Raw genomic sequence first — 57,671 nt, 5'->3', positions numbered from 1 at the left:
CGAGCAGGTCCGTTCAATCGGCGAATTCCTCGGCAGGCAAGGTGCACCCGTCTGATGCGGGCGCGCCTTCGCGCGTTTTAGGTCTTGCAGAGCGCCCCACATTGGATCCGCGTACCAAGCTGTTCCTCCTGTTGGCAGCCAATCTTATGTTGTTCTTCCACGTGGCACTGAGCACGCAAATCATCATGGTGATGCTGTTTCTGGTTCCGCTTGCTGCAGCCGCACGATGGAAGATGACCGTGAATTTCGCACTGACCTATGCCGTACTAACAGGTCTGGGCTTTCTTGATCCAGATGCGCTCGGCATGCCATGGCTGCATGTGGTTTCCGCTCTAGCCGTTGGCTGCACAATGATGCTGCCGTGCTTCATCACCGGAGCATATGCATTCTCCACCACCTCGCCTAGCGCGTTCATCTGCGCCATGCGACGTATGCGCGCACCTGAAGCTGTGGTGATTCCTTGCGTGGTGGTGATTCGGTTCTTCCCCACTATTGCCGAGGATTATCGGCAGATTCGCAATGCGATGGCGTTGCGCGGTATTGCATCAGGCGGCTGGGGACTCGTGCGGCATCCTGCGCAATCATTGGAATACATTCTTATTCCATTGCTGATGAATGCCACCAATGTGGCACAGGATCTGTCCGTAGCCGCATTGACCAAGGGCCTTGGCCGCGAAGGCGCGCATACATCGCGTACCCAGATTCGTATGCAGATAATTGATTGGCTCGCAATGATTGCTGTGACGATTCCACTAGTACTCGATATTGCCGGGGTGATTCGATAATGGCATTCGAAATTTATTCCGACAACGTGTCGTTTATTTATGATCATGCTGAAGAACCAGCGTTAATCGACATCATGTTGAGCATTCCACAAGGCCAATGCGTTGTATTGTGTGGTGCCAGCGGTTGCGGCAAAACCACATATTCGCGCATAGTCAACGGTCTCGTTCCGCAATTCTTCCGCGGCGAATTCAGCGGCCGTCAACTTACCTGTGATATCGATACCGCAGCCGAACCAATCGATACGCTCACTCCCCTGGTGGGTAGCGTATTCCAAAATCCTAAGACTCAGTATTTCAATGCCAAAGTCATTGATGAACTGGCGTTCCCTGCGGAAAACATGGGTTTGACGGCAACGGAAATCAATGCTCGTCTCAACGCAGTGGCCCAGCGCTTCGGCATCGAATCATTGCTCAGTCGCAGTATCTTCCATCTTTCCGGTGGCCAAAAACAACGTATCGCTATGGCCACGGCCACTATGCTGGAACCGAAGTTGCTCGTTTTGGACGAACCGACCAGCAACTTGGATGCCGTAGCCATTCGCGAGATGCGCGATCTCGTGGCCCAACTGAAGGCGCGAGGCATGACCATCATCATCGCCGAGCATCGACTCGCATGGCTTAACGGCATTGCCGACCGTTATGTGGTGTTCGACAATGGCCGCATCGCTCAGGAATATGAAGCAGAAGAGTTCCTCAATCTCTCCCCCGGATGTATTGCCGCAATGGGATTGCGCACGCTTAATCTGGAACCGTATCGCCGGCGTATCAGCGAACTTGAAGCATCGAAAACAGCAGCAAAGACGGCTTCATCTTCTCTGTCGGAAGGCGTACACAACGCTGAACCGGTAATTGCCACAAACAATCTCGTCATCGGCTATCGAGGCAAAGACGGATTCACCAGGCATATCCCGAATCTCACCTTCCAATCCGGCAGCATCATAGGACTTATGGGGCATAACGGCTGCGGCAAAACCACGCTGGTTCGCACCCTGACCGGATTGATCAAACCCGTCTCGGGAACCATCACGCTCAATGGCAAACCAGCCAAGCCACGCGATCTGACTCGAGCTGGATTCCTAGTGATGCAGGACGTGAACTATCAGCTATTTTCCGACAGCGTGCGCGAAGAACTCATGCTCGGATTAGACGAAACCGACCCCGGCATCATCACGCAATGCAATCAAGTGATGAAAGATTTGGATCTTACCGGTTTCGCCGACCGGCACCCGATGAGCCTTTCCGGAGGCCAAAAACAACGCGTGGCCATCGGATCGGCATTGATGTGCGGCAAAGACCTCATCATTTTGGACGAACCGACCAGCGGACTCGACCGTTACCACATGGAGCAAGTAGGAGAGCTTCTCCGCCAGCTCGCCGCCCAAGGCAAAACCGTGCTCGTAGTCACCCACGACGAAGAGCTAGCCGCCGGCTGGTGCACCGACATCGTCAGGCTAGAAAATCACTCTTGATTCTGGTCTATTCACAGCAACATGCACGATTTCCTTGGCTCTGCTCTACAAGAAGAGCCAAGGAAATCGTTAGACGTGTCAGCAATCAGCTGTTGCGGTTGATTTCGATGTCAGTGACAGTCAGGTTCGCTTCGTTGATGAGGTTGAAGAGAATGACCTCAGCGAGCGGACCGGGCTGCATGAACGTGTGCTGCTTTTCTTCGGACACGTAATCATGGCTGTCACGGTAGAACGCGGTGTCGATGCCACCAGGATAGACGGCCACCACTTTAACGCTGGTGCCCTTGTATGCGGCCTGCAGACTCTTGGTGTAGCCCTTTTCACCCCACTTGGTGGCGCAATAGACGCTCTCGTTCGCGTTGCCGCGGGTGGCGGCTGTGCTCATGATCTGCGCAATCTTGACATCCTGTTCGCCGCAGGCCTTCAACGTTTCCACGGTCCACAGAATCATGCCCTTCAAACCCTTCAGGCACTTATCCACGTCAGCTGCCTCATATGCAGTCGGTACCTTGAAGGATGGCTGGCCGGCATTGTTAATCAGCAAATCAATGTGACCAAGAGCAGCGATATCCGCAACGGACTTGCGCACGAAATCCTCATCGGTAATATCGCCGACATACGCACGATAAGATTCCGCTGGCCACTGCGCAGTGAGCTCGGCTTGACGCTCGGCATTGAAATCAATGCCGGCCACCAGCCAACCCTTATCAATCAGCTGGCTAGCAAACTCGTAGCCAAGACCCAGAGCACTTCCGGTCACAATGGCGATTTTCTGTCCTGCTGCAGTGGTCATAGTCAGCTCCTCTTGTTGTTGAATACTCCTGAATACCGATTGTATTCCCGAACAGACTCCCCTCAGTCAGCTCCCCTCAGAGAGGAGCCAGAAGAAGGAATTATTCCTCGGCAACCAGCTCCAGGTACGAATCGTTCCACAGATCTTCGTCACCGTCAGGCATAAGCAGCACGCGTTCAGGGTTCAATGCCTCGACCGCGCCCTCATCGTGGGTGACGAGCACGATTGCACCCTCGTATTTGGCGATGGCCTTCAGAATCTCCTCACGGGACGCTGGGTCAAGATTGTTGGTGGGCTCGTCGAGCAGCAGCACATTGGCGCGCGAGGTCACCAACGTGGCCAATGCCAGGCGGGTCTTCTCGCCGCCGGATAGCACGCGAGCCGGCTTCATCGCATCGTCACCGGAGAACAGGAACGAGCCCAGAATGGAGCGAGCCTGCGTGTTGTCCAATTCGGGAGCAACATGCTGCAAGTTCTCCAGCACGGTAGCATCAAGATCAAGCGTGTCATGCTCCTGAGCAAAATAACCGATCTTGCAGCCATGACCGTAATCCACGGAACCGGTATCCGGCTCTTCAATATGTGCCAACAGGCGCAGCGTCGTGGTCTTACCAGCACCGTTGTAACCAAGAATCACCACGCGCGAACCCTTATCGATAGCCAGATTCACACCAGCAAACACGATGTTGGACCCATACGCCTTGGAAATATCCTTGGCCATAATCGGCGTCTTGCCACATGGTGCAGGCTCCGGGAAGCGGATGTCCGCCACCTTCTCCTTCTTCTGCGCCTCGGACGTGTTTTCCAGCAACTTCTCCGCACGACGCATCATGTTCTGCGCAGCCACAGCCTTGGTGGCCTTGGCGTGCAGACGAATGCCCTGCTTCATCAGGCGTTCGGCCTTCTTCTCAGCCACTTCGCGCTCACGGCGGCGACGTTCCTCATCCACCACGCGCTGATGCAGATAGGCCTTCCAACTCAGTGAATACATGTCGATCTGGCCCAGCTGAGCGTCCAAATGCCATACCTTGTTCACCACTTCATCCAACAATTCAGTGGAGTGGGAAATCACCAGGAAGCCGCCCTCATACTTTTTCAGATAGCCGCGCAGCCATTCGATGGAATCAGCATCCAAATGGTTGGTGGGCTCGTCGAGAATCAACGTATCCGCATCGGAAAACAGGATGCGTGCGAGCTCAATACGACGACGCTGACCACCGGAAAGCGTACCAAGCTCCTGCTGCATGGTCTCCTGCGGCAGGCCGAGAGACGCGGCCATCGAAATCGCCTCGGACTGGGCCGCATAACCACCGGCCTTGTCGAAATCCTGCATGGCTTTGTCGTAACGAGACATGGCGCGGCTCATCACATCCGGATCCGGGTCGGTCATTTCCTTCTCAGCCTTGCGGATACGGTTGATAATGGTGGCAATATCACGCGCGCTCATCATACGGTCGAGTGCGGTTTGCGTTGGGTCAGCAGCATGCGTATCCTGCGGCAGATAGCCCAGTTTGCCGGATACACGAACCTTGCCGGCAGTGGGCAGCATATCGCCGGTAATCACTCGGGTCAGCGTAGTTTTGCCGGCACCATTGCGGCCGACCAAACCGATTTTGTCTCCCTTGGCCACATGGAAGTTCGTGGGATGCAGCAAGGTACGCGCGCCAATCTGAATCTCCAGGCCCTGTGCCTCAATCGCCATGCCTCACCCTTCACTTTCCTTGACATACCTAGATGTACATAGCCGTACAACTGAACTCGAATAAACCAACAGACCATAGTAACGGCAAGGTGTGAAAACCTGCACAACACAGGCGCCTACCAGTTATGCCTCAGCTTCACCTCAAGCATGAGCCAGTAGAACGACTAGAATCATTGCAAGGATTACCTGCACTCATGAAGGGGATTGCCATGGAATACGCCGATGACGCCGACCGCCGCGAACTGCTGCTGCACAGTGCCTATGATGTGCAAACTGTGCGGGATATGGAGCGTCCTCTACTGGATAAAGGCGTGCCACTGATGCGCATGGCAGCCCAAGCTGTGGCCCACACTGCAGCCGGCATGCTTGATGATGAGGATCTGGCACTTGAAGACACGTCTATTGTGCTGCTTGCCGGCGCTGGAGACAATGGTGGAGATGGCCTGTTTGCCGCGGCTGCATTGGCTCAGGAGGGCGCAACGGTTACTGCAGTGGCTGTAGGCCGTTCGCTTCATGAGGCCGGATTCGCGGAATTCGTACGTGCTGGCGGCAAGGTACTGGTGCTTGATCCAGCCGCTGAAATTCCCGGTTGTGCTTCAGGTTTCTCAGCCGGCGAAGCTGGGGAACGATTGCAGGCTGCGGTTTCCTTGATCGCCAAGTCTCATTTGGTAATTGATGCGATGACTGGCATTGGTATTCAAGGTGCGCTTCGCGGTATTCCAGCGGCTTTGGCTGCCGCCGTGGGCCTTGATGCCGAGGTGCCGAATGAGCCGGCACTGCCCGGTCGCGAATCCACCCGCGACTATCCGCTGATTTTGGCTGTGGATACGCCTTCCGGCGTAGGCGTCGATGACGGCTCATTGCCCGGCCCGTATCTTCCGGCCAATGTAACGGTGATGTTTGGCGCGATGAAACCGTGCGCGGTCTTGCCTCCTGCCACTTTTGCCTGCGGACGTATTCAACTGGTTGATTTTGGGTTCACGATTGACGATGTCGAGCCAGCTGTGGAAGTGGCGGATAATCTCTTTGCTGCGGATGCTATTCGTTTGCCGCACGTTGAGGATTCCAAATATTCCCGTGGCGTGGTGGGTCTGGTGACCGGATCCCAGCGCTACCCTGGCGCCGCTGTGCTTACCGCTCGTGCTGCAGCTCGCGCGAACACTGGTATGGTGCGCTATCTCGGCCCGGAACGCGCTCAAAACATGGTGCTTGCGGCATTGCCGGAAGCGGTTCTTGGCAAGGGACGCGTACAGTCATGGGTCGTGGGTTCTGGAGTGCCTTCTGCCGACTCTGATGGTGCAGAATCTGATATCCAACGTGAAACGATTGCCGCACTGCTCAGACACTATGCAGTAAACGCAAACACCTCAGAAGATTCGCCTGCATCGGAAACGGCAACTGCAGAACACAACGATGCCGAGTACGCCTATGACATGCCTGCGTTGGTCGTGGATGCCGGCGCGCTTGACTTGCTGCCAGAGCATGTTCCTGGGCAGGTGGTCATCACGCCGCATGCCGGAGAGATGGCAGTTTTGCTGAATCGTCTGGAACACAGTGCCGCCGCGCGCACGGCAGCAATCGAACAAACCGATGATTCCGCCGATGCAGGTGAGAATGCAGGTGAAACCGGCATTACGTATACCGCCAAAGACATTGCTTCACATCCTTTGGCCGCCGCACGTCGAGCTCATGAGCTTACCGGTGCCACGGTATTGCTCAAAGGTGCGGTGACCATCGTGGTGGATGAGGATCATGTGTATGTATCCGGCAGTGCTCCTGCTTGGCTGGCGACTGCAGGTGCCGGCGATGTGCTCGCCGGCCTGCTTGGCGCATTGCTTGCTCAGCAACCGGACGGCATCACTACGGCGGAAACCGTAGCTGCGGCAGCTTATTTGCACGGAGTTGCAGCAGCTATTGCTTCTGAATCCGAGCAACGCGGCTGGCAGGAACCAGAATTGATTGGCGGGCGCGATCACCGTCAGCAGTTCCTGACGCTTGGCCATCCGATTGTTGCCGGTGATGTGATTCGAGCCATCCCCGACGCTATCGCCGATGTGATTGCCTGACGCAGTTCAGCATCACAATCGCAGAACTTTGTCATCTCGATTATGACGCTGTACGGCTTCATATCAGAAGCCGTACAGCTACACTGAACACTGCAACAGTTGTATTTCTCCATGTTTGAGGAGCTTTGTATGGCCGACTCCCCTATCACCGATGTGATTTTTGATTTCTGCGGTGTCCTGTTGGACTGGAACACTCGCGCTTGCTTGGAAGGCAAGTTCCCGGATGATGTGGTCGCTCGCATCTGCGCCGATGATGATCCATGCGGCTTCTTCCATTACGAGGATCGTATGGATGCCGGTGAGGATTTCGCGTCCATCTACCCGGACGTAGTACGCGAACAAGGCGAGGATATCGCCCAGATCTTCAAGTATTACATCGATCACTATGCGGATGCCTTGCCTCGCACATTGCCGGGCATGGTGGAGCTGATGGCCGATCTGAAGGCTCATGGTTATGGCGTATGGGGTCTGACCAATTGGTCACATGAGACCTTCCATCTGGCATTCGAAAAGTTCCCGCGCATCGAACAGCTGCTGGATGGCACTGTGGTTTCTGGCGTGGAGAAGCTGCACAAGCCGAATGCAGATATTTACGAGCTTGCCCTGAAGCGTTTCAATCTCAAGGCTGAGCAGTGCGTCTTCTTTGACGACACCGCCAAGAATGTGATTGGAGCGAATGAGGTCGGCATCCACGGCGTGCTATTCGAAGGCGCCATCGCCGCCCGCGATTCCCTCGCCCAGCTTGGCGTAAGGCTGTAGGTTTTGTCTTAGACTCCCCTTTTTGAGGGAAGCCTAAGACAAAACTATTGCACAATCTCATCGAAGCTAATTGTCAGTTTCCTTCCCATCCCCTGTGCCAACGCTTCTAGCGAACGGAAAGAGGGATTGATATGCGCCTGTTCGATACGACTGATGGTAATGCGAGAGATTCCGGAATTCTCCGCCAACTGATCTTGACTCAGGCCGGCATTTTCCCGAGCCTTGCGCAGCGCCTCCCCGACTTCCGGGTACACATAATCCTTGCCAGCCACCACAACCCCCTTATGCTCCAATGCATAGCCAAACACAAGCAATTATAAACTGAAACAATCTGATATCTCACTATTCGCAAGCCATGGTGGAAGCTATCAGCTATAACCGCACTCCACGGCCATACTCACTGGTATAACCGTTACTTATGACTCTGCTTCAGCTGAAATATATCGTCAAAATCGTCGAATGCGGTTCGATGAACGAGGCTTCCCACGCCCTGTATGTCTCTCAGCCCGCGCTGAGCTCATCCGTCAAGGAACTGGAGAACGAGCTCGGTATTGAAATCTTCACCCGCTCTTCCCAGGGCATCGCCCTGACCGTAGATGGCGCGGAATTCCTCACTTACGCCCGCCAGGTGCTCGATCAGGCCGATCTGCTCGAAGAGCGTTACAAGCATGCCAAGCCGCGCAAGCAGCTGTGCCAGGTCTCCACGCAGCATTACATGTTCGCCGTCGAGGCATTCGTGGAGATGATCAACTCCATTAAGTCCGACGAATACGAATTCACCATTCGTGAGACTCGCACGCGCGACATCATCAACCAAGTTGCCAACATGCAGTCCGAAATCGGCATCATCTATCTGTCTGATTTCAACAAGGATGTGATTGGCAAGCTGCTGCGTGAAAAGCATCTCGAATTCCACCCGCTGTTCCGCGCCCCATTGCACGTGTTCATTTCCCGCAATAATCCGCTGGCGGCCAAGAAGCTCATCACGATGGAAGATTTGAAGCCATACCCGTTCATCCAGTACGAGCAGGGCGAGGAGGGTTCCTTCTACTTCTATGAGGAAGCTGTCTGGCCGGAGTACTCCCCCAAGCAGATTAATGTGACCGACCGCGCCACCATTCTGAACTTCATCATCGGTTTGAACGGTTACACCGTGTGCACCGGTATTGATAACGGCGATCTCAACAATGAGAAGATCGTCACGGTGCCGCTTGACTCCGACGAAACGATGCTGGTCGGCTGGATCACCAACGAGCGCGCCAAACTTTCCAAGGCCGCCGAAACCTACCTCGACAAGCTCAAGTCCGTAGTCGCCGATCACGGCTACAAGCTCATTGACTAGAGCGAGTTCAACTTGATTATGGTTCTCCTCTTATAGAGGAGAACCATTCGCATATCTGAGCTTATGAATCTACGCTGTACCGCAGCATTTCAGAACTGTTTCGACATCACATCCGCGCCATATCTGCCGTTCTGGGAATCACTGTTTGCGGTATTGGTGCTCCAGAATGTGGGGATGATTCGCGTACCTGACGGGCTGTAGTTACTGTATGTTCTGACTATGCAATCAGCATTGGGCTCACATGCCACACCACTATCACCCAATGCATAACCTGCGTCAACAATATTGGAATCTGCGTCCACGGCCTCATAATAAATCTCAAAGAATGTCAGCGTATCTTGCGAATTATTATGCACCGTAATAGGCACTCGATATGAAAAACTGGATTGTTGTGTAATATCACCAATCGCAGTCACCGTCAGTATTGGAGTTTTCGACTGCTGTTGGGCCTTCTTGATTTCCTGGACCAACTGGCCGTACTTTTCCTGATCTCGTTTGAGTTGATCAACCTGACTTCCTGCTTCTCGTATTTGCTGTTGCCGGTTGCTCACATCCTGCTTTGATTCCTCGAGGTCACTGTTCGCCCATTTCAGATTCTCAGCTTCCTTGCGATATTGCGGACTTTCCTGAACCACAACGGAACGGCCTCTAAGATTCCAGCCAGCGACACCTGTGCCAATGAGAGCAGCAACACACGCCAGGCCGGCCAGCATTCGTGCACCCCCAGCAAGACGTCTGGCCAATGCACCATCATCACGTTGCATCAGCGTTTTCACAGCACTGAAAGCATCGTCGTAGACATCAAAGAATCGACTTGAGAAAGATTGATTTTGAGCGTCTCGTTCATGCAGGAATGGATGCCACTGCTTGTTGCTGTCATCAGACTGACGATCGTGCGTCATCTTAGCGTCATTACGCTGCGGCCGTTCATCGCTCATGGAATCACCGTCGTCTTCACGTCATCGGTGTACTGGCCTTTGACTCCTTCTGTTGAATCAGGATTTTTGGAGCTAGACACCGTTGCCTCATATTGTGTCGGCTTGATGGTGGCACCAGAGAATCCGGCGTCTTTGAGCATGTCTTCTACTACTACCGTTTTACCTGGGTACACAATGACATTCGACGCATAAGCACTTTCGTCGCTGGCAAGCACCGTGCCATCCTTGCCAATGATTTGATAATCCACATAGGCCCCGTACATCACATGGCCGGTGTTGTTGCGCACAGTGATTTTCGGGTAATAGTACAGGTCAAAACCTCCGCCCAATTCGGTATACCATGGGTCGATATCCGGACTAATGGATTCCACAATCAGCCCAGGCTTGTCGGTTTGAACTTCCGCAGCATACTGCTGGTAAAGCTTCTTGGTTTCGTCGAGTTGCTTTTGTTGTTGGACGGCTTGTGTACGTAAATCGTCACGCTGCTCGGTCAAATCTTTGGTTTTCTGGCGATTCTCAGCAGTTTCGCTTTCGACTTTCTTAGTCTGTTCCACCAATGCCACATATGTTTGGTCCGTAGTGGGATCTTTTGTAGCACGCCCGATAGCAAAGGTTGCGGCAAACGTTACTGCCAAGACTGCAATAATCGCCGCGATTGACCCAGCTATGCGCCAAAATCTGGAACCTTCCTTCATACTTCCACTGTACTGAGGTCAGCTCTTGGACCAAGGCAAAGTCACCGAAAGTTCATTTTGCAGGAATCACTGAACTGGCGGCGGTCGCAGCAAAACCTTTGAGTACTTCTATCATCACATCACGGTCTTCAGTATCGATTGCGCGCGCAGCAATCAGCATCAACGGTAATGATTGGGTCCAATGCGACGTCAATTCGCCGAAGGTGCGATATCCGCTGGCTTCAAATATGGCGAACAGATTTTCGATGAATTTACGACGATGCTCATCATCATATTTCGCCATCCAACCGTTGACCGTGCGGGCGAGATATTGAGCACTGGAGGCAAGACCGTCGGCCTGCACGAACTTGCCATGGTCAACCTGCCAATGCAATGCGAAATGCTGCATAATGCCAATGCCATCGCTGGAGACTACCGTATAGCCGTCGCTCAACTGTTCACGGGATTCGAAAAGCATGCCGATGATGGAAGAGCCCGGTACGGATTTATGCACTTTGGATGTAATGCGTTGAAAGCCAGAGGAGGCGAAGAAGTCTTCATCAAAACCTGGCCCGTCATGGGAGAATACGGCGCTAATACGGCGCTGAATATCTTCCGAGGCACACGCGGCAGCATAAACGGCCAGATTGCCACCTTTGGAATGACCACCCACCATGATTGGACCGTTCCAGCGCTTTGCCAAATCCGTCACATATTGGGCCGCCGCTTCTTGGGATGCAACCGGTCTGCGGAAGGCCATCATGAAGTCTTCTTTCCAACCGATGATGGAACTATCGGTGCCTCGGAACGATATATACAGGGTGTTGGCTTCGTCGCCGAGTGTGAATGCGCATGCTGAGAATTGTTTGGTAGTCTGCGTATCGAATTCATCAATGTATTCACCAACGCGGAGGTTCCTCCAACGAGGACTTTCACACATCGCACGCAGCAAATCGACATTCATCTCCGGAGACCATACTTTTCCGAACATGGCGTCATAGCATTCCGCGCGCAACAGTTCGCGTACGGAAACCATCGGCATTGAGGAATGCGCAGATTCGGATGCTGCCTGTGGATTCGACTGGTATCGTGGCACATTATCCGGCATACGCGCATATGCGAGCTGCGCCAACGCCAAGCTATCCGTCTCATTGAATGGTGAAGCCGCAAACGTATCAAACCGCTGCCGAATATCGTCCGTGATATTTCCCATAGCAATTTCCTTACCCCGTATGCCTTCATGATAGTTCCGTTCATGAACTCATGAAAAAACGCTCCTTGACCAAAGGAGCGTTTTTCATATTGCATGCGGCGAATTACCGCTATCAGGCACCGTACTGTTCGAGGTAGGCGTCAGCGCGCTGCTTGATATCGTGGCTCAGCAGCGGAGTGCCGTCAGACTTCTTCATTTTTGCGGCGGCGTCGAAGATTTCACGCACGTTGGCGATGGCGAGCACTGGGAAGCCGAACTCCTGCTCCACAGCCTTGACTGCGGACAGGTCGGAATCCTTGGTCTTCTCCATGCGATCGACGGAAAGCACCAGACCCACGACCTCAACGTTCGCTTCGGCCTTGAGCTTCGGAATCACTTCGCGCACTGCGGTTCCAGCGGTCATCACATCGTCGACGAGCAGCACCTTCATGCCATCGGTCAGCGGAGTGCCAACCATCCAGCCACCGTCGCCGTGATCCTTCTTTTCCTTGCGATCGAAGGTATAGCCCACGGTCATGTTATGGCCTGCGGTCAGTGCGATTGCGGTGGAAACAGCCAGCGGAATACCCTTATAGGCCGGACCGAATACGGTATCGATATCGCGCGGAATCGTGTTGTGCACGATGGCCTGGCTGATCTTCTCGGCATAGAACGTGCCGAGAGTGGCAATCTTCTTGCCATCATCGAATGCGCCGGCATTGATGAAGTACGGGCTCTGACGGCCGGACTTCAGCGTGAAATCACCGAACTTCAATGCGTTGGATTCCAGCAGGAATTCCGTAAAACGATGTGCGAGTGTTTCTGCCATGATGAATTACCTCCAAGTTTTGCCTGCGGCCAGTTTAGCAGCGAGCTCAGGACGCTCGTCGAGCAGATCGTCCAGTTCGCGGGCGATGCGCAACGGAGCTACCGGGTCGAACAGAGCTGCCGCGCCAACCTCGACCGCGTTCGCGCCGGCGTACAGGTATTCCAATGCCTTTTCACCGCAATCGATGCCGCCCAAACCGATAATCGGGATATCTGGCAACACGGTACGCGTGCGGTAGACCGCTGCAATGCCAATCGGCAGAACGGCCGGACCGGAAACGCCACCGGTTTTATTGGCGATAATCGGCTCACCAGTGTTGATGTTCAAACGCATGCCCAGCACCGTGTTGATCATGCTCAAAGCATCCGCACCATGTTCCACGGCTGCACGTGCAGGCACGGTGATATCGGTGACGTTCGGCGTGAGCTTGACGATCATCGGCTTGTCGGTCATCGGGCGAAGCTTATCCATCAACGTGGCTAGGGCAACCGGATCGGTGCCCACAGACATGCCACCGTGAGAGACGTTCGGGCAGCTCACGTTGATTTCCAACATGTCGGCTGCGGAGTCAGCAAGCTTGGCGACCACCTGCATGTAATCGTCATCGCAATGGCCAGCCACGTTGGCGATGACCATTGCACCAGCCTTTTTCAGCTTCGGCAGATCATCCTCAAGATAGTGATCCACACCAGGGTTCTGCAGACCAACGGCGTTGAGGTTGGAGGCTGGGCCTTCCGCGGTACGCGGGGAGGGATTGCCTTCCCACGGTACCGGAGAGCAGCCCTTGGTGCACACAGCGCCAAGCTGGCTGACGTCATAGAACCAACGAACGGCAGCATACTGGAAAGTGCCGGAAGCAGTACCGACCGGGTTCTTCCAGTCAACGCCAGCCACCTTGGTGGGGTGCTTCCAGACGTGGTCCTCGTAGATATTGATGTGCTGCTTCGCCGCATCGTCACGTGCTGCGGTGCTGAATCCTCGTGCCATCGTCTACTCCCCCCATCCGAGCTGTACGTTGGTGAATACCGGACCATCGGAGCAGACTTTGAGACGTCCTTCCGTGGTGTCCACAGTGCACAGCACGCAAGTGCCGTATCCGCAGCCCATACGCTGTTCCATGCTTACCTGGGTAGGCATGTGGCGTTCGCTGGCCCATGCGGACACAGCCTTCATCATCGGCAACGGGCCGCAGGTCAAAATCACGGAGTCGAGGCCGTCGATGTTGAGCTCGCCATTTGATTCGAGACGGTTCAGCAAGTCGATGACATTGCCTTCCGCTTCGTCGATGCTGTAGGAGCGATCAGTGTAGCGGGATACGAATTCCTCACCGAAATGATCGTTGCGGTAGCCGAACACTGCAGTGGCACGGGAGCCAGCTGCAGCAGCGAGCTTCTGAGCAGTGAGAATCAGCGGAGGTACGCCAAGACCGCCAGCCACCAGAATATAGTTGGCATCCTGCTTGATATTGAAGCCGCGACCCAGCGGACCGAGCACATCCACGCTCTGCCCTGGTTCCAGACGGGACAGTTCCTCGGTGCCGTGACCCACAACCGCGAAAATCACGCTTACTTCGTCACCTTCGACTTCGCTGACGCCGAATGGGCGAGGCATCAGCATGAAATCGTCGTGGGTGAACAGGTTGACGAACTGGGCAGGCTTGGCATGGGATGCGATGAATGGGTCACGGAAGGTCAAACGCACCACACCAGCAGTGAGCTCGCGCACCTGGGTGACTTCCACGGCATGCCGCGGAGGGAAATAGCCTGCTGCGGTAGCCTCAGCCACCACATCATATGTCGGGGTGAATGTAGTCATGAAATTCCTTTTACGTTTATCAGCGCGTATCAGCGATACACAGCTACTCGCAGATTGTCGCGCATATCAAGCGCTGCCTGACGAGCGCTTTCGGCAACCAGATCAAGCGCTTCGTCGGCGCTCATGGATTCGGAATACTTGCCGCTCTTCTTCCATGCACCGATGATGCCACGAGATGAATTGACGATGGCACCACTGCCTTCGGCATCAAACATGCCGGCGACATCCGCAGCCGTACCACCTTGAGCGCCATAACCTGGAACCAGGAAGAACGTGTGCGGCATACGGGCACGCAGAGCACGACCCTCCTCAGGATGCGTGGCACCGACCACAGCACCCACGCGAGAATATCCATGAGCGCCAATGGTCTCGGCACCCCAGCCCTCCACCAGATCAGCCACATGCTCGTACACCTTCGTGCCATCCGCCAAATCCAGCATCTGCAGTTCGCTGGAAGACGGGTTGGAGGTGCGCACCAGCACGAAGATATCCTTGTCCGCCTCGGCGGCCGCATTCACGAACGGCGTGATGCCGTCAGTGCCCAGATACGGGTTCACGGTCACGGCATCCTCATGCCACGGATCGTACGCCGTGCCATCTTCGCCGGCAGCAGCGACGCCATTCAAATGATGTGCGTAGGCGGCAGCAGTGGAACCGATATCACCGCGCTTGATGTCACCGAGTACATACAGGCCCTGCTGGGCTGCGTACTCGCAGGTCATCGTGTACACGTCCACACCAGCCGGACCGAGTGCCTCATACATGGCAATCTGCGGCTTGACAGCGGGAACAATATCAGCCACGGCATCAATAATCGTGCGGTTGAATTCAAAGTATGCCACTGCCAGCTGGGCTGCCGGCAGCTCCTCAGGGGAATCCACTGAATCGCGCACTTCGTCGGCAAAGCTAGCCACCACTTGCGGTGGTACCAGTGCCTCGGTCGGGTCGAGGCCCACGACGGATGGATTCTGTACGTTGTTGATTGCTTCAATCAGGCGATCCATGAAAATCCTTCGTTACAGGCGGCTGAACATGAACTTCGAGCCGATGATGGTGGCGAGTGGACGTCCGGTGACCTTCCAGCCGCCGAACGGGGTATTGCGAGCTGCGGAATGGAACTGTTCCGGGTCAACGGTCCACTCCTCAGCAGTGTTGAGGAGTGCGAGATCCACGTGCGCGGCATCGTCGACTCGACTCAGATCGAGCAGTCGATTGACTCCCTCACGCACAGTACCTACGGCCTCTTCGGCAATCACGCTGTCTGGATCGTCGCCCGTGGGAGCGGGCTCAGCCCAGTCCTCCACCAGTGCGGCGATATCCGTAGCATCATGGCCCATCAAAGATTCAGGTGCCACAGACATGAGTTCAATCAGACGCTCATCTGAAATATGACCGCCATCCACCAGCACCTTATGACATACGCCGTATGCGCATTCAAGGCCGATAATGCCGTTCGGAGCTTCCAGGAAGCCGAGTGCCTTCTCGTCCATCGTATGCGGCGCATGATCGGTGGCCAGCAAATCGACGGTACCATCCGCGATGGCAGCAATGGTGGCCTTGCGGTCGGCTTCGGAACGCAGCGGCGGATTCATCTTGGCCAGCGTACCGTATTCCAGCAATGCCTCGTCGCTCAAGGCCAGGTAATGCGGAGCGGTTTCGCATGTAATCGGCAGTCCTTCGGCCTTGGCCTTGCGAATCGCCTCGAACGAGATCGCCGTGCTCACATGCTGGAAATGCACGTGGATGCCGGTTCGGCGGGCCGCTTCAATATCACGCGCCACGATTTTCAGTTCGGTGTCTTCCGGGATACCGGGCACGCCGAGCTGGTGGGAAACTGGGCCTTCATTGACGGCACCGGTGTCATGATGCTCGCAATGCTCGATAAGATACAGGTCGGAGGCCTTGGCGTTGGCCAGTACTTCGTCCAGAATCGGCTCCGGAACTGCAGCGCCGTCATCACTGATTGCAGTGACCGGATGCTCGTTCATGGCCGGGGTCTTCTGATCATCATCGAAGCCGGGCACATATTTGAGCCAATCGGCGGTGTCGCTTGCTTCCTTACCAGCACGGTCCTTGGATGCGCAGACGCACAGATCGTAGCGAACCGGCAGCTTCACACCATGTGCGGCGTCATAGTTTTGCAGGAAGTCGATGACGTTGCTGAAGCCGGCTTCGCGCACTTCGCGTGCCCCTGGCTTGTCGGCTGCCACGTCCGCATCGGTTACCGTTTGTCCATCGAGTGCAGGCAATGTGTTCGGCATGATGAGCACGTTCGTGTACCCGCCGGATGCGGAAGCACGGCAACCAGAAATCATGGATTCCTTATAGGTTTGGCCGGGATCGCGGAAGTGAACGTGCGGGTCGGCGAAGCCGGGGGCCACGGTGAGACCAGTGGCATCGATATCGGCACCGTCATGCACGGTGTCCGTATCGGCGAAGTAGGCGTCGGCAAGGCCTGGAACTACAAGGTCGATGATTTCGCCCGTGTTCCAGACCTTGATGTTGCGTAGGGTGATGCTCACAGTTTGGCTTCCTCGTCGCAGTAGTCGCAGCGGTATTCGAGTCGGTCGGAATGCACCAAGTGGAACATCTGCTTGATGCCCGGTTCGGTGGTGGTCACGCAGCGTGGATTCACGCACTTGATGACGCCCACGATGTGCTCGGGCAGGTGCGGCTGCTTCTTTTCGACGATGTGTCCACCGCGCACCACGTCCACGGTGGCCTGACGGGCCACGAAACCGAGCACATCAAGATCGATATCCTTGTCATCTTCAATCTTGATGATGTCCTTGGAACCAAAGCGCTGGGAAGTGGTGTTCATGATGAGCGCCAGCTTGGTTTTCGCCGGGTCGATTTTCAGGTATTCCAGCACTTTCAGCGAGGTGCCGGCCGGTACATGGTCGATAATGATGCCGTTAACGATGCTGGTGACTTCCATCAGGCCTGAACCTCCTTGGGGTTGAGCGGTTCGTAACCGGGCAGGTCATCGCCCACCACGGAGCTTTCCAATGCCATGCGCATAAGCATGCCGTTTTTGACCTGTTCGAAGTAGGCTGCGCGCGGATCATCGTCTACTTCCACGGCGATTTCGTTCACACGCGGCAGCGGGTGGAGCACGGCCATATCCGGCTTGGCGAGGGAAAGCTTGTCTTCATCGAGAATGTAGGTGTCGCGTAAACGCAGGTAATCGTCTTCGTTGAAGAAGCGTTCCTTCTGCACACGAGTCATGTACAGCACATCAAGATCGCCGATTACGGAGGCCAGATCGCGTACTTCCACGTAGGAGCAGGATTCAGTGGCGTTGATGCGGTCGATCACGTACTGCGGGGTTTTCAGCTCATCCGGGCTGATAAGCACGAAGCGCACGTTGCCGAAACGGCACAGGGTTTCAATCAGAGAGTGCACGGTACGGCCGAACATCAAGTCGCCGCACAGGCCCACAGTCAAATTGTTGACTCGGCCGAAACGGGACTGCAGCGTTGCCAAATCAGCCAATGTCTGCGTGGGATGCATATGACCGCCATCACCGGCATTGATCACCGGCACGGAAGCGGCACGAGAAGCCACCAGAGCGGCGCCTTCCTTCGGATGGCGGATAGCTACCACATCCACATAGTTAGACACGGTTTTCAACGTATCCGCAATGGATTCGCCCTTGGTCACAGAAGCCAGCTGCGCACCAGCGAAACCAATGACCTTGCCGCCGAGGCGCAGCATAGCGGTTTCGAAGCTCAGGCGCGTACGGGTGGAAGGCTCGTAGAACAGCGTTGCCAGCACCCTACCTTCGCAGGTGTGCGACACCTCCTTGCGATGTGCATCAATGTATTGCGCCTTGTGGAGCAAATCTTGAATCTGTGCAATGGAGAGATCATCAAGCGAGATAACGCTTTTACCGATCATCGGCGTCTCCGCCGGCTCTTGTGGAGTTGACACGGCTCACCTTTCGTGCGTTGAAGCGGATAAGGTGGCCACTAATGTGACCTTATCTAACTTACGCCATTTTTCGGACAGCCGTGTTCACCGAGTGTTCACCCTTACTGTTAAGCCCAATTGCTGACTTACCGCTGCGCGCGGCGGCGATTCGCTACCAGACGCGGAGCAATCACATGCATACGCGGCTTTGCAGGTTTCTGCGATGCCGTGCCTCGTCCGCCGACCACTGAAGCACCGGGCGCAATATCCTCTTCCACCTGACCGTAGAACAGTCGCTGGCACACGTCACGGCATTTGCGCATCACGGCAAGCAGATCATTTTCGAAATGCTGACCGCGGTGTGCACCATAGCCGAGGTATACGGCGATGCCGCCGAGCGAATAAATGTCATCAGGCAGAATATCCGCCTGATTGGCTCGACCGGACCAGAGGTAGTTGCCGTTGCGAGCGGCGGTGCACATGGTCCATGCCTTGCGCAGCTGGATGGCATCAACCGGACTGATAAGCTTCTTGGCTTCCAACACATCCAGCGCCGCCAACGTACCGTTGACGCGCAGGTCTTTGATGTCTCCAGCATGCTGAAGTTGCAAGAGCTGCACGGTCCATTCCACGTCGGAAAGACCGCCCTTACCAAGCTTCAAATGACGCTCGCGGCGCACGCCGCGCGGCAGTCGCTCAGCTTCCATGCGGGCCTTGAGCTTGCGGATGTTCTGGAGTTCAGCGTCGGTCAATTCCTGAGCGGGGTAACGCAGCGGGTCTGCGATATTGATTAGGAAGTCGCGTGCAAGTTCGGCATCGCCGGCCGCATAGCGGGCGCGCAGCAATGCCTGATGCTCCCATGTGGAAGCCCAGGATTCGTAGTATTCCTCGCAGGAGGCATACGAGCGCACGATGGGACCGTTCTTGCCTTCCGGCCGCAAATCGAGGTCGAGTTCGATCTTCGGCTCGAATGTGGTGGGGCCTTGCAGAATGGCTCGCAAATCCTCCACCACTTTCTTTGCAAAGCTGTTGGCCTGCGCATCTTCGGCATCATCGGCCGGGCGATAAATCAGAATCGCGTCGGCATCGGAGCTGAAGTTCACTTCACGCCCGCCGTAGCGGCCCATAGCAATTACCGCAATGCCAGCCGGTGCCCGATCCACGCCGAATTCAGCGGTCTGATGGCGAATGGCCCAGGATAGTGAAGCGTCGATGATAGCGTCATACACGTCGGTCATGGCGTTCAAACAGGTGGCATCATCCATCACGCCGCTCATCCAAGCCAAGCCGATACGTTCGATTTCATGGCGGCGCATAGCACGTACGGAGTTGGCGAACTCGTTCATGCTGGTGCTGAAGCGTTCCAGTGCGGAATGTGTTTGCACGTCCAAGGCCTCACGCGTGCGGGCCTTGAGATTATCGTCATCGCCAAGCCAGCTAATGGATTCCACGGACTTGTTAAGCGCGTCACCGAGGAAGCGTGAATTGGACAGCACATGGCACAAGCGCTGCGCTGCGGATGTGGAGTCACGCAGGAATCCAAGATAACCGGATTGTGTACCGAAGTTCTCCTCCAGCTTGCGCCAGTTGAGCAAGCCCATGTCCGGGTTCTGGCCCTCGCCCAACCACTGCAGTACGGCCGGCAGAATAATGCGGTTGATTTTTGCCGCGCGGCCGACTCCCGCAGTAAGCGCCTGCACATGGCGGATGGCGGCATCCGGATCACCGAAGCCGATGGACGCGAAACGCTCCTGGGCGGCGGCAACGCTCAGATTGATCTGGTCATTCTCAAGCTGGGCACTGACCGGCAGCATCGGACGATAGTAGATGTCCAAATGCAAATGGCGCACTTCGCGGCGAGTGTCATCGTACTTCTCGACGAGCTCTTCCGGATGCAAGCCGAAGGCTCGCGCCAGGCGACGCAATTCTTGGTTCTGGTTAAGCTCGTCAACGTCGATATCACGCTTCTTTTCCAGCCCGCCTACGGATGCGCGGCCCAGATCAGGGAACAGATGCGTGCGCTTCAGAGACCAGATCTGCTGGCGATGCTCCATCACGCGTTCGAAGCGATAATCCTCAGACATGCGCACGGCCTGTTTGCGCGAAATATAGCCACCTTCAGACAGCCGCTGCAGCGAGTCAAGCGTATTGCTGGTACGCAGCGCCTCATCAGTACGCCCGTGCACAAGCTGAAGCATTTGCACGGTGAATTCCACGTCTCTCAGGCCACCGCGCCCGAGCTTGATTTCGCGGTCTTTCAGCGGTGCGGGAATCAGATCCTCCACACGTTTGCGCATTTTCTGGCAGTCGTATACGAAGTTCTTGCGCTTTGAGGCGCTCCACACAAACGGGCGGGTCATATCCATGTAGGCCTGTCCGAGCTCCGGGTCGCCGGCCACCGGACGGGCCTTGAGCAATGCCTGGAATTCCCAGTTTTCCGCCCACTGCTCGTAGTAAGTCTTATGGGATTCAAGCACGCGGACGAGCTGACCGTCTTTGCCTTCCGGTCGCAGGCCTCCATCGATTTGCCAGAGTGGCTGCTCTGCCACGCCCATGATGGCGGATTGGCATACGCGTTGAAGCGTGGTGCCCATTTTGGTGCCTACGCGAATCAACGTCTGGTGATCCACGTCTTTGCTGGCTGGTTCCACTACGTAAATCAGATCCACATCGGAAACATAATTCAGTTCCTGTGCGCCGAGTTTGCCCATGCCGATAACCGTGAAACGCACTTGGTCGCTTCCTTCGACTTCCTTGCGCGCAATGGCCAAGGCTCCTTCAAGTGCAGCGTCGGCAAGGTCGGACAGCTCTCGACTGATGGTGGGCTGTATAACCGTGGGGTCATCGGCAACGGCATCCTGTGCGATGATGGCGGCCAACTGTTTGCGATAGCTGGCGCGAAGCGCCGTAGCTGCTTCTGCTAAATCTTTGGAAGCTTTGGGATGTGCCTGATCGGATGGGTCGGCACCGACTGCTTCGAGCAGGTGCGCGCGGCGTTGTGCATGATTGAACAAGTGACTGTTGCAGTTGTCCATTGCGGCAGCTTCCACCAGATCAGGCTTGAACCGCATGAACTTGCCCATGGCGTCGGAAACACCCAGCACGGTGATCAGACGCTTGAGCGCATCGCCGTCCGGCATGACGCGGGCAAGATCGCGTCCACTGGACTGCATGGCATTGACGATGTCCACAAAATTGCGCAATGCGATATCCGGATCGCAGGCATGGGAAAGGTATCCCAACAGTTCACTGCGATGAGTATCCGTGATGCCGTCCGCCTTAAGCTGGTCGAACAGGTCGCGGGCCTTGTCGAGATCCTGCAATCCCGCCCGGATAAGCGCCATGGCACTGGGTTTGAACGTCGTCATTTCTTCCATAAGCTTCCACTATAACCGCTGGGAGCCACGGAACGCAGCCTATTCAGTGAATAGTGATTTGACGTTGCGCCAGATACGGCGGGTAGTCGCCGGATGGTTCATGGTGTACAAGTGCACGCCATCCACTCCATGAGCCACCAAATCGGCAATTTGCTCGGAAGCATACAAAATACCTGCATTATGTAAGGCTTCAGCATTGCCTTCCCAACGATTGAGTAGTGCATCCAGATGCTCCGGAATACGCGAGGCATTACGCTCAGCCATACGACGAACAGATTTTGCACCGCGAACCGGCATAATGCCGGCCTCGATCGGCGTATCGATGCCAGCCGCGCGAACCTTGTCCCGGAACCGATAGAAGTCATCGTTATCGTAGAACAACTGGGTAATCAAATGGGTGACGCCTGCATCCACTTTGATTTTGAGATGTTCGATATCCTCATCCAAGGATTCGGCCTGATAATGGCCTTCGGGATAGCATGCACCGAATACTTTGAATTCCGGTTTGCGTTCGCGAATATACGCTACGAGATCGCTGGCGTGCGCGAAAGCACCTACCGGCTGTTCTCCATCGATATAGTCGCCGCGCAATGCCAGTACAGTATTTACCCCGGCATTTTCAAACATGTCCAGCGCGTCATCGATTTTTGCTTTGTCTGAATACAATGCGGTCAGATGGGCGACTGCTGGAATTCGGTATTCATTGACAATGGTGTTGGCGATGCGTGCGGTGGCCGTGCGATCAGAATGCGTGCCGTGACCGTAGGTGACGGAGATGAAGTCCGGTTTCAAATCTTCAATGCCATCCAACGTGTCATAAATCGTTCCCACCGGTGCATCCCGCTTAGGCGGAAACACTTCCAATGAAAACATCGGCGTATGCATAATAAATTCCTTCACATATATTGGCTCCCTCTGATGAGGGAGCTGTCGAACGTAGTGAGACTGAGGGAGAGAAAAATCTGACAGCGCAGTAATCTCTCCCTCAGTCAGCTTCGCTGACAGCTCCCTCATCAGAGGGAGCCTAGTACGGACTTACTTTCCGAGCTTGGCGCGGACAGCCTTAGCTGCGGCTACCAGGTGCTCAAGGCTCGGCCAAGTTTCGGCATTGCCACGAGTCTTCAGACCGCAATCTGGGTTAATCCAGACCTTTTCCACATCCATCTTCTTGAGAATCTCGTAAATACGATCTTCGATTTCCTGCTCGGAAGGAATGCGCGGAGAGTGGATGTCGTAGACGCCCGGGCCGGCTTCAGTTTCGAAGTTGGCGTCGTGAATGGCGTCGAGCACCACTAGATCGCCACGGGATGCTTCGAAGGAGATCACGTCAGCATCCATTGCATCGATATCGCGGATGATGTCGTTGAACTCGGAGTAGCACATGTGGGTGTGAATCTGAGTGGTGGGCTTCACTGCGGAGTGCACCAGACGGAATGCGGGCACAGCCCAGTCAAGGTACTTCACATGCCAATCGGACTTGCGCAGCGGCAGCTTCTCACGGAGTGCAGCTTCATCGATCTGGATGACCTTGATACCGGCGGCTTCGAGGTCAAGAACTTCGTCGCGGATGGCGAGAGCCAGCTGCTTGGTCTGCTCTTCGTGGGTGATGTCTTCGCGCGGCCAGGACCAGTTGAGGATGGTCACCGGGCCGGTGAGCATGCCCTTCATCACGTGGTTGGTGCGGGACTGAGCGTATGCGGACCATGCCACGGTAATCGGCTTGGCGCGAGAGACGTCGCCCCAAACGATCGGAGGCTTGACGCAACGGGTGCCGTAGGACTGCACCCAAGCGTTCTTGGTGAACAGGAAGCCGTTCAGGTTCTGGCCGAAGTATTCGACCATGTCGTTGCGTTCGAATTCACCGTGAACAAGCACGTCGAGGCCGATTTCTTCCTGATGCTTGATGCAGGCATCAATCTGGGCCTTAATGAACTCGTCGTAAGCTTCCTTGGTGATTTCACCCTTGCGCAGCTTGGCGCGCTCGGCACGCACTTCCTTGGTTTGCGGGAAGGAGCCGATGGTGGTGGTGGGCAGCAGCGGCAGGCCCAGGGCTTCACGCTGAAGCTTCTGGCGCTCTTCGCGAGCAGGCTGGCGCACGTAATCGTCGGCGGTCAGGCCGTTCACGCGGTCGGCGACTGCCGGGTCGGCGGCCACACGAGTGCCATCGAACAGTGCCTGGTTGGCAGCGAGGGCGGCAGATGCCTTCTTTTCGTCTTCGGTGGCGTCGGCGAGCACAGCGACTTCCTTGAGTTCGCCGAGCTTTTCGACGGCGAACGCGAAGTGCTTCAGATCGTCGGCCGGAATACCGGTTTCACCTTCAGTGCTGAACGGCACGTGCAGCAGGGAGGATGCGGTGGAGACGGCCACGTTCGGGGTGACCTGCTTCAGAGCATCCACGAGGCCCAGCGAAGTGGCGTAGTTGTTGCGCCAGATGTTGCGTCCGTTGATTACACCGGCGAAGATGGTGGTGTTGGAGGCCACGCCGTACTTGGCCACGGCTTCAAGGTTCTCTTCGCGGCCTTCGTTGAGGTCCAGGCCGATGCCGTCGAAGCCGAGCAGGTTCACGGTCTCGTACACGTCGGCGATGTGGCCGAAGTAGGTGTTAAGCAGCACCTTGACACCGGCCTTGGCGGCCAGAATCTTGGTGTAGAGCGTCTTGAACAGTTCGACATCGCCCGGTTCCTTGTCGAGGACCAGGTACGGCTCGTCGAGCTGCAACCACTGGGCGCCAAGCTCGTTGAACTTGGTGAGCACTTCGGCGTAGACGGCGGCCACGGCGTTAACGAGACCCTTGTCGTATTCGAGCTCAGTGGCCTGATCAGTGCGAGCCAGCTTGAGGAAGGTGTAGGGGCCGATCAGCACCGGCTTGGTGATGATGCCGAGGGCCTTGGCCTCGTTGAACTCGTCGAACGGCTTGGTGGAGTTGAGCTTGATCTCCTCGCCGGGTTCGACTTCGGGCACCAGATAGTGGTAGTTGGTGGTGAACCACTTCTTCATCGGCAGAGCGGTTACGTCGCCCTTCTCGCCCTGATAGCCGCGGGCCATGGCGAAGAGGGTGTCCTCCGGATTTTCGAAGGCGAGACGTTCGTAACGCTTCGGAATCACGTTGAGCAGGATGGCGGTATCGAGCATCTGATCGTAGTAGCTGAAGTCGTTGCTCGGAATCAGATCGATGCCAGCGGCCTGCTGCAGCTTCCAGTGCTTGGCGCGCAGTTCAGCTGCGGTGGCCTTCACGGCAGCGAGATCATTCGCGCCCTTCCAGTAGCCTTCGATAATCTTCTTCAGTTCGCGGTTCTGCCCGATGCGGGGGAAGCCGGAGACGGAAGTCAGAGTGGACATGAATCCTCCAATGTATGCGTTCGTAACCCGACTTAGGCTACCAAACCATTGGAGTTTCAGCCCCATAAAAAAGCTTTGAGTGTCGTTATAGGCAGAACTTATATCTCCCCTTCTGGCTCCCCTCTCTGAGGGGAGCTGGCTCGCGAAGCGAGCCTGAAGGGAGCACCATCACCAATAGAAAGGAAAATCAGTCAAAATCCTTGACATTAATCACAGCAAGCAGCTCTCCGCTATGCACCTGCCATTCGTCGAATGGTTTATCAGAACCGAATATCACGATGGAGGCAGGCGAAAGGCCGAGGTTCAGCAAATCGAGGCGTTCGGCATCGGAATCAGCGGAGGCAATCCACTGTGAAGCGATGGAGACCGTGGGCTCGTGACCGACAATCATGAACACACGCTGCTTGGGCTTGACATGCGCAAGCTCGTCGAAAACCGCCTGTACTCCGCCGTCATACAAATTAATGCGATAGTCCACTATGGGCTCGTCACCGAAAATCTTCAGCATACGGTCCAGGGTCTGGCGCGTACGAGTTGCTGCAGAGCAGGAGATTTGATCAGGCTTAAGGCCGAGCGCTTCGATACCTTTGCCCACGGTTTTGGCCTGCTTGAGCCCTTTTTCGGTGAGCTCGCGTTCAAGGTCGTCCTTGCCGCCGAACGGTTCAGCTTTGGCATGCCTCATGATGATGAGAATATGCTTATATTTCTTGGCCGCTTTGGCGACTTTGCTCAGCTTGATGCCCATTCAAGGCTCCCTTTCCGGAAGGTGCGCAGCTCACAGCGCTCATACCTATCGTATATGAATTGTTTCAGTATACGCGCATTGTGAGCGTTCACATGACCGTTCAGGCAGTCTCGTCACCAAGCTGATTCAATTCGTTTACCTGACGATCCAGATCACGGAGCACCTTGCGCAGCTTGTGATCAGAAATATCACGCAATTCCAGTTCCTCGATTTGCGCCTCGCGCTGTTCCTCGGTCAAAGAATCGATATCCGTCACCGTGTCTTTGGAATACCGCTCGCGCTTCTTCAACGCGGCGAATCCAGGTGCCATGGCACGAGAGATCACCAGGAATCCCGTATGGCCAATCATCTGATGGTCCGGGCGTACCGCCAAGCCTTGCGCCTTCCATGTGCGTTCCAATGTCTCCTGAATCTGCGGCTCAGTCCAGCAGCCGGCAGCACGTAATGCTTCGGCAAGGCGACTCATCTGCGTGGTGGTGGTCACATAACACACCAGTACACCGCCAGGAGCGATCACCCGATACGCCTGTTCGAGGCGATTCCACGGGTCGAGCATGTCCAGCATGATGCGGTCGAACCAATGTTCCGGCAGATCAGCGGCAACGGAATCGAAATCACCAGTCAACAGTCGCCACCAAGCCGGCTTTTCACCGTAGTACAGCGTTGCATTGGCTTCGGCCACGCGAGCGAATTCCGAGCGCAATTCAATCGTGGTCAGATGGCCGTTCTCCCCTACTGCATCCAGCAGATTCAGGCTCATGGCACCGGAGCCAGCGCCGGATTCGAGCACACGCAACCCGGAGCGGATGTCGCCGAGCTGAATCACTTGGGCGATGTCTTTCGGATACATGATCTGCGCACCGCGCGGCATGGACAGCACATAATCCGCAAGCCTCGGGCGCATGGCCGCATATTCCCATCCGCCGATGGCGCGCGAGGACTTCCACGGCTTGTTCTTGTCTTTCTCTGGATACACCTGATTGACCTGCGCCTCGCGCTTGGCATGTACCGTGGTGATTACCGTACCTTCCACCGCACCAATCACATCATCATGCAGAATCAACCCATGTTCGGTTTGCGTGGAGCCGCCAGCCACCAACTGATCGGTGATCTTCTTGCCCTTGCGGTCGGTGAACTGCACCTTCTCCCCCGCAACAAACGCCCCACGCCTGACCTTCATGGATTTCTCCTTCACACGTTCATATGCATGCCAATAACGATTCAAACCGTTTCAGTGTAATGCATGGCAGGCGCATGGCTAAGGAAATCACATGATGCATGCAACAGCGCCATAGCCAGCAGAGAATTGAATGATTTCCGCGAACCCCACTCTGCCCTGTTCTGCAATGTCACTGGCAATCACAATCACAACTAGACGGTTTTGCAGCGAAGGGCACCGCTTTGCGCACTGTCCATGGTTTTTCGATACCAGGTCAGGCCACCTTCAACCGCAACTTGGAACAAAGAAGCAGCCTGCGTATAGAATTCGTACGCAATGGTCAACGATTCAGAAGGCATACCGTTGTGCTCATACCATTCGCCGAGCCTCAACTCAATACTTCCCAGCACCGCCGCACCATCCGGAACATCAGGGTCACAAACCTCAAACGCAATTGCAGCCGCCTGACGATATAATTCCAGCGCTTTCTCCGTATCCTTCTCGCAGCCCTTGCCGGACTTGTATAAATCACCCAACTTGTAGCAAGCCTCTTCATTGCCGAACTCAGCCCCGCGTGAAAACCATTGAAACGCCTGTCGATAGTCGGTCTCGCCTACTCGACCATACGAATATACATACCCCAGATTCGTCGCCGCCTGCGCATTGCCCAATGATGCACTTTGCCGGTACCATCGCTCTGCTTTGCGGAACAAGCTCAGCCGTTCATTTGCATCACGTTCATGCATAGCAGCACCGTATGCATCAGCCCCAATATGAAGAGAAAAAAACGCCACCGCGCGCAGCATCCTCAGCAAAGTAATCCAAAACATCCTCGTCACTCATAGCATCTTTCCTCATTGAACCTCACTGAAGTACTGAGCTAAAGTCTCCATCATCTCCTCTTCATCATACCGGCATGATTGCAAATCAGCGGGAAAATGGACGCGTCCCAAAATCGTCATGTCAAATACATAACCGTCTTTATCGCCGAGACCCAGGGTCTTGCGGGAAGACCAGCCATGCATGGTCAAGGAATCACAAAGGCACAAGACGATAGAAGACTGACTGAGCACATTTGCCATGCAGACATGTTTATCTGCATCAGCTGCGCATCCGCCGCTACACTCGCATATAAGAGGTGATGGTTTATGCGATTGCGAATGGTTAGTGATTTCAGTACGGATAGTAATGCTCCTCTGTTCCTCATGTTCCACGGATACGGCAATGACGAGAGCGAAATGGTGCGCATTATCGATGCTGTGTATGGAGGCGCAAACGCTGGCACTGTTGATGGTGCTGCCGAATCAAACGGCATCGGCGATTCGCCGGATTATCTGTCGTTCCGCGGGACTTACGCACGGCCTTATATGGGTGGGTATTACTGGTATCCGGATGGTTGCGGCGTGGAAGAGCGTCGTCATGAATGTGAGGCTGTGGGCAAGGCGCTGGTTGCAATGCTGGACTCTTCAGCTTTTGCGAATCGCAAGAAGATTCTGGTCGGCTTTTCGCAAGGCGGGTATCTTTCCTATCGGCTGGTGCAGGCGTATCCGAATCTGTTCGACGCGGCAATCCTGTTGAGCCCGTCTTTCAAAGGCGAAGAGGGTGCTGTACTTGGCTCCCCTACTCGGTTTTTCCTTGCGTATGGTTCTGAGGATCATATGATTCCATTGGCCGACCAGAATAACGCGCATGCAGTGCTTCATGATGCTGGGCATCTAACCTACTGCGAATATTCAGGCATGGGTCATGCGATTTGCGATGAAGAGATTGCTGATATTCGAGAATTCCTCATCGATCTGTAAGAAGTAGCCGATATCCCGCAAACATAATGATGATTTCGGGTGCCTAATCGTCATTATGTTTGCGGCTGAACGTAAATGCCGCGTACATAGTGACGTTTTTGGGGTCTGAACCGTCATTATGTACGCGGATGCTTCGTTGAGACGCAAACATAATGACGAATTCCGGACTCACTCACGCTGCCCATTCTCATCGGCTACCGCACCTTCTCGCTTGCGGCGGCGCTCGAGCGCATAGTAGCCGGCATAGCAGCAGGCGACGAACGGAATCATGCAGTACAGCGTGGAGCGTTGCGTGTCATCCAAAATGACCAGCACCAGTGCGCCGATGCACATCACAATCGCAAGCCACGGCAGTACCGGGAAGCCAGGAGCTCGGTATCCAAGTTCGGATACGCTATGCCCGGCCTTCGCCCATTCGCGGGGGAATCGGATATGGCACACGCACACGGAGAACCACACCACAAGAGTCGCCAAACCAGACACGGCCACCAATACCAGATACACAGTGGAAGCAGCAATCACCGAGGACAGCAACGCCAGCAGCGAGCCAGCCATGGAGAACAGCACAGCCCACACAGGCACACCATGGAAATTCGTCTTGGCAAACCGTACCGGAATCAACCTTTCCTTAGCCAAAGACCACACCATGCGCGAGCACACATACAGACCAGAATTCGCAGCAGACAACACTGCAGTCAACACCACAAAATTCATCACATCGCCGGCAAATGGCATACCAATCGACTGGAACACCAGCACAAACGGACTCGTCTCAACACCCGCCTGATGCCACGGAATCAATGCAGACATCACCAGAATCGAGCCAATGAAGAAAATCGCAAGACGGAACACCGTGGTATGCACAGCCTTCGGAATCGCCTTATCGGGAGACTTCGTCTCACCAGCGGCCACACCAACCACCTCAGTACCGGAAAACGCGAACACCACCGTCAGCAGCGTGGAAAACACCGGCGCAAAACCATTAGGGAACCAACCATCCGCCACAAAATTGCCGAACAACGGCGCAGAATCATAACCTGCAATCGGAATCGCACCAAAAATAGCCAACAAACCAATCACAATGAACGCCACAATGGCGAACACCTTAATCGAAGCAAACCAGAATTCAGCCTCACCATACAGTCGCACAGACAAAATATTGAGCACAAACACCACAGCGATAAACACCGCAGACCACATCCACGCAGGCGAATCCGGGAACCAACGCTGCATCAGCAAACCCGCCGCCGTGAACTCACTGGCCAAAGCCACCGCCCAATTCAACCAATACAAAATAGCGATAACAAACGCAGTGCCAGGACCAATGAATCGCTTCGCATACATATGGAAACTACCGGCATACGGCATCGCCACAGACAGTTCGCCCAGCGAAACCATCACGCAATAGACCAGCAGGGAGCCGACCGCATATGCAAGAATCGCACCAAGAGGCCCAGCTTGATGAATCGTATAGCCGGAGGAGACGAACAGACCAGTGCCGATCACACCGCCGAGGGAAATCATCGTCAGATGGCGCGACTCCATCTTTCGTTCAAGCCCATGCTCGCCAACGGATTCGCTCACGTCGGTTTCGCTGGATACAGGTTCGGTGGGATTACCGCTGCCCATGTCTGTCTTGCCTGCACCGGCGCTCGCCATACCTGAACTCCTTTATCTGGTTATTGCGTAATGCCGTTCAATCATACCCAATATCAATCATGCCGATTACCACGTGGCAATCGGCATGATGAAATCAAGCACAAACGCTGTTACGCGCTACTGCAATATACCGCAGCGCATCACAACGGCAGATATGCTCTACAATTCGCGCAGCTGCGCGGCAATCTGCACGGCTTCAACGCTGGCTTCAGCCTTATTACGGGTCTCCTGCCATTCGGTAGCAGGCACGGAATCCAGCACGATACCTGCACCGGCCTGCACGCTGGCTTCATGATCGCGCAGGAAAGCGGTACGAATGGCGATGGCCATGTCCAGGTTGCCGGAGAAGTCAAAGTAGCCGACAGTGCCGCCGTAGATGCCACGGTCGGCAGGTTCCAGCTCGTCGATGATTTCGATGGCACGCGGCTTTGGCGCACCGGAAAGAGTACCCGCGGGGAATGCGGATGTGAACACATCGAATGCGGTCATCGTCGGGTTCACGCGGCCGGTCACGGTGGAGCAAATATGCATGATGTGGCTGAATCGCTTGATATCCATCAGCGAGACAACCTCGACGGTGGTTGGATCGCATACGCGGCTCAGATCGTTACGCGCCAAATCCACGAGCATGATATGTTCGCTGCGCTCCTTCGGGTCGGCAAGCAGCTCCTTGGCAAGCTTCTCATCTTCCTCAGGGGTTTCGCCGCGCGGACGCGAGCCGGCAATCGGGAAGGTCATGGCATGGCCGTTATCCACCTTGATCAGGGTTTCCGGACTGGAGCCAATCACGTTGAAATCGCGGCCTTGCGCATCGGTCAGGGTCATGAAATACATGTACGGGCTTGGGTTCAGTGTGCGCAATACACGGTACACGTCGAACGGATCGGCAGGCGAATCGATATCAAGACGCTGGGAGATAACCACCTGGAACACATCGCCGTCAACGATATGGCGCTTGGCTTCCTCAACAGCGTGCTCGTAATGGCTTTTCTCCGTGCGGAAACGCAGTTCAGGCTGTGGAACGGATTCATCCAGCACGTTGACTCGCGCCTCACCCTGAGTCGGGGTTGCGGCATCGCGCTGCATCTGATCCAAACGGGCCACGGCCTCGTTATACGCGTTGTCAGCACGCGTGGGCTTGTTATCAACGTTCACAGCATTGGCGATCAACCACACCGAACCGGAGACATGGTCTACCACAGCAATATCGGTAGCCAAAGCCAGCACCGTTTCCGGCTGACCGGTCTCGTTCGGAGCCTCAGCACGCAACGTAGGTTCCCAGTGACGAATGGCATCCCAGCCAACCGTGCCCACCAGACCGGAAGTCAGGTTCGGCAGGCCTTCCACATGAGGCGCCTTCAGCGTTTTGAGCGTGGCATGAGCAACCTCAACCACATCACCTTCGGTAGGCACGCCAACCGGCACTTTGCCAAGCCAATCAGCCTGGCCCTCGTTGGAACGCAGCTGAGCCATCGAATTAACGCCAATAAAGCTGTAACGGCTCCAATTGCCGCCAAATTCCGCGGATTCAAGAATAAAAGTGCCGCTGCGGCCGCCAGCAAGACGTTCGTAGAATCCGACCGGTGTCAACGAATCGGCAAGTAGACGGCGAACAATAGGAATCACACGATATCCCTGATCAGCCAGCTCATGGAACTGCTCACGAGTCGGCCACGTTGCACCCCACTTCAGATGCTTCACGCTGCATTCGCTCATAATCATTCCCCCTCTCCCTGCTCAGCAGACTCAGCAGACTCGGCAGATTCATCAGGTCGATGCCCTTCAACTACCGGCAGCGGACCACCCTCAAGGAAGCAGCTGCGCTTGCCGGTATGGCAAGCAGCACCAACCTGATCAACCTCAACCAGCAGTGCATCGCCATCGCAGTCCAAGGACACACCCTTCACATACTGCACATGGCCGGAAGTATCTCCCTTACGCCAATACTCCTGGCGGGAACGGGACCAGAACGTCACACGCCCAGTGGTGAGTGTACGGCGGAGAGCCTCATCATTCATATAACCCACCATCAGCACCTCATGGGTGTCGTACTGCTGAATTACCGCTGCCACCAAGCCCTTTGCATCGCGCTTCAAACGTGCAGCAATACGAGGATCAAGCTCAGTTGAATTGTCATATACGATGTCTGTCATCTTGTTTCCCCTTGTCTTGGGAAGTTTAGGAAAGTACGAGTAATCAGCGAACCGTGTAACCGTGCTTCTTCAATTCGGCCTTGACATCCGCAATGGTCATAATGCCGTAATGGAACACGGATGCGGCCAACACTGCATTGGCACCGGCTTCAATGGCCGGAGGGAAATCCTCCACCTTACCGGCACCGCCCGAAGCGATAATCGGAATCTTGACTTCCTTACGCACTTCACGAATCATTTCAAGATCGAATCCCTGCTGGGTGCCGTCGGCATCCATGGAATTCAGCAGGATTTCGCCTGCACCAAGTTCTTCAGCTCGCTTGACCCACCAGATAGCATCGATGCCAGTGGATTTGCGGCCGCCCATAGTGGTGACTTCAAAGCCTGATTGCGTATGCTGTTCGCCCTTTTCACGGCGAGCATCCACAGAGAGCACCAGCACCTGGTTGCCGAATCGATCGGCCACACGGCTAATCAGCGTCGGATCATTGATAGCAGCAGTATTGACGCCCACCTTGTCCGCGCCACAACGCAACAGGGAATCCACGTCCTCCGGAGTACGCACACCGCCGCCAACCGTCATAGGGATGAATACCTGTTCGGCCGTGCGAGACACCACATCAATCATCGTATTGCGATGAGAGCTGGATGCGGTGACGTCCAGGAATGTGAGCTCGTCGGCGCCCTGACGGTAGTATTCGCCGGCAAGCTCCACCGGATCGCCGGCATCCTTCAGGTTTTCGAAATGCACACCTTTTACCACGCGACCGTTGTCCACGTCCAGGCACGGGATGACTCGTACCGCCAGCGACATGCTTCACTCCCCTATTTGGTTCCGTTATTTCTTGCTGTTTCAGACTACCTATCGTCCATTACATGAGCCGTCAATGGTTCTGCATTATGAGAGCCAAGTATGCAAAAAGTCGGCTCTCAGCAGGTTCTCAACGCAATGTGGCGCGCTGCGATTAGCTGAAAACCGACTTTTTTAGATGGACAGATGGGCAGTAGGCAGTGGCTTACTGCGCTGCTTACTGTTCTTTGGCAGCAAGCTGGCCGCATGCACCATCGATGTCTTGACCGCGCGTATCTCGCAGTGTTGCGGTAATGCCGGCATCATGCAGGATTTCCAAGAAACGCTTTTCGTCTTCCGGTTTGGAAGCCGTCCACTTCGAGCCTTCAATCGGATTCAGTGGAATCGGGTTCACGTGAGCCCAGTTGTCACCGTAATGGTTCAGACGCTTGGCCAACAGCCGTGCGTGTTCGGCCTGATCATTGATACCGCGCATCAGTGCGTATTCAATGCTGACGCGTCGCTTTGATGCAAGCCAGTAATCGTGAGCTGCATCCAGCACCTGGGTGGTGTTGAAACGCTTGTTCATCGGCACCAACTCATCGCGCAATTCGTCGCTTGGCGCATGCAGCGATACGGCAAGTCGTACCGGAATGCCTTCAGCAGTGAGCTTTTTAATGCCCGGTACCACGCCCACAGTGGAAACGGTGATGTTGCGCGCGGAGATGCCGAAACCTTCGGGAGGCATCGCGGAAATCTGGCGTACCGCGGAAAGCACTGATTTGTAGTTGCCCATAGGCTCACCCATGCCCATAAACACGATGTTGCTCAGTCGACCTTCTCCTCCAGCAACCTCGCCATCGCGCATCATTTTCGCAGCTACTCGAACCTGCTCCACGATTTCGCCGGCAGACATATTGCGGGTCAAGCCAAGTTTTCCGGTTGCGCAGAACGGACATCCCATGCCGCAGCCAACCTGAGAGGAAATGCACAACGTGGTACGAGTCGGATATCGCATCAATACGGATTCGATGAGAGAACCGTCGAACAGTCGCCACAGTGTTTTGATAGTGGTGCCTTGATCGGCTACCTGACGAGTGACTTCAGTAATCAGCTGGGGGAAGAATACTTCAGCTGCTTCCGCTCGCTTTGCCGCAGGAAAATCAGTGAATTCCGCAGCATTCACATCGAAATGACCGTAATAATGATTGGCGAGCTGCTTGGCTCGGAATTTCGGCAATCCAAGTTCCGCAACTTTGGCAATACGCTCTTCAGGCGTCATGTCCACAAAGTGCAGCGGCGGCTTGCCGCGGCGAGCATGATCCTTGGAAAGCACATCGCGGAATGCACCAGAAGTGCCGCCAGGCGTGATGCCTGTTTCCGGAGTATCAGTTTCGCGTGTAGTCATATGTCCACTTCGCTCTCGTCAGAAATCAAATACGAACAAGTTCATTCCGATGTGCGTTGCCACATCGCAACAGCAATGGCGCCTCACCATTATCGAGAGAGACGCCATCATTAGGATTCGTTGCAACGAACGAATAGTCGTTTACAGGCCAGTGACCCACAAAAGAGCGCATGTAAATGGCGCGCTCATCAGAATAGAATCCACGCGATCCATGACGCCACCATGGCCCTTCAGCAGATGGCCCATGTCTTTGATGCCAATGTCTCGTTTCAGCATGGACGCGCATAAATCACCGAACGTACCTACCGTGCCAATCAGCACGCCAGCAACAATCGGAACCCACCAACGAGTGGCCCATGCAGAAGAATCATACGTGCACGCGAACACAGCAAATGCGCCTGCCATAGCAAACAGCATCGAACCAATCAATCCTTCAACGGATTTCTTTGGCGAAATGCGCGGGCTGAGCTTATGCTTGCCCAACCATGCGCCGGCGAACAAACCGCCGGTATCGGAAAGAGCAGGCAAGAACACCAGCATAATGGCGTGTGCAACCGGATGATTATTGAACGTAAGCGGGATAATAATGCAGCTCGCCAGCAGTGGAATGTACAGTACCGTGAGCACTGATACTGCCACATGACTCAAACGCGAATGATGCAGTTCTCCACCATCATGGTTGAAGGAAGATTCCAAACGTGCGCTGGCATCTGTGCTGGACAGTTTGCCGGCAACGGCAAGAGAAAGACGATTACCAACGCTGATTTTTGCACTAGCCGCAATAGCAACCAGAATAATGGAAACGATGACGCTTAAGGACATCGTGATGAGATGATACGGCGCATAATATGTGGCAATCAGTGTGACAGCAGAGCAAAGCCACAGCATGATTACTGGAATATGCAGGCCCACGGTGGCGAAATCCACTCGCAGCTCCCACAATGCCAGAATCATGAACACAACGACCAACAGCACGAACAGGTCGATGCTGAATAGTAAGCACCCTAAAATCAAGGCGACCAGTACCGCAGCTGTGCCAATAGCCTGAGGCATATTGCGGCCGGTTTTCTTGTTAATCTGATCGAGTGCCTCTTCGGCCTCTTCGTGCAGTTGTTCGTTACGTTCCATAATGCGTTCCAGATCTGGTCTTCTCAGACCTCCATGATCTCCTTCTGCTTGGTTTCCAGCAGAGCATCGATCTCATCGGTGATGGACTTGGTGACCTTGTCGAGGTCCTTCAGCAGGCGATCGCCCTCATCCTCGCCCATATCGCCATCCTTGACGGACTTGTCAATGGTTTCCTTGGTCTTGCGACGAATGTTGCGCACTGCAACCTTGCCGTCCTCAGCCTTGCCCTTGGCGAGCTTGACATATTCCTTACGGCGGTCCTCGGTCAGCTCCGGCATAGTCAAGCGGATGACATTGCCGTCGCGGTTCGGGCTGATGCCGAGATCAGAGTTGCGAATGGCCTTCTCCACGGCAGCAGCCTGAGAAGCATCGAACGGGGTGACAGCAAGGGTGCGCGGTTCAGGCACACCGATGGAAGCCACGGCCTTGATCGGAGTCGGAGCACCGTAGTAATCAACCATGATGCCGTTGAGCAGAGCCGGGTTTGCGCGACCGGTGCGGATGCCGGAGAAGTTCTCCTTAGTGTTTTCCACGGTCTTGGCCATCTGTTCCTTGGCCTGATCGATAAGAGACATGTTCACTCCTTGTTGTTGGACTGTGGTGTTCTTCTATGAACGCTTGTTATTCGATTGTAGGCGCTGAAATTCACTCGGCCACGCGCGACTCGGCGGTGGAAACCAGAGTGCCGATTTCTTCACCCACGAGGGCGCGAGTCACGTTACCTTCGCCTTCCAGGCCGAAGACGCGAATAAGCTTGCGGTTGTCGCGGGCCATAGACAATGCTGCTGCATCCATAACGGCAAGATTGTCAACCAGTGCACGCTTGTAGCTCAGAGTAGCGAAACGCTTAGCTTCCGGATCCTTACGCGGATCAGCAGTGTAGACGCCATCCACACCGTTCTTACCCATCAGCACTTCATCGCAGTGAATTTCCAGAGAACGCTGAATGGACACGGTGTCCGTGGAGAAGTACGGCATGCCTGCACCAGCGCCGAAAATAACGACGCGGCCCTTTTCCAAGTGGCGAATAGCCTTGAGCGGAATATACGGTTCGGCAACCTGACCCATGGTAATGGCGGTCTGCACGCGAGTGGACTGGCCCTCCTGCTCGAGGAAATCCTGCAAAGCGAGGCAGTTCATCACAGTGCCGAGCATGCCCATGTAATCGCCGCGAGAGCGATCAATACCGGCCTGCTGGAGTTCGGCGCCGCGGAAGAAGTTACCGCCGCCAACAACGATGGCAACCTGCACGCCCTGCTGCACGGCAGGAACAATCTCTTCTGCAATACGGCGAATCACATGGGTGTCAATACCAACCTTGCCGCCACCGAATGCTTCGCCGGACAGCTTGAGGAGAACCCTACGCGGCTTATCGCTTTCAGTCATTTATGTTGCCTTTCCTTGAATCCACGAAAAGTGCCTAAAAATATCCGTAGATAAGGGTATCGGCTTACAGAGACACCCCCGTGCAACGACACCCTCAACAAAAAACGTCATCCAAAGAAATTGATCTTTGGATGACGTTTGTAACTAATGCATGAGGCGCATCAGATGAGCACTATGCTCACTCCTCTTCGCCCTTGCCGACCTCGATGCGAGCGAAGGCAGTAGCCTTGCCGCCCACTTCCTCGAACAGCTTGCCGACGGTCTTGGACGGATCCTTGACGAACGGCTGCTCGAGCAGCACGACTTCCTTGAAGAAAGCGTTGAGACGGCCTTCGACGATCTTCGGGATGATCTTCTCCGGCTTGCCCTCAGCCTGGGACTTCTCGGTGGCCACGCGGCGCTCGGACTCGACGACATCGGCCGGAACATCCTCGCGGGTCAGCCACTTGGCGCCCATAGCGGAGATCTGCAGAGCAGCTTCGTGAGCCACAGCAGCGCCAGCCTTGTCGGTAGCGATCATGGCGACGATGCTCGGCGGCATCTCAGCGGACTTCTTGTGAGCGTAGATTTCGACGTGCTCGCCGGAGATCTTGGCGAACTGGCCGACCTTGACGTGCTCACCGAACAGTGCGGCAGCCTCTTCGATGGCGACCTTGACGGTGGAATCGCCAGCCGGAGCGGCTTCCAGCTCTTCAGCGGTGTTGGCCTCAGCAGCCACAGCGTAGCCGAGCACTTCGTCAGCGAACTCAACGAACTTCGGGGTCTTGGCCACGAAGTCGGTCTCGGAGTTCAGCTCGACGGCGTAACCGGTCTCACCGTTAGCGCCTTCGACAACCTTGGAAGCGATGGTGCCTTCCTGAGCCTTACGGCCTTCGCGCTTGCCAGCTGCGGCAATGCCCTTGGCGCGAATGATTTCCTTAGCGCGGGCGACGTCGCCTTCGGCCTCAGTCAGGGCCTTCTTGACGTCGAGCATGCCGGCGCCAGTGTCCTCACGAACCTGCTTAATCAGTGCGGCGGTAATTGCTGCCATTGATTTTTCTCCTTTAAGAAGATATTGCTTACCAAAACGGATGGGAAGCGCTTATTCAGCCACTTCCCATCCTAGAGCATCACTCGGCCTTTGCAGCCTCAGTTTCGCTCTCGGCGGCGGCCGAAGCGGCAGCCTCAGCAGGAGCCTCGTTGGTCAGAAGTTCCTTCTCCCAAGCGGCCATCGGCTGCTCAGCGGACTCGCCAGCGGCCTTAGCAGCCTGGCCGGAACGCTCCAGCAGGCCTTCGGCGACTGCGTCAGCCATCAGGCTGGTGAGCAGTTCGATGCCGCGGATGGCGTCATCGTTGGCCGGGATCGGGTAATCAACGATGTCCGGATCAGCGTTGGTGTCAACGATGGCCACAACCGGGATACCCAGCTTGTGAGCTTCCTCAACAGCCAGGGATTCCTTGGTGATGTCGACAACGAACATTGCGGACGGGGTGCGGTTCATGTTACGAATACCGCCCAGCTGCTTGTTGAGCTTGTCCTTCTCGCGCTCGAGCAGGAGGAGCTCCTTCTTGGTCAGGCCGGAGCCGTGCACGTCGGTGAAGTCCATTTCCTCAAGTTCCTTGAGGCGGTTGACGCGCTTGGAAACGGTCTGGAAGTTGGTCAGCATACCACCGAGCCAACGCTCGGAGACGTACGGCATGTTCACGCGGGTGGCCTGAGCAGCGATAGCTTCCTGAGCCTGCTTCTTGGTGCCGACGAAGAGCACGGTGCCATTGTGAGCAACAGTGGTCTTGATGAAGTCGTATGCCTTGTCGATCATGTCGAGCGACTTAAACAGGTTGATGATGTGAATGCCGTTGCGCTGGGTGAGGATGAACTGCTTCATCTTCGGGTTCCAACGACGGGTCTGGTGGCCGAAGTGCAGACCAGCCTTCAGCATTTCGCTCATAGTAATCTGAGCCATGGTATTACTACCTTTCTTGTCGGTTCTTGCCTGGCCATGCGCACCTGCGTGCAGCTGCTCCCCCATCTAAGATGAGAGCTTGCAGCCGACCGACACAGGCCGTCGCGAGCATGACGCGAATTTGTTGTGTACCGGTTGACAATATTGGGTGGTTCCGAACGCCTGCGACTGCGTCCATCGCCGGGGTGGCACACATAAGTCGCAAGCATATCACCCTGTGTGGAAATCAGCCACACACAGCGCAATCAATCATCTTTGACTGTTTGTCAATCATCTTTGACTGTTTAACTGCAGGATAACCAACACCGACTGTAGGAAAAACGTTACCGACTGTAGGGAAACCAACATTGACTGTAGGGAAACCGACGTTTTTTGTAGGTTTCCCTACAGTCAATGTCGAAAAACCTACAGTCAATGTTGGTTTCCCTACAGTCAATTGATATCTGGATACTTGATATCTGAGAGAAATCCCGTTTGATATTTGATATCTAAATATCTGAAGGAGACTCCGCGAAATCAACGATTACGCATAGCTCGCATAGCAGCGCGGCGTTCTTCCTTCTCCAGACGATCAAGGTAGACGTGACCATCCAAATGGTCGCATTCATGCTGAAGCATGCGCCCCATCAAACCGTGGCCCTCCAGCACTACTTCCTTGCCATCCAAATCGATGCCGCGCACGCGTGCATAGTCAGCTCGACGAGTCTTGTACCACAATCCAGGCACAGACAGGCACCCCTCGTCCCCATACTGCTCACCGGAGGTCTCTTCGATGACCGGATTGAGAATGTAGCCAATCTTGCCGTCGATATTGTAGGAGAACGCCCTCAGGCTGACGCCAATCTGGTTAGCGGACAATCCAGCGCGGCCAGGATCATTCACTGTTTCCAACAGGTCTTCCACAAGGCGGCGTACTGCTGGGGTGATTTCCTTGATTTCGTCGCAAGGCGTGCGCAGCACGGGATCTGGTACGACTCGAATCTCACGAATAGCCACTTGTGTTTTACTCCTCAGTTGTATTGGCACTGGCATCCGACGGAGCGGTTTCCGCATCGTCAGCGGTCTCAGCTTCCGCCTTGGACTTCTTGATTTTCTCCTGCACGCTAGCAAGCGAATCAGACACGCTGCTCTTCATCTGTTCCGAAGCCTGCTTCATCTGTTCAGACGCTTGCTTAACCTGCTCTGATGCCTTCTTCACCGTTTCCGACGTGCTATCAATGATTTTCGCAGTAGCGGGCAACGGCTTATTAGATGGCTTAGGCGCATACAGGTCGTTTTCGATGATGTCAGCATAACGCTGCAGCACCTTGGGGCGTACGACCTTCATGCTTGCGGTAAGAGTGCCACGATCCTGGCTGAATTCCTCGTTCAGAACCACGAACTTGCGCACGGATTCCGCACGGGAAACATTGGCATTAGCCTGATCAACATACTGCTGGATAAAAGCGCGCACAGCATCATTATCCTTAGCTTCATCAAGGGTCATGTCGGCATTCAGACCTTGACCAGACAACCACGAATGCAACATTTCAGGGTCGAGTTCAATCAATGCTGAGACGAATGGCTTACCATCGCCAACTACCACGGCATGTGCCACAATCGGGCAAGTGTCAATGATGTCTTCCATTGGTGCAGGGCTGATGTTCTTGCCGCCAGCGGTGATAATGATGTCCTTCTTGCGCCCAGTGATGAAAGTGAAGCCCTTATCGTCAATGCGTCCCAAATCACCCGTCTTAATCCAACCGTCCGGAGTCATAGCCTCAGCGGTGAGTTCGGGCTGCTTGTAATAGCCGAGGAACACGTTCGGGCCAGTCAGTTCGATTTCATCATCGTCGCTCAGACGCACACCCATGCCAGGACCAGGCTTGCCAACCGAGCCGACCTCATTATCGTCTTCCCAGTTAACGAGCATAGGCGCGGCAGTTTCAGTCATGCCATATCCCTGAATGAAAGTGATATCGTCCATGCCATTGAAGAAATGAGCCAAATCAACATTCAGCGGAGCGCCACCGCAGGCAAGCCACCTTAGATTCGGACCAAGTGCGGAACGAATCGACTTACCGACTGTAGCCATGTAGAAGGAATGGCGCAGACGCTCAATCGGAGAATGTCCGCGACCAGCCTGCTCATCCTTGCTCCACTTAACAAAATGCTTCACCGACTGGGCGAAAATATAGCCCTGAATACCAGCGCCAGCCTTCTGGGATGCCGCGTTATACACCTTCTCGAACACTCGAGGCACACCCAAGAGATATGTTGGCTTGAAGCTACGAATATCAGCCAACAGATGCTTGGCATTGGGAATATATCCCACTACGCCGCAGCCGCCGATGCACACGTATTGGATATAACGCGCAAAGCAATGCGCCAGCGGCAGGAAGAGCAGCAGACGATTGTCCTGATACAGCATGCCGTTCAGAATCTCGTATCCGTTCAGCACGATATGCGTGTAGTTGCGGTTAGAGAGCATAGCCCCCTTCGGCTTACCAGTAGAACCGGATGTGTATACCACGGTGAGCAGATCGTCTGCCTTGACGCGTGCGATGGCGGCGTCCAAATCCTCATCGCTGACGCCGTGTCCGAAATCGGCAACAGCATCAAGACCGTCTGCCTTGAAATTGAACACATACTTCATGCTGGGATGGTTGGCACGAATCTGTTCAAGCGTTTGCGCGCGTTGGAAGTCTCCAGCGAAGGCAATAGCCGGATCCACTTCTTCGATAATGCCTGCGGTCTGCTTGGCGGAGTCTGTTTCATATACAGGAACGACTACGGCGCCAATAGCTGCGCAGGCAAAATCGGCAACACCCCACTCATAGCATGTGGGCGAGTAAATCAACACCATGGTGCCGGCTTTCACACCGAGCCCCAGAAGGCCTTTAGCCACCTCGCGCACGCGAGCCAGCATTTCAGTGGAAGTCACGCTGTGCCATTGATGGGTGTCATCATCCTGCCACTCGGCGATAGTGTCATCTGGAGTGCGGGCCGCTCGCTTGGCAAGCAACGAGAAGACAGTATCTTCGTCAGTGGTGACGTACCTAGGTTCTTCAACATGTTCACGCATACGCTCCACTATAGGCGAAACGCGATATGACTACGCTCACCGCCACAATTGGATTCTTGAAGAATCACCCCAGATCAGCAAAGACACACATCCAACGCGACCCGATAAAGCGGAATTTCATATTGACCCGGAGATTTTCCTGACCAATAGTCATAAATACCGCCAATTCCATGGTTCTTTCACTGGTAATCATGCCATCGATAAGGCTAGGTACCGTGGGAAGATAGCAGAATTTCGCCTTAATTTCCGGATGCGTCAGCATATGAACATCCAGCAACTGATGCATGGTTTGCAATCGATCCAAGCATGGTGCAGTCAGTGCGCGCTGTAGTCTATCTACGCTCAGTTTGCCGCGAATTGCATCAGCGCAATTGCAAGCGATTCTGCAGGCAGCCATAGCCATAGTGTGGCACTCTTGCGCATCCATATTGCATGGGAATAGCGGCTGAATATGGTACCGAATAGGCCTGTCTGAAAGCTCTACAGTAATAAAGCCGTCAAAGCTCGGCAACGGTTCACGATGATTTTGGAAGAACGTATAGTATTCCATCGGCGATCACCTTTGATTCCCTTCTTTTCTCAACCCAACCCCCATCGGTTGAATTTATGTATAACCACATCACGAAAAATATGGTGAGTCAAAACGAATCAGCCTAACGAATAGAAACGCCCGCAAAACCAGACAGACTATAAATAACTGTCCATTTTGCGGGCGCGTGTCGCTTTTTTGTTTTGCTACCAGCTATGTGCCTATAACCAGCAGCTCAGTCACCAACGCATCAGGCGGAATACGGATTGACCACCATGCCGCAGCGCTGGAAGTTCTTCACGTCAACATAGCCAGTGGAAGCCATGGCGCGCTTCAGAGCACCAATGAAGTTGGTCTTGCCATCAGCCTGATGGCTCGGTCCAAACAGAATCTGCTCAAGCGGTGCCACAGTACCGACTGTGGTGCGGTATCCGCGCGGCAGGGTCTGATGGCGAGCTTCCGAACCCCAATGGGTGCCCTTGCCCGGAGCCTCAGTAGCGCGAGCCAACGGAGCGCCAAGCATTACGGCATCAGCGCCGAGAGCAAGAGCCTTGACGAAGCTGCCGGAATCGCCCATGCCGCCATCGGCAATCACCTGAACATAACGGCCACCGGACTCATCCATGTAGTCACGACGAGCTTCGGCAACATCGGCAATGGCAGTGGCCATCGGTGCCTGAACGCCCAGCGTCTGACGAGTAGCGGAAACAGCGCCGCCACCGAAACCAACCAGCACGCCAGCAGCTCCGGTACGCATCAAGTGCAGGGCTGCAGTGTAGTTAGCAGCGCCGCCGACAATAACCGGCACGTCGAGATCATAAATGAACTTCTTCAGGTTCAGCGGCTCATGCGACGAGGAAACATGCTCTGCGGAAACCACCGTGCCGCGAATCACAAACAGGTCAACACCGGCATCGACCACGGTGGAGTAGAACTGCTGCGTACGCTGCGGAGAGAGCGCACCGGCCACAGTCACACCCGCTGCGCGAATCTCATGCAGGCGCTGAGTGATAAGTTCCGGCTTAACCGGCTCAGCATAAATCTGCTGAATGCGGGCAGTGGCTTCTTCTGCCGGCAGCTGGGAGATTTCGTCGAGCAGTGGCTCGGGATTCTCATAACGGGTCCATAGACCTTCCAAATCCAGCACACCGAGAGCACCCATCTTGCCCATCTGAATGGCAGTGGCGGGGCTGGTGACCGAATCCATAGGAGCACCAATCACCGGAACGTCGAATTCATAAGCATCGATCTGCCAAGACGTAGAGACGTCTTCGGGATCGCGGGTACGACGTGAAGGAACGATGGCCACATCGTCCAGCGCATAGCCGAGATGGCCTTTTTTACCCAAACCGATTTCAATTTCCTGAGACATGGTCTCCAGATTATTGCCCGGGACGGACGCCCTAAGCCCAGTGTCCATATTCTCGAATGGCGGATTGCCTCGTTACAAACATGCGATATGACTGGAAACATTGGTGCAAAGAATCTACCAGGAGGAAGCATGGCCAAAATCAAGGTCGAAGGCACCGTTGTTGAACTTGACGGCGACGAAATGACCCGTGTGATCTGGAAAGATATTAAGGACAGGCTTATCCTGCCGTATCTTGATGTGAACCTTGACTACTACGATCTGGGCATCCAGCATCGCGATGAGACCGACGATCAGGTGACCATCGACGCCGCCCACGCCATTCAGAAGCATCATGTGGGCGTTAAGTGCGCCACCATCACCCCTGATGAGGCGCGCGTTAAGGAATTCGGCCTGAAGAAGATGTGGAAGTCTCCTAACGGCACTATTCGCAACATCCTGGGCGGCACTATTTTCCGTGAGCCGATTGTGATGAGCAATGTGCCGCGTCTGGTTCCTGGATGGACCAAGCCAATTGTGGTGGCCCGCCATGCGTTCGGCGACCAGTACAAGGCCACTGATTTCAAGGTGCCGGGCGCCGGCACACTGACCGTAACCTTCACTCCTGAAGACGGTTCCGAACCCATTCAGCACGTGGTGTACAACTACGGACCAGATGGCGGCGTGGCACAGGTTCAGTACAACGTGAACGATTCCATCCGTGGCTTCGCCCGCGCATGCTTCAACTACGGCCTGATGCGTCATTACCCGGTATATCTGTCCACCAAGAACACGATTTTGAAGGCGTACGACGGCCAGTTCAAAGATATCTTTGCTGAAGTTTTCGAAACCGAATACAAAGATAAATTCGCTGCTGAAGGTTTGACTTACGAGCATCGTCTTATCGACGACATGGTGGCCAGCTCCTTGAAGTGGCACGGCGGCTACATCTGGGCTTGCAAGAATTATGACGGCGACGTGCAGTCCGATTCCGTGGCACAAGGCTTCGGCTCGTTGGGCCTGATGACTTCCGTGCTGATGACCCCAGACGGCCAGACTGTGGAAGCTGAAGCCGCTCATGGCACTGTGACTCGCCATTACCGCCGTTGGCTTAAGGGCGAGAAGACCTCCACCAACCCGATCGCATCCATCTTCGCTTGGACCGGTGGTCTCAAGCACCGCGCTGACCTGGATGGCACACCCGAGGTTCGTCACTTTGCCGAGACTTTGGAGAAGGTCATCGTTGACACTGTGGAAGGCGGTCAGATGACCAAGGATCTGGCCATGCTGATTGGCCCGGATGAGCCGTGGCTGGATACTGAAGGCTTTATGAACGCATTGGATGAGAATCTGCAGAAGGCTCTTGCCTGATGTAACAAGTTTCACCCCTGATTCATCCCGGATATGTGCTGTTATTCTGCACGTATCCGGGATTTTTCATATTCCGTCTACTACAATCGAGGCACAGTGTGTTGTTTACCGTTTTCTGCTTTGAGGAGGGTTCGTTCACTTATGGGGTTCGTACGCCGCTCTGTCACCACCATTACCGCCATCGCCATCACATGCGCTATGGCGCTTTCGTTGACTGCGTGTACCTCCAATTCCAGCGAACAATCATCAACTGATTCCTCACAAACCACACTGACTTCCTCATCCATGGGAGCTGCCGCCATCTTCACTCCTTCTGATGGCATAACGCTGAATCAGCAAACCCCACTGAATAAGTGGGCCAAACTCACTCCTGAACTGACCAGTGCGCTCACTGATTACGGTTTCAAGAAAAAGAACATTACGCACACGACTTCTGATTCGCTGGACAAGCAAAGCCGCGCTATCCAGGATTATGTCGTAGATCATCTCTCCGATAAAGCCACTACTGATGATTCAGGCATTACGCTTACCCCTGACAATATGACTCTGCTGGTGGCGCCCGTAGTCACCACCGATGATTCCACCCGCCAGTATGGCGACTACGTAAGTCAAGAGCTCAGTACCGAAGATGCCACCAGCGAGGGATCTGCCAATGCTGACAGCAGCTCTGATTCCACTGATTCTTCTGGCTCCTCTGACAACAGTGACAGCGGTAGCAGCGATGACAGCACTAACGACACTGCGGACGATTCTGATGCCGACGACGCAGATGCAGCCACGCAACAGCAGGCAGTCAAACGACTGATTTCCGCGCTTAAGCTTGCACAGGAATCTGGCATGCATGTCATATTGATGGCCAACAGCATTGAAGGTTACAAGCCAGATGCCTTCGTGCAATTTTCTGATGCGCGTACTATCGGCCATCTTCAGGCAGAGAAAATGGCCGCCAAGCTTGAGCTTGATAAGGCAAGCAAGGACAATCCAAAGCATATCGAAGTAATGCTGCCCTATACGGTTTCCGATGGCACCGACACCAATGGTGATTCCACATTTGCCGAGGAAGCATTCCGCGGTATTTGGCAAGTGCTTGGCTCGTACTACGAGAAAGGCGTCGTCGTAAGCCCCTCAGGCACGCTTACCAGCAATTCAACTGAAAAAGACTGGATGAGCGTATCCTACGACGTCAGCAAGGATGGAGCCACAGGGCGCGTTCTAGCCAAACGATTGGAAAAGCTCAGCAGTTCTGACGCCCCTACGCGAATCGACGGCATTATTGCCATGAACGACTATATTGCCTCCGAAGTGGTGAAGGAACTCGACGATCTGGGATATACCGGCTCGGCAGCAGATATTAATCCGCAAATCACCATCTCCGGCATCGTTGGCAATATCACCGGCAAGAAAGACCTGACTCGCCAAGCGGTACCCGATCCAATCAAATCTCCTGAAAATGACGATTCCAGCAGCAATCAGAACAACAGCGGTTCAGCCGATGACACCGATGCAGCCAAGGACGCTCAGTGGCCATTGGTCACTGGGTATGGCGCATATATTTCCAGTATTCCCTCTGTTGTGAACGGCAAGCAATGGATGACCGGTATTGAGAACAGGCAAGTTCTCGCAACCAATATCGCTGAAATGTGCGGTCGTCTCAATACAGGCAAATCAGTGAATTCGATGACATCCGTGCGCAATAGCGAAGTCGGCGGAATCAAGAAGGTTCCAACGCTGAGCGAACCTGTTCTGGCTGTGAGCGCCAGTAATCTGAAGGCCACCCTGATTGACCCCGGATACATTACACTGGCAGACGCCGGCCTGTGACGCGTCTCTGCAATCATTCCTTGAGCACAATTTTGTATTGCACTATAGCCGCCTCAGGATCCAGATAGTCATCGGCACCGCGTTTCAACCCCCAGTGAAGACAACTATCCGCACAATGGTCAGAATCACCTTGCACAGCGCCGAATAGATCCCCTGCTGATACGGCAGTTCCCACTACTAAATCTGTAATAGCTGGTTCAAACGTAGAGGTCACTCCCCCGCTATGCCTAATGCTCACTACATCTTTACCACCCACACGCCCAGCAAAGCTTATAGTTCCCTCACGTGGCGCTGCAATAGCATCACCTTGATTCGCAACCAAATCGACACCACGATGACCTGGTGCCCAAGGTGTTACTGGACGATCAAATGATTGGCTAACATGCGCATTGCCAATAGGCCAATCGTATTTGGCGGCACACAATTGGCCAATCTGCCGCTCCAATGCAGTCATATCGGTGAAATCAGCAAGAGTCAATCCTGACTGATTATGTGCAGCAATCTGTGTGGACGCGCAATCCTGTGCCGTACCAGCATCCGTACCAGCATTGTTGACAGATCGTTCCTCAAAAGAAAGACCTATCAACAATGCGAGCAACAAACCAATCAACGTCGCTGCTGCCAGCCAAGCATCTCGTATGGTTTGCTGTTGCTCATCTTGTTCACGGTCTCGTTTCCGCTTGAGCGCAGCACGACGAGCTGACTGCTTGCGCCAGTCAAACCAGTATCCATTCATTGTCTACCCCTTGCTTGTGAGTGGCTGCACTGCCACGTTTATGTAGGCCAGCTCCGTTGCCGGTACCTCCACATTGCGGGATATTGTTGCACCTTGTCCAGCCGAAACGGGGTATGTGGTTCTAGCTTGCTAAGTTATCCACATAGCGGAAGTTATTTTGCAAAAGTAGGGCGTGTAGCAAACACGCAAATCAAACAAACCATACATGCCGATAGAAGAACTCCTGATGCCGACCGACAAATGTCATAATGAAAGGCAGCTTGCTTGTTCGAATGACGAACCAAGCAAGTTATAGGCATCACAACAGTGCCGCAGAACGCCACAGCCTTGGGAGTTGAGCATCAATGAAGATATGTGAAGTTCCTCTAACGGTAAACATATTCAGCCAAGGCAACATTGAATCATTGACCATGGTTAGCGTCTCTGTCTTGGGGCTGGCTGCCACCGTGGTGCTGTCAATATGGTTTTTTCGCAAACCCGGTGCTTGGCGAAAGTATCCGCGTTCTGCTGCATGGTACGTAGCGATTGCAGCGATTCAGATTTTTATTATCGTTGCTCTTTTCACAACTATGGGCCCGTTTAATCGAGGCGTATCTCGCCGAACGCTGGAAGAAACGTGCGGCGTCTCGCATATGCACGCGGAGGGCGGCAAAGTCTTCGCATGGCTTGAAGACCCCGGATACCCATATCTCGGTGATCAAACCCGTTACGGCCCGATATGGTTCGACTACGATGGAGAGACAACTTCCGGCGGCGTAACGCTGCAGAATGATACGGCAGCGTTGTATGTGGGCGAATATAGCAAGAATATCGACGTAAATGTTCACGACGTCGGCGAAACCATGCTCACGCATCTTTTCTTCATGGCGCTAGTTATGCTGCTGATGCTACTCGTGGCATTCATCATGAACAGCAAGGACACCCTTGTTCGAGATGCTCCGTATGCACTGCTGATTACATGGCTATGCGTATTTATTGCGGCGATAATGACAGCCGTCAGCGTTCCTGTGGTTGATGCTCGCTGGGTGGCTCTTACGGCAGTGGTCTTGATTATGGAAGACGCTGTGGCCTTTACAGCTCCGTTCATATTCCTGCGTTGGCTTCGGTCCCGTAAGCGAAACAGCGTATAGACCTTTTCTTGACGTAGCAGTATGTGAGCAGTTCCATCCATTGAACTGTTCACATAGAATCATTAGTTTGCAAATTCCTCCCCCCATTTTCAGATGCCGGAGTGCCAAAAATTGTCTGCCGGACATCACAGAGTGACATAGAACTTCGTCAAATGATGCGAACCGGCCACGCAATGGCCCTTTGACATTAATGACAACTTTGAATGAAGGAACTCTCCTGCTCTTGGCCTTCGACCATCATTGAAAGCATTTCGGTGAAGCGATTATGCCAAAGGCTGGCTTTATGACTTTAGCTAGCACGAACAATGATGTTGGCAATCCATTCTGCGCCCTACTGGCTTCGCGAACATCCCAATACCGGATTCAAAAACAGGCGAAATATAACGCGACATGCCCTATACGCGCGCGATTTGCATTTTCATGTAAGCCATGTAAGATATGTGACTTGTGCGCGAGAGAAATCTCAAACATAACAGCCATTCCTGCGTAGCTCAGTTGGCAGAGCATCCGACTGTTAATCGGACGGTCGCTGGTTCAAGCCCAGCCGCAGGAGCTCACCTGATTGGATTACTCCAACCGGGATGAAAATTGAATATTCCTGCGTAGCTCAGTTGGCAGAGCATCCGACTGTTAATCGGACGGTCGCTGGTTCAAGCCCAGCCGCAGGAGCTCACCTGATTGGATTACTCCAACCGGGATGAAAATTGAATATTCCTGCGTAGCTCAGTTGGCAGAGCATCCGACTGTTAATCGGACGGTCACTGGTTCAAGCCCAGTCGCAGGAGCCATCCGAAACCCCTTGAAAACCAAGGGGTTTCTTCGTATTTGAAATTTTTTTACAACGTCAGACTATCCTCGACAGTCAAATCATGTCCCCCAGTGAAAAAGACGGCTCAGCACACTGTCCAAATTCACGTTCAGCACGCAACTGCAATCCGCACCCTCCGTGAGGAGGGTGACCCGCCGGCGCGGGGAAATTGACGACCGAGAACTGATTTCAATCCGCACCCTCCGTGAGGAGGGTGACACGAGGAATCAGCCAATTCCACGACCTGCCAGACATTTCAATCCGCACCCTCCGTGAGGAGGGTGACTACATCTACGAGTAACCGTGATGGCATACGTCAAATTTCAATCCACACCCTCCGTGAGGAGGGTGACCTCGTCTACCACGTACATGCCGTGCCTCATCTCATTTCAATCCACACCCTCCGTGAGGAGGGTGACGACATGCCCGGTAAGAGGACCGCTTTCCAACACGGATTTCAATCCGCACCCTCCGTGAGGAGGGTGACATGACCAGCCTGCTCGGCTATATCCAGCAGCTCATTTCAATCCGCACCCTCCGTAAGGAGGGTGACCGCTTGTGGGAGCAGTCTGACGAGCCTGATCTGGTATTTCAATCCGCACCCTCCGTAAGGAGGGTGACACGGTAGCGGAGATTTCATCATACGCGCCATTCGATTTCAATCCGCACCCTCCGTAAGGAGGGTGACGAGATCACGCAGACCTATGAGCTGACCACCAGCGTTTCAATCCGCACCCTCCGTAAGGAGGGTGACCGCATCCATGAGATAATAAATCCGCATTCCGGACAGAATACTCACGAATGGTTGCAGTGTATCATTTTCACACTCTTAAATCATCCGCAATCCCGCCCTACATCCTTCATAATGAACAGTCATCAAAGTCGCTATTGAGTTATCAAGCCACAAGCGGCACCAGAAATACTCCCACCCGCCACAATATTTACGTGTATTGGCATCATCAGAGGTGCGAACCTCTAATGTTTTTATGACAACTCACCCATCGCACCATCCGAAATACAACACTTTTCATCACCTAACGTCCGTGCCGAAGTCAAGTGAACTACTCACTACAACCAACCAACTCATACCAACATGACATCATCAACTGGAACATGTCGTTGCCTACCAACGTACTCGATACGATTCGAATATTTTGCCCCAAGATTATAGAAACGAAGACTATCTGCCTCCACGTCAACAATGTCATCTAATTCATGGCGCAGCTGCAAATAATCCGAAGGCGAAACCGAACATTCGAATACGCTATTTTGCACGCGCTGCCCATATTTCATGCAAGCTTTCGCTACAAGCCTCAAACGCCGACGCCCCGGGGCCGTTTCAGTATTCACATCGTATGCGACCACAACCATCATCGTCATCACTTCCACATGAATGGAGGATAAGCGTCCAAATCTCCGCGTATGCATCGTGCTAGCAACAATGCCTGTACATGCGGGACCAATCCCCACGGAATCTTCTCCCCCAGGAAAGGATGCGTAATCTGCTCAGTTTTCCGCCGCTGCCACGCAGTAAGCACAATCTTGCGCCCTGCATCAGTCAAAAACACGCCACCGTTCTCTCGTTCTTCAAAATGAGAAGTCCGTACGGCACCAGTGTTGACCAATGTCAACGCAAAACGATCGGCCACAACCGGACGGAACTCTTCCATAAGATCCAAAGCAAGAGACGGTCTCCCCGGCCTATCAACATGCAGAAATCCCACATATGGGTCCAAACCGACTCCTTGCAGAGCTGCGACACAATCGTTAGTCAACAAAGCATACATGAATGACAACAACGCATTCATCCTATCCAAAGGAGGACGTCGACTTCGTTCCTCGAAGAAGAACGAGTCCTTATCCCGAAGGATCAAATCATCAAACACAAAGAAATAATCTTTTGCAGCCTTGCCCTCAACACCTCGCACCTCATCAACAGAAGAACATGCTGTGATTCTTCCTAATCCATCTTTCAACAACGCACTCTGTTGTGTCAGACGCTCCATATTCACCCGCAACGCATGATCGCGTTTCGTGCGCTCCACAACCCAACGACAGTTGAACACTTTCCCAACAGCAGCCACATTCTCCAACTGCAGTCCCAACTGAGACGAATACAGACTCATATCTCGCAGAACATAGCAGTTTTCTTCCGCAGCTCCAGCTCCGCTCCCAACCGGTAATATTGCCCCTGCCGACTGCAGTTTCTCAAGATGCTGCGGCCATACATTGACTGCGTACTTGCCTAGCTTACGGAACAACATGCGGTCAATATCGCCTTGCTCCAATTGATTGCATAGTCGTTCACCTTCGTCACCCAACTCGCTGTCGGACAACGGAATATACACCGGCACCGTTGGCGTATCAATCAACCTAAACAGCCGTGCGATGCGTTCAAAAGGCATCCCCATGCCACAACCATGCAAAGTAATAATTCGATGCACATCGAGAGCATCATTACCGACAACTTTATTTTTGCCAGTATCATCCAGCATTCCCAGCAGTTTGCCAAAATATGTGCGAACCGCATCATTTGAAATCAAATCTGAGCATCGATCAGCAGTCTCACGATATGCCACAAGATTCTGCTGCAGGAATGGTGCCTGGCCACCTTCAGTGGAGAACACATACACCAGGCTCTCCGATGCAGCACGTTTGCCTTCGCGATTACACCGGCCTGCCGTCTGAATAATCGAGTCAAGTCCTGTCTCTTCACGATAAGCAACCGGGAAATCAACATCAACGCCTGCTTCAATCAGCGAGGTGGAGACTACACGGCACGGCTTCCCTGCTGCAAGACGTTCTCGAATCACATTGAGCAGACGTTTACGATCGGCGGCGCATTGCAGTGTAGTCAAGCAGAAGGTTCCTTCCGCATTGTCTCCCTGAGCAAGCCTGCCATACAGATACTGCGCTTTCTTGCGCGTATTTACCACGCACAACACTTGCGTATAATCATCCAGTTGATCCGCGAGCGCATCCAATTCAATGCTTCCAATACGCTCCACTGTCACACGACGGAATTCCTCACGCTCAGCATCCGAAAATGGCGATATTTCCGAAATCTCAACGGAATCCTTATTGCTGAACGATTGATCAAACAATGATTTGAGCTCAGGTTGTGTGGCGGTACAAAGCACAGCTGTTACACCATAGTGTTCCACAAGTTCGGCTATCACCTTGACGCACGGCCGCAAATATGGGACCGGCAAAGTCTGTGCCTCATCAAACACAATGACGGAGTTTGCGATGTTGTGCAGCTTGCGGCAACGCGATGTTTTGTTCGAATATAGGCTTTCGAAGAATTGCACTGCTGTAGTAATCACAATCGGTGCATTCCAATTTTCCGCTGCAAGCGCGCGTTTGAGATCAGTTCTGTCCATATCGGACTCGTCTTTGAGTTGATAAGGCGCTTCCGAGTAATGCGGCAAAACGGCATCTTCGCCGAAAAGCTTCTCAAATTGGCTGACCGTCTGATCAATAATCGATGTGTAAGGAATCACATAGATAACCCGTTGCAATCCGTGAGTGCGCGCATGTTCGAGTGCGAATGTGATTGACGAAATAGTTTTGCCACTGCCCGTGGGAGCCGTAAGCGTATACAGCCCGGGCGTGCACGACATGTTCTGCCCCTGATGCAAGCATTGCGCAAGCAGATCACATCGTTTGATGTCAAGAGGCGTCTTATGAGGATTATCGAGATATCGCCGGGCCACGTTTTCTATGGCATCAGTCAACCGTTCTATTTTGTCCTGATTCTCCGCCCGGTATTCGTCGGAAGCTTTCAACGCCGTTTCGCGCAGCACATTCCACGATGGAGCCTGCTCCCCCGCCACTTTTCCCAAGCCCAGCTGTTCTTTCAAATGAGTCAACAGTTGATGTTCGGTACGATCTTCACGATCAGACGTGAAGAACTCAGCATCAAGACGATCCCCGTCCACTAATGCCGACAACATCATACGGGTAAGCATCATATCGGAATAGCATTGGTTATCCCTCAGCTGCTTGGACTGAGGATTCCTCTTTGGGACGGGCATGGCTGCTGCAGACAATACTGATTGAGGAATGTGCAGTTGCCCTTCCCACGCGCAAGCTAAAGCAAGTGGATTATTGCCGCCAGCGGCAAAGGCCCTGTTCATACGAGCACTGAACGTCGATCCTTCCAGCTCCCCTGAGCTTCCCCAATCAGCTAGGCCTGTATGGTGGCCAGCCACCGCTAAGGCTGCTGCACAACGGCGGTGCTGAATCAACAGCATCGCTCCAGCCGTGGAATGATCCACCTTGCCAGTATGTTCGGGGTCGCGAATTCTCTTTTGAAAACCTGGAGAATATTTACCGAGATCGTGGAACAAACCAGCCAGCAATCCGTCTTCAAAATGCCCGAATTGCTGAGAGAACCCACCAGCTAAGCATCCAGCCATGCACAGGTGTTCCACACAGGTCTCATATCCATGGTCACTGGTTCGCGCATAAAAAGGACCTGACGAAACAGGCTGGACCACGGATTTTACGGAAATGTTGCTACCCTGCACCTTTGCGTCTTTCTGTCTATACGACTGACTTCCTCTTTCAGGCTACGCCATCGTGCCGCTTTTCAGGGCTATGACGCACACTCCAGCCTGGTTTTATCAGAATCGTGGTCTAACAAACGCATAAATGGAGAAACACGTGTATTTATGTACGCCAACACCAGTTATCTTCTCGGGATACCGAGACCACTAGCTTATTGAGAGATCTTGTGCGCCGCTTGCCATTCGTCCGCTGTAATGATATGAAGACATCATCATGATATGCGTCAATGAGCCCGAAGTAGTCATGCCTTGATTCAAAGACAGCCTTCATTCCACACTTGGCCATCACACGACCGGACTGGACATTCTCCTTGTAGTGCCCACCCCACACGGCGTCTTTGTGCAGCATATCGAAGGCATAACCAAGCACCGCGTTCAACGCCTCAGGCATGTAGCCATGCCCCCAAAACGGACGACCGATCCAGTACCCAAGCTCCAACGCATTCTCACCAAGATACTTACCGTAGCGCTCATTGAGACCCGCATCCGAGCCAACCGGGTCAATGGTGTAATGGCTGACAGGCTTGAGCGCGATGCTACCGACCGGCCCATCCCCGTTGCCTTTGACCGTGACGGCCCAGTTGTTCTCCACCGCGAGAATGCTCCTGATATCGTTCAGACTGCCTTCAATACTGGTATGCGGCGGCCAACCACACAAAAGACCAATCTCCGGATCGGAAGCATATGCGAACAGCGAAGCGGCTTCGGCTTTGTCGTCAACTTTCCACGGACGCAGCAGCAATCGTTCAGTCTCAATCATCCCGCTCACAACAATCCTCCCACCAAATGAAATCAATGAGCCTGTATATTATCACCGGATTGCGGAGCCAAGAACATATCGCAAGGGCACTCTAATGTAAATAGTGGCTTTATTTCACACCACAAGCAGTCAAATATGCACAGGAACAACATTGAGCTTGCTCATATCGGACTTGGATTCGTTCTCACACTCGTCGTATTTCGCAGCCTTGGCCTTCAGCTCCTCGTAGTCCGAGTACCTGGCCTCGATTTCAGCCACACGTTTGGCGAGCGCGCGGCTGAAATCCTTAGAACGTTCGCCGTTCTCAGGCTCGCTCACATGGTTCTCCGGCTCGGTGTTGGCCGTGCTGGCGTCCAGTTCGGGCGAGCATCCGGATCAGGTGCCGGAATCGATGAGCATGAGATGGTGGGGCATGAACCGGTTGCGGAACATGGGTTACTCCTTATGGTTGGTTGAATCGCACGGTTAACGACGCGGTGCGTGACGTCCGTGGGAAGTGGCGGATGCAGGATTCGAACCTGCGAGACGAAACGCAACCGAGTTACAGTCGGCTCCAATCGACCGCCCTGACAATTCACCTTGTTTTCCAAACCAGAGATTGTTATGATACAGCTAACCGGAGGTCCCGCGCAGGCTTGAAATAACAGCCCAAGCGCACGGGAGTGCTTCCGGTTTTCATTTCAAAAGGTTCCGCCTATACCACGTAGTCGGAACCGATACCTCCAAAATACAACTTCGAAACACCATGAACGCCAGAAGACTCATCGTCATAGCATGATTGGTCTTCGCATCACCGGCCTCGCCTGCGGCATTATCTCGGCAGCGTGCACGTTCGCCGGTTTCGAGCCATGGATAGGCGCGCTGTTCGCCATCGCGGCGGGAATCGACTGTCTCACACTCGGTCTGTTCGGGGGCCGTGATGACTGAACTGTATCTAAGCATGACCGAGGTGGCGGTGCGCATCGGCGTCGCCAGGGAGCGCTGTCGCACTACAAGCTGCCAGAGCCCTGATGTGCTCATGAGGAATCGCGAGCACCAGAGCTTTTCTACGTGTGTAGGCAAACCCTCATCTATATATTAGTTATGTCAGCAAAACAAAACAGCAAAAGGAGGTGAACATGAACGAGGTCTGGAAGGCGATTGAACTGATCAGCTCCCTTTCCGGACTAATCCATGATCACCATATGCAAAACACGCATACAGGCTCGTCTCGCTGGCATTCGGCACGATATGTCTCGTCCTCGCCGCCGGCGGACGCACCATCATGGCCGGAATCCCCGGCTATCTCACAGGAGGTGACTGATGACCAAACGTTTCTTAAGCCTCAAGGAAGTCGGCGAACGCCTCGGCGTAAAGAACGCAGCCGCGAAGGGATACAACCTTCCCGATCCTGACGCGCTAATCGGCACGACGCGCGGATGGCTGCCGGAGACCATCGACCAGTGGAACGCTGCCCGTCCCGGCCGCGGGGTCGGTGGAGGCAGACCACGCAAGCGTCCCGAGGAGTAGACGAAAAACAACCCAGGCACCCATGGCGAGTGCCGTTACGGCAAGTGTCCTCCGGGACTTGCGAAGTACACTCTATTTACACTCTATCGCCGCGTAAAATACCGGAATCCACACGGGAAACACCAGTTTTCCGTGAATCGAAAAACGGCGTGGTTCCAACGCTCCGGAACCTCGGAACCCTTGGAAACACGCCGTTTTCGTGGGTCTTTAGACCCTATTTTGAAACGTTGAACTTGAACTCGACCGCATCGCCGAGCTGCATTGCAATTTTTGCCGGCAATAGCCCAGATTCATGTCGCGTACGGCATTGTGGTCATCCCAGCACCGCATCGGCGTGACATGACCACGACTCACTGCCGGTCAGGGCCGGATGTTAATCTCAATACCAACAGCAGCCTTCCACGCCTCCTCACAGTGCGCAACCCGGAGGGCTCTTTTCATATTTGGAGGTGCCGGTGAAGCCCGCGAAGAGTCTGAACGAGATGGTCAAGCTCATGGAATCACGCGGGCTGGCGGTCCCGGACCACGCCGGAATGTGTCGGATCCTGTTCGATTCCAATTACTACCGACTGTCCGGTTATTTCCGTGCGTTTCAGAACGATCCGGCGCATGGGGACAACGATTTCAAGCCGGGAGTCAGCGTCTCGGACTTTCTCAAACCGTATCGGTTGGACACAGAACTGCGTTCCATGATTCTGCGGGGCACGGCCCTTATCGAGTTGACGGTACGATCTCGTTTCGCGTATCTCTGGATTGGCTACAATGTATTGGACGGTTCATTGAGGGACTAGGCAACGAAGGAGTTGATGGTCATGGCCGACCCGAGGCATCCGCGCAGGTTCACGGAGGAGTTCAAAAG

The 57,671-nt window shown here is 54.3% G+C and carries 51 protein-coding genes, 4 tRNA genes, 1 pseudogene and 1 CRISPR repeat array (1 of these 57 running past the window's edge); of the genes and pseudogenes, 15 read left to right on the top strand and 41 right to left on the bottom strand.

Annotated elements, in window-relative coordinates:
* Together AC1AY0_RS04715 and AC1AY0_RS04710 are read left to right on the top strand one after the other, a co-directional pair.
* A protein-coding gene (locus tag AC1AY0_RS04715; protein ID WP_476524163.1) for an energy-coupling factor transporter transmembrane component T crosses the window boundary here: on the top strand, window positions 1-785 show its 3' portion. The gene continues 7 nt to the left of window position 1, outside the view; the window shows 785 of its 792 coding nt (coding positions 8-792); its start codon lies off the left edge, out of view; the stop codon is at window positions 783-785.
* Window positions 785-2,254 (top strand): ABC transporter ATP-binding protein, encoded by a 1,470-nt coding sequence (locus AC1AY0_RS04710; protein ID WP_476524164.1) that lies wholly within the window; start codon window positions 785-787, stop codon window positions 2,252-2,254. Before AC1AY0_RS04715 ends, AC1AY0_RS04710 begins: the two co-directional genes overlap by 1 nt.
* An 85-nt stretch (window positions 2,255-2,339) precedes the next feature.
* Here the strand turns inward: AC1AY0_RS04710 and AC1AY0_RS04705 are convergent, their stop codons facing one another.
* Both AC1AY0_RS04705 and AC1AY0_RS04700 read right to left on the bottom strand, forming a co-directional pair.
* Window positions 2,340-3,047, bottom strand: coding sequence for an SDR family NAD(P)-dependent oxidoreductase (locus AC1AY0_RS04705; protein WP_476524165.1), 708 nt, complete (start codon window positions 3,045-3,047; stop codon window positions 2,340-2,342).
* A 100-nt stretch (window positions 3,048-3,147) separates the two neighbouring features.
* Window positions 3,148-4,749 (bottom strand): ABC-F family ATP-binding cassette domain-containing protein, encoded by a 1,602-nt coding sequence (locus tag AC1AY0_RS04700; RefSeq protein WP_476524167.1) that lies wholly within the window; start codon window positions 4,747-4,749, stop codon window positions 3,148-3,150.
* 209 nt (window positions 4,750-4,958) lie between these two features.
* Between AC1AY0_RS04700 and AC1AY0_RS04695 the strand changes: the two genes are divergently transcribed.
* Both AC1AY0_RS04695 and AC1AY0_RS04690 read left to right on the top strand, forming a co-directional pair.
* Window positions 4,959-6,815: a bifunctional ADP-dependent NAD(P)H-hydrate dehydratase/NAD(P)H-hydrate epimerase gene (locus tag AC1AY0_RS04695; RefSeq protein ID WP_476524188.1), complete on the top strand. Its 1,857-nt coding sequence runs from the start codon at window positions 4,959-4,961 to the stop codon at window positions 6,813-6,815.
* A 129-nt stretch (window positions 6,816-6,944) separates the two neighbouring features.
* Window positions 6,945-7,574, top strand: a complete 630-nt coding sequence (locus AC1AY0_RS04690; RefSeq protein WP_476524168.1) for an HAD family hydrolase — start codon at window positions 6,945-6,947, stop codon at window positions 7,572-7,574.
* Window positions 7,575-7,618: 44 nt separating this feature from the next.
* On the opposite strand, the gene AC1AY0_RS04685 is transcribed toward AC1AY0_RS04690, so the two are convergent.
* Complete coding sequence (locus AC1AY0_RS04685) at window positions 7,619-7,846, bottom strand: helix-turn-helix domain-containing protein (RefSeq protein ID WP_476524169.1); 228 nt, start codon at window positions 7,844-7,846, stop codon at window positions 7,619-7,621.
* 146 nt (window positions 7,847-7,992) lie between these two features.
* Here AC1AY0_RS04685 and AC1AY0_RS04680 point away from each other — a divergent pair, with 146 nt between their 5' ends.
* Window positions 7,993-8,916 (top strand): LysR family transcriptional regulator, encoded by a 924-nt coding sequence (locus tag AC1AY0_RS04680; protein WP_476524171.1) that lies wholly within the window; start codon window positions 7,993-7,995, stop codon window positions 8,914-8,916.
* A gap of 89 nt (window positions 8,917-9,005) precedes the next feature.
* On the opposite strand, the gene AC1AY0_RS04675 is transcribed toward AC1AY0_RS04680, so the two are convergent.
* The 17 genes from AC1AY0_RS04675 to AC1AY0_RS04595 form a co-directional block, all read right to left on the bottom strand.
* On the bottom strand, window positions 9,006-9,854 hold the full coding sequence (locus AC1AY0_RS04675; RefSeq protein ID WP_476524172.1) for a hypothetical protein: 849 nt from the start codon (window positions 9,852-9,854) through the stop codon (window positions 9,006-9,008).
* A complete protein-coding gene (locus AC1AY0_RS04670) occupies window positions 9,851-10,549 on the bottom strand; it encodes a hypothetical protein (RefSeq protein WP_476524174.1) in 699 nt (232 codons plus the stop codon). The genes AC1AY0_RS04675 and AC1AY0_RS04670 overlap by 4 nt, the downstream gene beginning before the upstream one ends.
* Before the next feature lie 52 nt (window positions 10,550-10,601).
* Entirely contained in the window at window positions 10,602-11,741 is a 1,140-nt protein-coding gene (locus AC1AY0_RS04665; RefSeq protein ID WP_476524176.1) for a DUF2974 domain-containing protein, read from the bottom strand.
* A 112-nt stretch (window positions 11,742-11,853) separates the two neighbouring features.
* The gene (pyrE, locus tag AC1AY0_RS04660; protein WP_476524884.1) at window positions 11,854-12,549 is read right to left on the bottom strand and encodes an orotate phosphoribosyltransferase; all 696 of its coding nucleotides are present in this window, start codon (window positions 12,547-12,549) and stop codon (window positions 11,854-11,856) included.
* A 6-nt stretch (window positions 12,550-12,555) separates the two neighbouring features.
* Window positions 12,556-13,536: a dihydroorotate dehydrogenase gene (locus AC1AY0_RS04655; RefSeq protein ID WP_476524885.1), complete on the bottom strand. Its 981-nt coding sequence runs from the start codon at window positions 13,534-13,536 to the stop codon at window positions 12,556-12,558.
* A 3-nt stretch (window positions 13,537-13,539) separates the two neighbouring features.
* On the bottom strand, window positions 13,540-14,364 hold the full coding sequence (locus AC1AY0_RS04650) for a dihydroorotate dehydrogenase electron transfer subunit (protein ID WP_476524886.1): 825 nt from the start codon (window positions 14,362-14,364) through the stop codon (window positions 13,540-13,542).
* A 29-nt stretch (window positions 14,365-14,393) separates the two neighbouring features.
* Window positions 14,394-15,368 carry an orotidine-5'-phosphate decarboxylase gene (pyrF, locus tag AC1AY0_RS04645; RefSeq protein WP_476524887.1) on the bottom strand — a complete coding sequence of 325 codons (975 nt, stop codon included), beginning with the start codon at window positions 15,366-15,368 and terminating at the stop codon, window positions 14,394-14,396.
* A gap of 12 nt (window positions 15,369-15,380) precedes the next feature.
* Window positions 15,381-16,886 carry a dihydroorotase gene (locus tag AC1AY0_RS04640; protein ID WP_476524888.1) on the bottom strand — a complete coding sequence of 502 codons (1,506 nt, stop codon included), beginning with the start codon at window positions 16,884-16,886 and terminating at the stop codon, window positions 15,381-15,383.
* On the bottom strand, window positions 16,883-17,302 hold the full coding sequence (locus tag AC1AY0_RS04635) for an aspartate carbamoyltransferase regulatory subunit (protein ID WP_476524889.1): 420 nt from the start codon (window positions 17,300-17,302) through the stop codon (window positions 16,883-16,885). The genes AC1AY0_RS04640 and AC1AY0_RS04635 overlap by 4 nt, the downstream gene beginning before the upstream one ends.
* Window positions 17,302-18,264 (bottom strand): aspartate carbamoyltransferase, encoded by a 963-nt coding sequence (gene pyrB, locus AC1AY0_RS04630; protein WP_476524922.1) that lies wholly within the window; start codon window positions 18,262-18,264, stop codon window positions 17,302-17,304. The genes AC1AY0_RS04635 and pyrB overlap by 1 nt, the downstream gene beginning before the upstream one ends.
* 158 nt (window positions 18,265-18,422) lie before the next feature.
* On the bottom strand, window positions 18,423-21,653 hold the full coding sequence (locus AC1AY0_RS04625; protein ID WP_476524890.1) for a bifunctional [glutamine synthetase] adenylyltransferase/[glutamine synthetase]-adenylyl-L-tyrosine phosphorylase: 3,231 nt from the start codon (window positions 21,651-21,653) through the stop codon (window positions 18,423-18,425).
* A 39-nt stretch (window positions 21,654-21,692) separates the two neighbouring features.
* The gene (gene metF, locus AC1AY0_RS04620) at window positions 21,693-22,538 is read right to left on the bottom strand and encodes a methylenetetrahydrofolate reductase [NAD(P)H] (RefSeq protein ID WP_476524891.1); all 846 of its coding nucleotides are present in this window, start codon (window positions 22,536-22,538) and stop codon (window positions 21,693-21,695) included.
* Window positions 22,539-22,688: 150 nt separating this feature from the next.
* The gene (gene metE, locus AC1AY0_RS04615) at window positions 22,689-24,992 is read right to left on the bottom strand and encodes a 5-methyltetrahydropteroyltriglutamate--homocysteine S-methyltransferase (protein WP_476524892.1); all 2,304 of its coding nucleotides are present in this window, start codon (window positions 24,990-24,992) and stop codon (window positions 22,689-22,691) included.
* A 187-nt stretch (window positions 24,993-25,179) separates the two neighbouring features.
* Complete coding sequence (locus AC1AY0_RS04610; RefSeq protein ID WP_476524893.1) at window positions 25,180-25,737, bottom strand: SixA phosphatase family protein; 558 nt, start codon at window positions 25,735-25,737, stop codon at window positions 25,180-25,182.
* A 100-nt stretch (window positions 25,738-25,837) separates the two neighbouring features.
* Window positions 25,838-26,917, bottom strand: coding sequence for a tRNA (adenine-N1)-methyltransferase (locus tag AC1AY0_RS04605; RefSeq protein WP_476524894.1), 1,080 nt, complete (start codon window positions 26,915-26,917; stop codon window positions 25,838-25,840).
* A gap of 191 nt (window positions 26,918-27,108) precedes the next feature.
* Window positions 27,109-27,726 (bottom strand): tetratricopeptide repeat protein, encoded by a 618-nt coding sequence (locus AC1AY0_RS04600; RefSeq protein ID WP_476524895.1) that lies wholly within the window; start codon window positions 27,724-27,726, stop codon window positions 27,109-27,111.
* A 24-nt stretch (window positions 27,727-27,750) separates the two neighbouring features.
* Window positions 27,751-27,978, bottom strand: a complete 228-nt coding sequence (locus tag AC1AY0_RS04595; RefSeq protein ID WP_476524896.1) for a hypothetical protein — start codon at window positions 27,976-27,978, stop codon at window positions 27,751-27,753.
* Window positions 27,979-28,044: 66 nt separating this feature from the next.
* On the opposite strand from AC1AY0_RS04595, the gene AC1AY0_RS04590 reads away from it, so the two are divergent.
* A complete protein-coding gene (locus tag AC1AY0_RS04590) occupies window positions 28,045-28,698 on the top strand; it encodes an alpha/beta hydrolase (protein WP_476524897.1) in 654 nt (217 codons plus the stop codon).
* 168 nt (window positions 28,699-28,866) lie between these two features.
* Here the strand turns inward: AC1AY0_RS04590 and AC1AY0_RS04585 are convergent, their stop codons facing one another.
* From AC1AY0_RS04585 to AC1AY0_RS04520, 14 genes are all read right to left on the bottom strand, one after another.
* Window positions 28,867-30,243 carry an amino acid permease gene (locus AC1AY0_RS04585; RefSeq protein WP_476526107.1) on the bottom strand — a complete coding sequence of 459 codons (1,377 nt, stop codon included), beginning with the start codon at window positions 30,241-30,243 and terminating at the stop codon, window positions 28,867-28,869.
* Window positions 30,244-30,516: 273 nt separating this feature from the next.
* Window positions 30,517-32,073, bottom strand: a complete 1,557-nt coding sequence (locus AC1AY0_RS04580) for an anthranilate synthase component I (RefSeq protein WP_476524898.1) — start codon at window positions 32,071-32,073, stop codon at window positions 30,517-30,519.
* A 2-nt stretch (window positions 32,074-32,075) separates the two neighbouring features.
* Window positions 32,076-32,510, bottom strand: a complete 435-nt coding sequence (hisI, locus tag AC1AY0_RS04575) for a phosphoribosyl-AMP cyclohydrolase (protein WP_476524899.1) — start codon at window positions 32,508-32,510, stop codon at window positions 32,076-32,078.
* 43 nt (window positions 32,511-32,553) lie between these two features.
* Window positions 32,554-33,324 carry an imidazole glycerol phosphate synthase subunit HisF gene (gene hisF / locus AC1AY0_RS04570; protein ID WP_476524900.1) on the bottom strand — a complete coding sequence of 257 codons (771 nt, stop codon included), beginning with the start codon at window positions 33,322-33,324 and terminating at the stop codon, window positions 32,554-32,556.
* Window positions 33,325-33,538: 214 nt separating this feature from the next.
* Window positions 33,539-34,708 carry a dual-specificity RNA methyltransferase RlmN gene (gene rlmN, locus AC1AY0_RS04565; protein WP_476524901.1) on the bottom strand — a complete coding sequence of 390 codons (1,170 nt, stop codon included), beginning with the start codon at window positions 34,706-34,708 and terminating at the stop codon, window positions 33,539-33,541.
* Between the two features lie 141 nt (window positions 34,709-34,849).
* Window positions 34,850-35,836, bottom strand: coding sequence for a phosphatidate cytidylyltransferase (locus tag AC1AY0_RS04560; RefSeq protein ID WP_476524902.1), 987 nt, complete (start codon window positions 35,834-35,836; stop codon window positions 34,850-34,852).
* A 23-nt stretch (window positions 35,837-35,859) separates the two neighbouring features.
* Window positions 35,860-36,411 (bottom strand): ribosome recycling factor, encoded by a 552-nt coding sequence (gene frr, locus AC1AY0_RS04555; protein WP_152209601.1) that lies wholly within the window; start codon window positions 36,409-36,411, stop codon window positions 35,860-35,862.
* A 70-nt stretch (window positions 36,412-36,481) separates the two neighbouring features.
* Window positions 36,482-37,222, bottom strand: coding sequence for a UMP kinase (gene pyrH / locus AC1AY0_RS04550; protein WP_476524903.1), 741 nt, complete (start codon window positions 37,220-37,222; stop codon window positions 36,482-36,484).
* Window positions 37,223-37,400: 178 nt separating this feature from the next.
* The gene (gene tsf / locus AC1AY0_RS04545) at window positions 37,401-38,252 is read right to left on the bottom strand and encodes a translation elongation factor Ts (protein ID WP_476524904.1); all 852 of its coding nucleotides are present in this window, start codon (window positions 38,250-38,252) and stop codon (window positions 37,401-37,403) included.
* Window positions 38,253-38,331: 79 nt separating this feature from the next.
* Window positions 38,332-39,165 (bottom strand): 30S ribosomal protein S2, encoded by an 834-nt coding sequence (rpsB, locus tag AC1AY0_RS04540; protein WP_476524905.1) that lies wholly within the window; start codon window positions 39,163-39,165, stop codon window positions 38,332-38,334.
* A 516-nt stretch (window positions 39,166-39,681) separates the two neighbouring features.
* On the bottom strand, window positions 39,682-40,161 hold the full coding sequence (gene def / locus AC1AY0_RS04535) for a peptide deformylase (protein WP_476524906.1): 480 nt from the start codon (window positions 40,159-40,161) through the stop codon (window positions 39,682-39,684).
* 7 nt (window positions 40,162-40,168) lie between these two features.
* On the bottom strand, window positions 40,169-42,229 hold the full coding sequence (locus tag AC1AY0_RS04530) for an AMP-dependent synthetase/ligase (protein WP_476524907.1): 2,061 nt from the start codon (window positions 42,227-42,229) through the stop codon (window positions 40,169-40,171).
* A gap of 64 nt (window positions 42,230-42,293) precedes the next feature.
* The gene (locus AC1AY0_RS04525) at window positions 42,294-42,779 is read right to left on the bottom strand and encodes a hypothetical protein (RefSeq protein ID WP_476524908.1); all 486 of its coding nucleotides are present in this window, start codon (window positions 42,777-42,779) and stop codon (window positions 42,294-42,296) included.
* A 229-nt stretch (window positions 42,780-43,008) separates the two neighbouring features.
* The gene (locus tag AC1AY0_RS04520; protein ID WP_476524909.1) at window positions 43,009-44,130 is read right to left on the bottom strand and encodes a GuaB3 family IMP dehydrogenase-related protein; all 1,122 of its coding nucleotides are present in this window, start codon (window positions 44,128-44,130) and stop codon (window positions 43,009-43,011) included.
* Between the two features lie 129 nt (window positions 44,131-44,259).
* On the opposite strand from AC1AY0_RS04520, the gene AC1AY0_RS04515 reads away from it, so the two are divergent.
* A complete protein-coding gene (locus AC1AY0_RS04515; RefSeq protein ID WP_476524910.1) occupies window positions 44,260-45,477 on the top strand; it encodes an NADP-dependent isocitrate dehydrogenase in 1,218 nt (405 codons plus the stop codon).
* A 141-nt stretch (window positions 45,478-45,618) separates the two neighbouring features.
* Window positions 45,619-47,298: a substrate-binding domain-containing protein gene (locus AC1AY0_RS04510; protein ID WP_476524911.1), complete on the top strand. Its 1,680-nt coding sequence runs from the start codon at window positions 45,619-45,621 to the stop codon at window positions 47,296-47,298.
* Window positions 47,299-47,311: 13 nt separating this feature from the next.
* On the opposite strand, the gene AC1AY0_RS04505 is transcribed toward AC1AY0_RS04510, so the two are convergent.
* Entirely contained in the window at window positions 47,312-48,034 is a 723-nt protein-coding gene (locus AC1AY0_RS04505; RefSeq protein WP_476524912.1) for a M23 family metallopeptidase, read from the bottom strand.
* 410 nt (window positions 48,035-48,444) lie between these two features.
* Between AC1AY0_RS04505 and AC1AY0_RS04500 the strand changes: the two genes are divergently transcribed.
* The 4 genes from AC1AY0_RS04500 (at window position 48,445) to AC1AY0_RS04485 (ending at window position 49,952) form a co-directional block, all read left to right on the top strand.
* Window positions 48,445-49,164, top strand: a complete 720-nt coding sequence (locus AC1AY0_RS04500) for a hypothetical protein (protein WP_476525972.1) — start codon at window positions 48,445-48,447, stop codon at window positions 49,162-49,164.
* Between the two features lie 480 nt (window positions 49,165-49,644).
* Window positions 49,645-49,717: transfer RNA gene (locus AC1AY0_RS04495), tRNA-Asn, on the top strand.
* A gap of 43 nt (window positions 49,718-49,760) precedes the next feature.
* A tRNA-Asn gene (locus tag AC1AY0_RS04490) sits at window positions 49,761-49,833 on the top strand.
* A gap of 43 nt (window positions 49,834-49,876) precedes the next feature.
* Window positions 49,877-49,952, top strand: a tRNA-Asn gene (locus AC1AY0_RS04485).
* Between the two features lie 139 nt (window positions 49,953-50,091).
* Window positions 50,092-50,726: a CRISPR direct-repeat array (repeat unit 33 nt; unit sequence ATTTCAATCCGCACCCTCCGTAAGGAGGGTGAC).
* Window positions 50,727-51,055: 329 nt separating this feature from the next.
* Here the strand turns inward: AC1AY0_RS04485 and cas2 are convergent.
* From cas2 to AC1AY0_RS04455, 6 genes and pseudogenes are all read right to left on the bottom strand, one after another.
* The gene (gene cas2 / locus AC1AY0_RS04480) at window positions 51,056-51,346 is read right to left on the bottom strand and encodes a CRISPR-associated endonuclease Cas2 (protein WP_476524924.1); all 291 of its coding nucleotides are present in this window, start codon (window positions 51,344-51,346) and stop codon (window positions 51,056-51,058) included.
* Between the two features lie 5 nt (window positions 51,347-51,351).
* Entirely contained in the window at window positions 51,352-52,098 is a 747-nt protein-coding gene (gene cas1 / locus AC1AY0_RS04475; protein ID WP_476524925.1) for a CRISPR-associated endonuclease Cas1, read from the bottom strand.
* A 501-nt stretch (window positions 52,099-52,599) separates the two neighbouring features.
* Window positions 52,600-54,408, bottom strand: a pseudogene (cas3, locus tag AC1AY0_RS04470) (CRISPR-associated helicase Cas3'); the annotation flags it as partial.
* A gap of 238 nt (window positions 54,409-54,646) precedes the next feature.
* Window positions 54,647-55,303 carry a GNAT family N-acetyltransferase gene (locus AC1AY0_RS04465; RefSeq protein ID WP_476524926.1) on the bottom strand — a complete coding sequence of 219 codons (657 nt, stop codon included), beginning with the start codon at window positions 55,301-55,303 and terminating at the stop codon, window positions 54,647-54,649.
* A 129-nt stretch (window positions 55,304-55,432) separates the two neighbouring features.
* The gene (locus AC1AY0_RS04460; protein ID WP_476524914.1) at window positions 55,433-55,621 is read right to left on the bottom strand and encodes a hypothetical protein; all 189 of its coding nucleotides are present in this window, start codon (window positions 55,619-55,621) and stop codon (window positions 55,433-55,435) included.
* 179 nt (window positions 55,622-55,800) lie between these two features.
* Window positions 55,801-55,882: transfer RNA gene (locus AC1AY0_RS04455), tRNA-Tyr, on the bottom strand.
* 195 nt (window positions 55,883-56,077) lie between these two features.
* Between AC1AY0_RS04455 and AC1AY0_RS04450 the strand changes: the two genes are divergently transcribed.
* The 3 genes from AC1AY0_RS04450 to AC1AY0_RS04440 all read left to right on the top strand — a co-directional run bounded on the left by AC1AY0_RS04450 (window position 56,078) and on the right by AC1AY0_RS04440 (window position 57,603).
* A complete protein-coding gene (locus tag AC1AY0_RS04450; RefSeq protein WP_476525971.1) occupies window positions 56,078-56,230 on the top strand; it encodes a hypothetical protein in 153 nt (50 codons plus the stop codon).
* Between the two features lie 375 nt (window positions 56,231-56,605).
* Window positions 56,606-56,812: a hypothetical protein gene (locus AC1AY0_RS04445; RefSeq protein ID WP_476524915.1), complete on the top strand. Its 207-nt coding sequence runs from the start codon at window positions 56,606-56,608 to the stop codon at window positions 56,810-56,812.
* A 482-nt stretch (window positions 56,813-57,294) separates the two neighbouring features.
* Entirely contained in the window at window positions 57,295-57,603 is a 309-nt protein-coding gene (locus AC1AY0_RS04440) for an Abi family protein (RefSeq protein WP_476525970.1), read from the top strand.
* Window positions 57,604-57,671 lie beyond the last annotated feature (68 nt).

The sequence above is a fragment of the Bifidobacterium sp. LH_416 genome, from assembly GCF_056357055.1.
The sequence above is the reverse complement of the archived record's forward strand: the minus strand, read 5'-3'. Positions and strand labels throughout refer to the sequence as shown.

Bases quoted from the DNA above. Each gene is read 5' to 3' on its own strand.
- AC1AY0_RS04515 (WP_476524910.1), top strand. From the start codon at position 44,260: ATGGCCAAAATCAAGGTCGAAGGCACCGTTGTTGAACTTGACGGCGAC.
- hisI (WP_476524899.1), bottom strand. From the start codon at position 32,510: ATGACAGACATCGTATATGACAATTCAACTGAGCTTGATCCTCGTATT.
- AC1AY0_RS04560 (WP_476524902.1), bottom strand. From the start codon at position 35,836: ATGGAACGTAACGAACAACTGCACGAAGAGGCCGAAGAGGCACTCGAT.
- AC1AY0_RS04690 (WP_476524168.1), top strand. From the start codon at position 6,945: ATGGCCGACTCCCCTATCACCGATGTGATTTTTGATTTCTGCGGTGTC.
- rlmN (WP_476524901.1), bottom strand. From the start codon at position 34,708: ATGACTACACGCGAAACTGATACTCCGGAAACAGGCATCACGCCTGGC.
- AC1AY0_RS04605 (WP_476524894.1), bottom strand. From the start codon at position 26,917: ATGAAGGTCAGGCGTGGGGCGTTTGTTGCGGGGGAGAAGGTGCAGTTC.
- AC1AY0_RS04600 (WP_476524895.1), bottom strand. From the start codon at position 27,726: ATGTTTTGGATTACTTTGCTGAGGATGCTGCGCGCGGTGGCGTTTTTT.
- AC1AY0_RS04675 (WP_476524172.1), bottom strand. From the start codon at position 9,854: ATGAGCGATGAACGGCCGCAGCGTAATGACGCTAAGATGACGCACGAT.
- AC1AY0_RS04655 (WP_476524885.1), bottom strand. From the start codon at position 13,536: ATGGCACGAGGATTCAGCACCGCAGCACGTGACGATGCGGCGAAGCAG.
- AC1AY0_RS04590 (WP_476524897.1), top strand. From the start codon at position 28,045: ATGCGATTGCGAATGGTTAGTGATTTCAGTACGGATAGTAATGCTCCT.
- frr (WP_152209601.1), bottom strand. From the start codon at position 36,411: ATGTCTCTTATCGATCAGGCCAAGGAACAGATGGCCAAGACCGTGGAA.
- AC1AY0_RS04530 (WP_476524907.1), bottom strand. From the start codon at position 42,229: ATGCGTGAACATGTTGAAGAACCTAGGTACGTCACCACTGACGAAGAT.
- AC1AY0_RS04625 (WP_476524890.1), bottom strand. From the start codon at position 21,653: ATGGAAGAAATGACGACGTTCAAACCCAGTGCCATGGCGCTTATCCGG.
- AC1AY0_RS04585 (WP_476526107.1), bottom strand. From the start codon at position 30,243: ATGGAGTCGCGCCATCTGACGATGATTTCCCTCGGCGGTGTGATCGGC.
- metE (WP_476524892.1), bottom strand. From the start codon at position 24,992: ATGTCCACTCTGACTTCCGTCTCCGGCTTCCCCCGCATCGGGCAGAAC.
- AC1AY0_RS04650 (WP_476524886.1), bottom strand. From the start codon at position 14,364: ATGACTACATTCACCCCGACATATGATGTGGTGGCTGAGGCTACCGCA.
- AC1AY0_RS04710 (WP_476524164.1), top strand. From the start codon at position 785: ATGGCATTCGAAATTTATTCCGACAACGTGTCGTTTATTTATGATCAT.
- cas2 (WP_476524924.1), bottom strand. From the start codon at position 51,346: ATGATGGTTGTGGTCGCATACGATGTGAATACTGAAACGGCCCCGGGG.
- AC1AY0_RS04665 (WP_476524176.1), bottom strand. From the start codon at position 11,741: ATGGGAAATATCACGGACGATATTCGGCAGCGGTTTGATACGTTTGCG.
- pyrE (WP_476524884.1), bottom strand. From the start codon at position 12,549: ATGGCAGAAACACTCGCACATCGTTTTACGGAATTCCTGCTGGAATCC.
- metF (WP_476524891.1), bottom strand. From the start codon at position 22,538: ATGCATACGCCGATGTTTTCATTGGAAGTGTTTCCGCCTAAGCGGGAT.
- AC1AY0_RS04635 (WP_476524889.1), bottom strand. From the start codon at position 17,302: ATGGAAGTCACCAGCATCGTTAACGGCATCATTATCGACCATGTACCG.
- AC1AY0_RS04580 (WP_476524898.1), bottom strand. From the start codon at position 32,073: ATGAGCGAATGCAGCGTGAAGCATCTGAAGTGGGGTGCAACGTGGCCG.
- AC1AY0_RS04500 (WP_476525972.1), top strand. From the start codon at position 48,445: ATGGTTAGCGTCTCTGTCTTGGGGCTGGCTGCCACCGTGGTGCTGTCA.
- hisF (WP_476524900.1), bottom strand. From the start codon at position 33,324: ATGTCGCTGGCGGTACGAGTCATCCCGTGCCTGGACGTGGACAACGGT.
- AC1AY0_RS04465 (WP_476524926.1), bottom strand. From the start codon at position 55,303: ATGATTGAGACTGAACGATTGCTGCTGCGTCCGTGGAAAGTTGACGAC.
- AC1AY0_RS04700 (WP_476524167.1), bottom strand. From the start codon at position 4,749: ATGGCGATTGAGGCACAGGGCCTGGAGATTCAGATTGGCGCGCGTACC.
- pyrB (WP_476524922.1), bottom strand. From the start codon at position 18,264: ATGATCGGTAAAAGCGTTATCTCGCTTGATGATCTCTCCATTGCACAG.
- AC1AY0_RS04670 (WP_476524174.1), bottom strand. From the start codon at position 10,549: ATGAAGGAAGGTTCCAGATTTTGGCGCATAGCTGGGTCAATCGCGGCG.
- pyrF (WP_476524887.1), bottom strand. From the start codon at position 15,368: ATGGATCGCCTGATTGAAGCAATCAACAACGTACAGAATCCATCCGTC.
- AC1AY0_RS04445 (WP_476524915.1), top strand. From the start codon at position 56,606: ATGACCAAACGTTTCTTAAGCCTCAAGGAAGTCGGCGAACGCCTCGGC.
- AC1AY0_RS04610 (WP_476524893.1), bottom strand. From the start codon at position 25,737: ATGGGCATCAAGCTGAGCAAAGTCGCCAAAGCGGCCAAGAAATATAAG.
- AC1AY0_RS04510 (WP_476524911.1), top strand. From the start codon at position 45,619: ATGGGGTTCGTACGCCGCTCTGTCACCACCATTACCGCCATCGCCATC.
- AC1AY0_RS04595 (WP_476524896.1), bottom strand. From the start codon at position 27,978: ATGGCAAATGTGCTCAGTCAGTCTTCTATCGTCTTGTGCCTTTGTGAT.
- AC1AY0_RS04705 (WP_476524165.1), bottom strand. From the start codon at position 3,047: ATGACCACTGCAGCAGGACAGAAAATCGCCATTGTGACCGGAAGTGCT.
- tsf (WP_476524904.1), bottom strand. From the start codon at position 38,252: ATGGCAGCAATTACCGCCGCACTGATTAAGCAGGTTCGTGAGGACACT.
- AC1AY0_RS04450 (WP_476525971.1), top strand. From the start codon at position 56,078: ATGATTGGTCTTCGCATCACCGGCCTCGCCTGCGGCATTATCTCGGCA.
- pyrH (WP_476524903.1), bottom strand. From the start codon at position 37,222: ATGACTGAAAGCGATAAGCCGCGTAGGGTTCTCCTCAAGCTGTCCGGC.
- AC1AY0_RS04680 (WP_476524171.1), top strand. From the start codon at position 7,993: ATGACTCTGCTTCAGCTGAAATATATCGTCAAAATCGTCGAATGCGGT.
- AC1AY0_RS04505 (WP_476524912.1), bottom strand. From the start codon at position 48,034: ATGAATGGATACTGGTTTGACTGGCGCAAGCAGTCAGCTCGTCGTGCT.
- AC1AY0_RS04695 (WP_476524188.1), top strand. From the start codon at position 4,959: ATGGAATACGCCGATGACGCCGACCGCCGCGAACTGCTGCTGCACAGT.
- rpsB (WP_476524905.1), bottom strand. From the start codon at position 39,165: ATGGCTCAGATTACTATGAGCGAAATGCTGAAGGCTGGTCTGCACTTC.
- AC1AY0_RS04525 (WP_476524908.1), bottom strand. From the start codon at position 42,779: ATGGAATACTATACGTTCTTCCAAAATCATCGTGAACCGTTGCCGAGC.
- AC1AY0_RS04520 (WP_476524909.1), bottom strand. From the start codon at position 44,130: ATGTCTCAGGAAATTGAAATCGGTTTGGGTAAAAAAGGCCATCTCGGC.
- AC1AY0_RS04440 (WP_476525970.1), top strand. From the start codon at position 57,295: ATGGTCAAGCTCATGGAATCACGCGGGCTGGCGGTCCCGGACCACGCC.
- cas1 (WP_476524925.1), bottom strand. From the start codon at position 52,098: ATGAGTCTGTATTCGTCTCAGTTGGGACTGCAGTTGGAGAATGTGGCT.